We start from the raw sequence: 51,864 nt of genomic DNA, 5'->3' as shown, positions 1-51,864 counted from the left end.
TTCACCCCACTAAAATCTGCCCCAAACGACTGTTCCATTGGTTTCCGGATACTCTCAGCAATCGGCATCCCCGACCCCCTTGCCTGTTGGATTGAGCTTTCCAACTCTGGGGTAGCCGCCATCCCACCTTCAACAGATTGAAGCTGCACCATTGGCTTCCTCATCAGTTCATCTTGCTGACCTTGAGCTTGAATCGAGTCTGGTTGAGTGGAGAGACTATCAAGTGGTGCGTTAATCCGATCCACTACTTCCGATGCTACTCGGTCAGCTTCAAGCTCATACTTATCCCCAGCTTCACCAATAGTCAGCTTCGCCTGTACTGGATTGCCCTGCTGCCAATGACCCATTAACTCATGGGAAAGTCCCCTAAACATTGGCATTCGCTGAATTGACTGCCCACTAACAGGGGAGACACCACTCAACAGAGGATCTTGGGAACGATGAACTTGTCGAGATTTGTCTGGCTGGGATTTAATTAGATTACCCAGTGCTCGGTTGCCGATTATCCCTTGCAGTTCCTCTATGGGGTCGTATGTTGGCTTCCTACTTCCCGATACAAGAGACTGATCTCGAGCTTGTGTCGTTCTGGTTTGGCTTTGTCGTAGATTACCCATGAGCTTGGTTAAATTAAGAGTCGGCAAACGTCACATCATCATCATAGAGCCGAACAGTGACTGGATCAAGAACAGTATCATAAAACTACTTTGGCAAGTGGTCTACTATCAGCGTAAGCTTTGGAATCTGAATTGTTATATGATTATAAGTAAACTAGAAAAAAATAACAATGGCAGCCAAAGATAAATTTCATGCTGCGGTTAGAATCGCCCTAGAAAAGGAGCAGTGGAAGATTACTGATGATCCGTTGCGACTGGAAGTAGGCGGAACCAAGTTTGAAATTGATTTAGGTGCGGAGCAACTGTTAGCAGCAGAGCGAGGCCAAGAAAAAATTGCTGTTGAGATTAAAACCTTCTTGAGTGATTCGCCACTGACGGCTTACCATGCTGCCTTAGGACAGTTTTTGAATTATCGGCTTGCCTTAGAAATCAATGATCCAAATCGTATTCTATATTTAGCCGTACCTGTGATTGTTTATGAAGCTTTTTTTAAGCGAGAATTTGCCCAAATTTCCGTAGAAAGATATCAAATTAAACAAATTATTTATGACCCGATTCAAGAGGTAATTGTTAAATGGATAATGTAGAGTTTTATCGCCAGATCATTCAGTCGTTGTTGACGGATTATGCTGCCATTCCCATCGCCAATGGAGTGATTGATTGCTACACGGTTTTTGATACTAAACAAGACCACTACATGGTAATGACTGTGGGATGGGATGGCTATCGGCGGGTCTATGGTTGTGTTTTACATTTAGATATTAAGAAGGGAAAGATTTGGATTGAGCAAAATATGACGGAAATGAGAATAGGCCAAGAACTTATGGCTCGAGGGGTAGCGAAGGACGATATTGTGCTGGGGTTTCAAGCACCAGAATTTCGGCAATATACGGACTATGGTGTTGGATAATTTGTAAGCAGTCAGCTATCAGCTGTCAGCTGTCAGCTATCAGCTATCAGCCAAAGGCCAACAGCTGACAGCATTAGGCTGAATGCTTACCATTTTATTAAGTAGGGTGCGTTAGCGGTAGCGTAACGCACCGAAAATTAGTAGGGTAGGGTGGGCAAATATTTAAACTTTGGCAATTTAATTGAGGAATCATCGACCTTTGCCCACCAGCATGGTAGGGTGGGCAAATATTTAAACTTTGGCAATTTAATTGAGGAATCATCGACCTTTGCCCACCAGCATGGTAGGGTGGGCAAATCTTGAAAATTTGGCAATTTAATTGAGGAATCATCGACCTTTGCCCACCAGCGTAGGGTGGGCAAATCTTGAAAATTTGGCAATTTAATTTAGGAATAATGTCCATTTGCCCACCAGGGTAGGGTGGGCAAATAGTGAAAGTTTGGCAATTTAATTAGGAATCATCGACCTTTGCCCACCAGCATGGTAGGGTGGGCAAATCTTGAAAATTTGGCAATTTAATTAGGAATCATCGACCTTTGCCAACCAGTAGGGTAGGGTGTTGGATAATTTAATCGGATCTTCAGCGATCGCATTTTTAGTAGGGTGTGTTAGCGGTAGCGTAACGCACCGAAAATTAGCCTATAGTGTTAGCGGTAGCGTAACGCACCGAAAATTAGCCTATAGTGTTAGCGGTAGCGTAACGCACCGAAAATTAGCCTATAGTGTTAGCAATAGCGTAACGCACCGAAAATTAGCCTATAGTGTTAGCAATAGCGTAACCCACCGAAAATTAGCCTATAGTGTTAGCAATAGCATAACCCACCGAAAATTAGTCTATAGTGTTAGCAATAGCGTAACCCACCGAAAATTATTAGATGTGGCGGTGCGTTACATTTCATTAACGCACCCTACAAGAGATGCGTTCGCTCCCTACTCCCTACTCCCTACTCCCTACTCCCTGTTCCCTATTATTGACTATTTATGTCCTGAACTTATAAACGTCTAAACTATGCTTTCACAAAACCTGAAAATTGTTACTCTGCTCCCCAGTGCCACGGAAATTGTCGCCGCTTTAGGATTAACTGATGCCATTGTAGGGCGATCCCACGAATGCGACTATCCCGCAACCATCAAAAATCGACCTGTCTGCACCGAGGCTCAAATCAACAGCAACAAACCTAGTGCCGAGATTGATGATGATATAAACAATCTGGTAAAACGAGCCTTGAGTGTTTACCAAGTAAAAACTGATGTTTTAGAACAACTGCAACCAACCCACATTGTTACTCAAGATCAATGTGATGTCTGTGCTGTCAACTTCGATGTGGTCGAGAAAGCAGTTGCTAACCTTACTAATAGCCAGCCTCAGATAATTTCCTTGCAGCCAAACTTGCTAGCTGAAGTTTGGGCAGATCTTGAGCGAGTTGCTACCATCTTGGGAGTAGAGTCACAATCTTTACTGAAGCAATTACAGTCTCGCGTCGAAACCTGTAGGCAAAAGACACAGGAAATCTCGGAAAATCACCGCCCTACTGTTGCTTGCATAGAGTGGACTGATCCTCTCATGGCTGCTGGTAACTGGATTCCTGAATTAGTGACCATTGCAGGTGGTAATCCTGTGTTTGGAGCTTTAGGTAAACATTCCCCTTATCTGGAATGGGATGCTCTAGTAAAAGCTGATCCAGACGTAATTATTGTAATGCCTTGCGGCTTTGATTTGGAACGCACAACACAAGAAACCCAACAGATGGCTCAACATTCGCAGTGGTCAAGTTTGCAAGCGGTACGCCAGGGTAAGGTTTTTGTTACTGATGGTAATGCGTATTTCAATCGTCCAGGACCAAGACTAGTCGATTCAGTAGAAATGATAGCGGAAATTTTGCATCCAGACCTGTTCACCTTTGGTTATCAAGGCAGTGGCTGGGAACGGTTTGAGGTAGGAAATGCTTAAGTGCGATCGCATTTTGTAGGGTGGGCATTGCCAGTTTCCCACTCCCCTACCTGCCCGAATTCACCAAAGCAATGCCCACCAAAAAGTCAAGCTACCCACAGTTAATCTATAGCGTTTCTCATACCTATGAGGTACAGTATTCATGGGCGCTTATTACCTTAAGACCTTCTTACTTCTGCCTTCTGCCTTCTGCCTTCTGCCTTAAAAGGATAAGTTTTGTCCTCATGACTCTGAGAATTGCTATAAATCAGGCAGAACAAGGGAACACCTGCAACTCATAGGTTAATTTAAACTGGTCTATTTCAGAAATAATACTAGGCTCCAGCATCTCTTCATTTAAGATTAATTTATCTCCCAAGCGCTGCAATACAACCGTTTCATAATTAAATAGCAAAACAGCTTCTCCGACAGTCTGCTGTAGCAAAGTTATGGTTGCTCGGATCAGAGTACGCAAGCCCCCTTCATAATCTTGATTGGGATTAATCCGAAAACCAACAACTAAAGTAGGTCGAAAACCAAAGTTTTCCTCAGTAACATCTTGTTCCCATCGATCTTCTACATCAGCATTAATAAGTATTCCTGGTGCTTTTAAGTTGTCTTGTCGCCACTCCAAACCTAACTTTGTAGCTAAGATGTTTAAGGCTTGTTGAGGCTTAAGCTCAGTTACCATCTCTAGGTCAAAATCTAAAGCCATGCTAATCTCTCCTGTCTGTACAAAGGCTAGGGGAAAAATGGAATAACCTTACCATTTATTATCATAATAATCTCCTTAAGATTGTCGATTGGTTTTCTGGCCAGAATATCCTGTAATTCATCAGGATTTACATTGGTGTCATCAAGATTAAGTACAATTCTCTCTGCTTGTCTTCTCTTGACCTTTCTACTGATACCCTTACGAATTTGGTCTGGGTTGGAAGCAGTGCGTACACATTTTGTAGGGTGGGCATTGCCTGTTTCCCACTCCGCTACCTGCCCGAATTCACCAAAGCAATGCCCACCAACCACAGATAGAAGATAGTGCGATCGCATTTTGTCGGGTGGGCATTGCTTGTTTGCCACTCCCCTACCTGCCCGAATTCACCAAAGCAATGCCCACCAACCGCAGATAGAAGATAGTGCGATCGCATTTTGTCGGGTGGGCATTGCCTGTTTCCCACTCCGCTACCTGCCCGAATTCACCAAAGCAATGCCCACCAACCACAGATAGAAGATAGTGCGATCGCATTTTGTCGGGTGGGCATTGCCTGTTTCCCACTCCCCTACCTGCCCGAATTCACCAAAGCAATGCCCACCAACCACAGATAGAAGATAGTGCGATCGCATTTGGTAGTGCGTAAGCATTTTGTCGGGTGGGCATTGCCAGCCCTACGATTAATTATGATTACCTGTCGGTGGGCAGTGCCTAGTCAATCTCTCTAAAGGTTGACAATTTTTCATAGGCACTGCCCACCCTACGATTAATTATGATTAATTATGATTAATTATGATTAATTATGATTAATTATGATTAATTATATCAAAAATGTAGACAAATAAAATATATTTTATCTTCCTTATTATCCCTTCTACCACACTGCTAACTCTTACCAAATTTTCTCCATATTTCGTAATAAAAAAAATTCCTAAACCCCTTGACAAATAATTAATTTGTTAATATATATAATAATATACCCAGTTTCAAGGTATAGTTTCCAATGAGCAAAAACATTAATCCGAACTCTGAAAACCCAAGTCGCAAATCTAAGAAAGTCAAGCACATATTGATCGGTTCTCCTGAGGAGGTTAAGAAGACAATTTATGCCATTTATTCCCTTAAATACGCCTATCCCGACGAGTGGAGCAATCCGGAGCCTACCGGAAAGCCTGGAGAGGTTATGACCTTTTTGATTCGATATTTCTACGTAGACTAGGATAGGAATTTGCCAGGGTTTTACGCCCTGGCGACAATGAATAGTGAAAGTTGTTTTGTGGTCAGCATATGCGCTACGCGCACGCTACTTGAGGTGCGGTCAGCGGTCAGCGGTCAGCGGTCAGCCTTGGCCACAAGCCTTTGGCTGATAACTGATAACTGATAGCTGATAGCTGATAGCTGATAGCTAACTCGATCAGAATCTACTAATTGATCAAGAGTTATCTAGATTTGAGTGCAGCTCAGCTGTATTGGAAGCTTATACCATAGAATTCGGTCAAGCATTGGAGTTAACCAGAGCTTGACCGATTTTTTTTATTGCTATAGTTATAGAAGCATTTAGTAGGGTGGGCATTGGTTATTTCAAACTTCCAATCCTTCAATGACATACATTAGCAGCATTTGGTAGGGTGGGCATTGCCTGTTTCCCATCTCCCCTACCTGCCCGAATTCACATAAGCAATGCCCACCAAGCGCAGATCGCATTTGGTAGGGTGGGCATTGCTTGAAACCAACTCCCAACCCTGCCCGAATTCACCTGAGCAATGCCCACCAACCTTTGAAATAATATAGTGCGAGGGGCACTAGTATTTGATCATCACGCTATAGGTTATTTTAACTTCTTCACCGGGGTTGATACTAATCGGAAACTCTACTGTTTTTGCATCTAGTTGATTGTAACTATGGCTGGTTTTTAAAATTTTCCAGTCACCACTAAATCGTTCCACAACCCATACTTGTGCTTGGTCTTCTTTGCGATTGCGGATGGAAATCTCAACGCTGTCTTCTGTCACCCTGTTAGAGATTTGTTTGTGAGCCGTGCGTTTGCGATCGCCTACTACATCAAAGGAGTCACCAATATATAAACCGACCACCTCATCCCTTGGTGTATGATCAATTAAGTCTTCACCTAAAAACTGTAAGTTACCGCGCCGATCAGCTTTATAAACTCTTACCTTTCCCTTAGGCAAAGGCATCCCCATATTATTAGTTTTAGTATTAGCCAACTCTAGGATAACATTAACTTTATCCTGGTGGCTGTCCTCTCCTTGCCCTGGAGGATTTATACGACTATAATACCACTGTTTGCTACTATCAAATATCAGTTTACGGTTTACCTGTACCTCTGCTGCAGAAAGTAATGTCATCTGTTTGGTTTCATTATTTTGTACAGTAGTTGTGCCATCCAAGGTGTAGAGATGATACTCAAAAAACGTTTCTTCTTCAAACTGAGGCTGGGCAGATCGTGCCTTGACAGATTTTAACATCATCACTTGTGCTTGTTCATATTCTTCCACCCGACGAACATCCCCAGCGATTAACTGCAACTGACTGTTTTCATAGGTAGCACCGCTGCGATTGTCCAACGTTACCCAGCCGGTGATATCTACCTTGCTCTCATCGTCACTAACAACTGCTACATAATCAGCTTTCCAGGTAATGGCATTAGCAATATAGGAAACTTCCGTAGCATGGTCTCCTGCTTCACTTACCTCAAGTTTCCAGACCAGAGAAGGACGAGAGACTAATCCCTCTGGCATTTCATTCAGCTCCATTTCACCAGAGGGATTAAGCACAACGTTCCCATTAGGCAAACGAATAGCTAGTTTCTGTGACTGATTGCTACCTCGATAGGAATTTTGGCTAGCCACCGTCACTTCAGGAGGATTCAGCAGCTTACCTTCGAGTATCTCTATCTGTCCATCTGGGTTGACTCGTCTGAAGCGGATAGTCTTGCCAACTGATTTATTCAAGATGGTTATTGGATTAAGTAAATCATACTGGTAGTTTTGTTCACGCACCATCACACTATTAGGTGCAGTCACGGATTTGAAACTAATTGAAGTCGGGTCGATTTGTGCTGCCACATCCTCGTAGCGTACTAAGTTTGTACCCTGCTTCAGAGAAAGCTGGCGCTGCTCCCGGACTACGGCGAAGTTTTGATTATAGATAGTTAGGGAAAAGCCTTGGCTCTGTTTGGCTGTGGAGATAATCGGGTTGTCTGCCATGGTTATTCTAATTTAGGTTATAGCCTCTAGGTTTTAGGCAATAGGATTAAGACTATCGTTTGCTAGCCCCGGCTCAAACACGGAGGCTGTCAACTGCTTTGCTTATACCTAAGACCTAATACCATTAGTCTAATCCCTATAATTTATGTTATAATTACCGTTTTTATGCTATCCCTCAGTTCATAGGTTATTACCCATTACCTATAGCTATTATAAATAGGTTGTGAACTATCACGGAGGCAGGATGCCAACAATAACTATTATTTTGGGTTTCTGGATGTTCACAACTCGTTTATAAACCCTAGCCCATTACCAAATAACTCTAGGTAGCGTTCCTGAGGCTAGTATTGATGTCAGCTATTAGCTATCAGCTATTAGCTATCAGCGTGTCGCGTATCAGCTATCAGCCATTGGCCGTAGGCGACGCTACTTGAGGTGTTTATGCGCTACAGATGGTGCTACTTGAGGTGCTTTTGAATAAAATAAGCTGACTGCTGACGGCTGACTGCTGAATGCTTAAGTATTGATTAATCTTATTTACTTTTAAGACTTAAGAGTGCCAAATCGATTAAGCCAATTTGGCGCTTATTGACTAAATTCAGTCAATTTTGTCTTATGCGATCGCACGCCGATTTTTCGGATTACAAAAGTATGCAAAAGTAAGCGTTTATATATAGATGAATCCTGGTTAAAGTTTCGCTATTTCCACTCTATATATAAACCAAACAAGTCATATTGGCCACATGATTGATTTCACAATACTTAAACTATTAATTAAAAGTATTATGGTCACGGGTTCATAAGGATAGGTTTTTAGAAATCATATCCACCTACCTAGAGGTAAGGTAGTAGAGTTGTCAAGAGACAAAAATGACAAAAATAAAAATCAGACTATCGAAAAGTCATGACCAGGAATTCGATATCACATTGATCATATCTAATCAACCAGAAGACCTGAGAGGTTTTTTACCGCCCCAACCACCAGATTTGCAATCATCATTCAATCAATGGCTGTCCGGCTATCGTAGTTTAGAGGGTGTACGCCTCGAACTCAAAAATGTGATTGTTTCTTCCGATGTTCAGAGCCAGGCTAGGGAAGTGATAGCCTGGGTAAATGAATGGCTCAACTTTGGCAGTAGCCAATGGCAGCCGATCCGGGATAAATTAATCGAAGTAGGAAGCCGATGGCAGGGTGCTAAAAAAGAAGAAATGTACATCATCCTTGATTTTCCCGAGGAGAAGTTTATTCAATTAGGTCGTATCCCTTGGCAAGAGTGGGATTTGTTGAAAAACTACTACTCAGACTCTGAAATAGCTTTAAGGCTTTATGGTAAGCAAGCTCAGACAATTATTACCATTCAAAAATATTGGAAAGTCCGAATTTTGCTGGTTGTGGGAAGGAGTGACGACATCCAAACCGAAAACGATATCAAGATAGTTAAAAATTTAGAAAAAAAAGGAGCAGAGGTTAAGTTATTACTTCAGCCTACCAAAGAAGAACTATCGGAAGCACTTTGGCAAGAACCAGGCTACCAGATTTTCATCTTTAGTGGTCACAGTAGCTGTGATGAGGAGACGCCAATTAGCTGGCTTGAGTCAGGGTAAGCGCAAAGAGGTAGACCAACCGATTCAAAGGATGCAGCCAAAATTAAAATTGAAATACGAGGAAAATGAAACTGAACTACCAGGCTCTGTTACTGGAATAAAAATGTTATTAAACGGGCAGTTATATTTTGCTCAATCCTCTCGGTACATCACAGATAAAGAAAGTTACCAGGCCAGACAAAATGGCTTTAGTATCAGAGCAATCCCCGTCGCCATTAATGGTATTGCTATAGCGGTTAATCCTAACTTAAAAGTAAGCATTCAGCAGTCAGATGACCGCTGAGAGCTGACTGCTGAATGCTTACAAAAGTAAAAAGTCAAAATTAACAATTAACAATAGGGCTCCTAAATCAAATGTGATAATTTTTGATGCCATATTCCCTACTCCCTACTCCCTACTCCCTGTTCCCTTTGGAAAAGTAAAAATTAACAATTAACAAACTTCCATCAGCACATCCTGATGCATCCTTGCCCGGTCTACCAATGACTGAATTTGATCTTTAGTCAATGGTTCACCATTAGCATAGTGTTCTAACCAGGTTTTACTAATCACATTGGGGTCATCTGGTAAACTAGCAACATCCCATCCAGGTAAATCCAGTTGCTCCATCAAGTAGTTAACTTTGGGGTCATAACTGAGGGCAAAACATCGACATTCTTCCGCTGCTGCCATAATCAAACTGTGGTAGCGCATCCCAATCGCCATTTCCACCCCCCGAAATAATCCTTTCAATTCTCTAGGGTCTTCTATAGAAAAGATCTGATGGGGACCCGTTAACTGAGACGCAATAGATTGGGCAATGGCCAAATCTCGGGAAGCTTGGAAAGGGACTAATAAAATACAGGTTTGTGTGGCTTTCTGAAAATCCACTAAGGCATGGGTCAGATTATTCAGGCGTTTGGGAGTTAGGGTAGAATGCGATCGCAAAGTAACTGCTACTCTTGGTGCTGGTAAATCCCACAATCCTGGTACAGGTTTGGAGTCTAATGCCCAAACTGGATCCGGAGCCATAATAAAGGGAATTTCCCAATCTGCTAGGAGTGTCGCTGAGCCATAATCCCTGACACTGACTGCTGTACATCCGGTGAAGGACCGCTGGGCTAGCCAACCAATCAGCCGACGCTTAATTGGACCAACCCCCTGGGCCCAAGCAATGGTTTTCAGACCCATCCTTTGGGCTAATCCCATTAAACCACAGTAGTAGAGAGGGCTAGCGGCACTAGTCACATCTTGGATTAAACTACCACCCCCCCAGATGAATAGTTCGGAAAGGCGCATAGCTTTGAGCACTGGTAGGGTAGACATGCGATCGCAACTTTCCACTCCATAGCGCTGACGAGTTTGACTAGGGTTACCGGAAAGGACTATCGGCTTCACTGACTTTGGTAGCATTTGCAGCAGTGACGCTAACAATGCTTCATCGCCACCGTTGCCCTTGCCGTAATATCCACATAAAACTGCTTTGACTTGCTTCATGCCTTCAACTCGTCTTGGCTACTACTCCCCATATTCCCATCCGTGAGTGTAAAAAAAATACCAATTAAAGTAGGGTGGGCAAAGTAATATTATCTAGAATACTCATTTGAACCAAACTGTTTTTGCCCACCCTACAAGCTATATTCCCATCTGTTAACCGATCCGTTAACCCATCAATTGCCCCTGATTGCATCCTATTGCATGGGATCAATAGCGTGTAAAAAAAATACCAATTAAAGTAGGGTGGGCAAAGTAATATTATCTAGAATAGTCACGCATAACCAAACTATTTTTGCCCACCCTACCAGCTATATTCCCATCTGTTAGATCGATTAACCCATTAATTGCCCCTAATTGCATCTTATTGCATGCGATCAATAGTACGATATTGAATGGCTTCAGCAACATGTTCAGTTTTAAGGTCATCATTACCACTCAGGTCGGCAATGGTACGGGCAACTTTGAGAATACGGTCGGTGCCTCTAGCAGAAAGACCAAGTTTGCGAATAGCGCTTTCTAATACATTACGGGAAGTATCATCTAATTTACAGAATCGACGTAGATGATGGCTTTGCATCTGAGCATTGCAATGAAGAGTCGGTTCAGTTTGGAAGCGGTCACGAGTGCGATCGCGTGCGACTTGGACTCGTTCTCGCACCGGTGCTGATTCTTCTCCTGTAGACTGTCTAGTGATTTCTTCAGGTTTAAGCCGATTGACAGCTACTTGTAAATCAATGCGATCCATTAATGGTCCTGATAGCTTCGACCAATATTGTTCCCGTTGGCGAGGGGAACAGCTGCAGGGTTGAATTGGGTCACCAAAGTATCCACAGGGACAGGGATTGGTACTAGCCACTAAGGTAAACTGAGCAGGAAACTGTACCGATTGGCGGGTGCGGGAAATAGTGACTTGTCCGTCTTCCAAAGGTTGGCGTAAGAACTCTAACACATTGCGCTTGAATTCTGTCAACTCGTCTAAAAATAGAACTCCCCGGTGGGCTAAGGAAATTTCCCCCGGTTTCGGAAAACTACCACCACCGACAAGAGACGGACCAGAGGCGGAATGATGGGGACTGCGAAAAGGGCGATCGCAGATCAGTTTGCCGCGATTTTTCAATAAGCCAGCAACAGAATAAATTTGAGTGACCTCCAAAGCTTCAGCAAAACTCAACGGTGGCAAAATTCCCGGTAATCGTCGCGCCAACATGGTTTTACCACTGCCAGGAGGACCGACAAAGATTAAATTATGTCCCCCAGCCGCAGCAATTTCTAAAGCTCGACGCCCATGAGCCTGACCTTTAACATCCTTTAAATCCGGTGCAGTAGACTGGGTTACTTGCAACTCCCCCACGCTATCAATCTCTACCGGTGAATAGCGGTTTGGCTGGTCAAGGAAATCAGCAACATCGGATAGGTGCTCAAATCCATACACAGTGATGCCATTCACCACTGCAGCTTCTGTAGCATTGTCAGCAGGAACCACTAAGCCACTAATTCCCATTTGCTTTGCTGCCGCAGCAATTGGAAGTACACCAGCCACAGGTCGCAAACTGCCATCAAGAGACACTTCTCCGAGAAATAGGTGGTCTCCCAATAACTGAGGATTTAACTGTTCCGATGCCGCTAAAATCCCGACACTGATTGGTAAATCAAAACTAGGACCTTCTTTCCGTAAGTCAGCCGGGGTCAGGTTAATCACAATCTTGCGTATCGGAAAAGCAAAACCAGCATTTTTCAGTGCTGCTTTCACCCGTTCTCTAGACTCTTGGACAGCGGTATCCGGTAAACCAACGACTACAATTCCCGGTAAGCCACCAGACACATCTACTTCAACCCCTACTTTTACAGCATCAATGCCGATAATTGAACCACTCCAAACCCTAGCCAGCATAGTGTTAGCCTGATAAGTGTTTTGGGACAAGGAAAATCAAATAAGGGGAGAGTAGGAAAACTCCCCATCTCCCCATTACCAGTCTCACTTTTTCCTTCGTTTCTCTTTTTACGAACCTTCACTTAAAGGCAAGTATAGTGCTTATCGCCTGGAGAGTTTAACCGGGAAATTACATAAATCAAGAGTACTGATCTCCTTTCCATAAAAGGGATGTAACCTAGGATTTTCCGGGAATCGGGACTCGGGAATCGGTAATTGGGACTCGGGAATCAGTAATCAGTAATCAGTAATCTTACGACCATTAGCCATTAGCCATTACCTATTACCAAAAATCCAGGGACTATTTGGGAAGACATTAATCGAAGTTGATATTACAGATAGTTTTCCACTAACGCAACAATTATAGTAGACCTCTTACAAAAGTATTGTTCTGATAGTGTTTGTCTCAATTCTTGTTCAGGTGATCCGCTGCTCCGAAGTTCCCTGTTCCCTACAACTGCCGCCAAGTCTAGTATACTGAGGTTGGGTTGATAGGAATTACCCATGCAGTCGTTTGAACCAGGTTTTATTGAGCGCCAGCTGATTACTCAAAATCTACTGCGTACTATCCGGCTGATTGGTGAATACAAAGGCAAGCAAGAACTGTTCAAAGAACAGTCACCCCAAGTTTTGCAAACACTACGTCAGGCGGCGATTATTCAGAGTACTGAATCCTCCAACCGCATAGAAGGCATTACAGTGCCCCTGGAACGCATCAAGGAACTGGTAGCGGAAAAAACTACGCCCCGCGATGAAGCTTCGCTTCCGCTAAAAGCGATCGCTCCGAACAAGAAATTGCTGGCTATCGAGATGTACTTAGTACCATCCACAGCAGCTATGCTAACATCCCTTTCACTCCAGGGGTGGTGTTACAGCTGCATCGTGACCTTTACCAGTTTTCTGTTGGTGAGGGTGGGCGCTGGAAGTCGGTAGATAATCAAATCAGCCAAACTTACCCAGATGGTACAAAGGTTGTGAGGTTTCAACCACTTGCGGCTTATGCTACACCATCCGCGATGGAACGCTTGCACGAACAGTTCAATCGCCTCTGGCAGTCTGAGGAATTCGAACCCTTACTGCTCATCCCCACCTACGTCTTGGATTTTCTGTGCATCCACCCTTTTAGTGATGGAAATGGACGGATGGCTAGGCTGCTGACACTATTGTTACTATACAAAGCTGGTTACGAGGTGGGGCGGTTTATTAGTTTGGAACGCATTGTAGAACGCACAAAGGAAAGCTACTACGATATACTTTACCAAAAACTTTGGGTCTAAAGCCCCATCCTTCTAGGACTGCTTTTCCATGTGCTATAATAAGAGTATAATTAATAAACTTTTCTTTAGATAGGTATGATCTAATCATAAGTAGACAACGTAAAAAATATGTATTAGATACGTATTGCGTAATTTGGTCTAACGACTATAACGTCTATGAAAAATTAGATCAGAAAAAGTATCTGTCTATCCATATAAAAAGGTACGGTGGGGCACACCGAAACCTGGATCCATGATCTAAACGCTCGGGGAGATTTGTCCTCTACTTTTCCTGGTTCCGGCAAGGGATAGCAAGACGAGTCGTAGATCCAAGAATCCCCGTTCTTCTAGGACGGGGAGTGTCAACAGTCCTCCCAAAGCTGGCATCAGGGACAGCATAGTTTGTTACCTTGGTGGGAGTATTTTCTGGGAGTGTCGGTGCTATCGGCGTACCGGGATTTTGAGCAACGGGTTGGGTTAGTAACCTCAACCAAAGGCGCTAAAACAGCGATGGTGCTAGATGCCATTAACAATATAGTTGGAGATTTTTCGATCAAGCATTTAAAGGAACAATGTCCTACTGTAGGAATTGACTTAATTCGCCGTATCTTGCGCCAGGAAAGGAACGCTGGGCGGCTCGAATGCCTTGGGCGAGGGCCAGATGCCCGTTGGCGGAAGAAATAGGTACTGTACCTATTAAATAGGTACTGACAAGCTATTTAGTACCTATTAAATAGGTACTGACAAGCTATTTAGTACCTATTTAAGGGGAATTTCCGTTGGAGAAGCTGTGTGCTCAGGCTTGTGTTCGCACCTTCAAAGCCCCGTGGCAACCACAACCGTTGCTCATCTGAACAAAATACCAGCTTTTTTTACCGGCGTTGCTGAATTATGGTATGATTTCACTAACTGGCGATGTTCCAAAAGAACCGCAACGCTTTTTGAAAAATCCATCACATCAATCACAGTTCACTTCTAAAGGCCGGTTTCCGCCTATTGAGAAAACCCCGTTTGGGGAGTTGGGAGTTGGTTGGGAAGGAGTTCCAGTGGAATTATGAGCGTTCGCGTAGCGTGCGCCGGTGCCCAATCGCTTAGAAGATTAGATTCACTCAACCTCCCGCCATCGGGAGGTTGTAGCCATAGTCTCACACTCGTGGGATCAAGGGTTGCTTTCATGTCCGAGTTTGTCGCCTTCTCACTTCATCTGATTTCTGGAGCAAGCGATTGCCAATCATCTTGTTCGATGCGAGCCACTAACTCAAACCACCCTTTCCCATCCGGTCGAAATACTACTGCTTCTCCCTGAGCGACTTTTAAACCTGTTAGAGCCTTAATGTTTGTACTGTGGGCAGATAAAACCGTATTCGTCCCTACCCTGGGGACTGTCTGTAGCATCTCATGAAGATTTTTCCAAAGCCCTACTGGATCATAACTGGGTGTATCTGGAATAGCGTTTAGGCTTTTGATAACTTCGATCTCCGCCACATCCTCATTGAAAGCATACCAAAGTGTTTCGATGCAGCGACAAGCCGGACTTGCTAAGACTCTACCTACAGGGATGTTGAGCTGTTCAAAATGCTCTCCAACATTCTGCATATCGACCAAACCATCCGCACTTAAGGGTCGTCCAGGATCTAAACACTCTTGAAACTGGTCAGGCAATTGGTCAATCGCATCTGGTCGCACATGTCTGACCGCATTTCCGTGTCTAAAATAAATCACATGACCCCCTTTTTGCAAAGCACTCAATAGTTCTGCGGCAGTAGAGTCACCCTCAATCGTAAGTGCTTTTGCTTCTGGGGACGAGCTTTGCAATCCCACAAGAGCAAGGCTTAAGGCGACAACAGCAGAACTAATGAAACTAAACCCTTTGATGCTATTCCTTTTTTTCATGATTAATTAATTAGTACAGGTTAGTACAGGGCAAAGGCATCTAAATTTTATTGACATCCGTCATTGGTAATTAGTCAGTTGTTGTTTTGATTTCATGGTGTTGCTGATTATGGCTATGATTCTGCTCCCCTAGCCCCTTAATTTTGATACCGCTGGCGAAACATTTATTAACAAGCTGAAAGCCCTAACCAACCGGGGCTTTACCAAAATCAAATGACCGCGCATTCACACTTCAATTCAGCAACATCTGCCACAGATTGTGATTGAGCTAGCGCAACTTTTTACACCTAGACCTGGGTGCGCTATTGCTGCACCCAGGACAGGATGTTGAGTTTAGTTATTTGGATAAGATTCAGCAGGTTTTTGGGAATCTTCATCTGTGAGAGTTTTGTAAGGCAGGCCGTCAAACTTATCACTTTTACTGACTCGATAGTAGGCGCTCACAAAGGTCAATACAAAGATGATCCAGATACCAACACCCCAAATTACATACTTATGTAGTTGCTGGATCGATACTGTTTTTTTGGTGAGCTTAACTGTTGTTGTTGTTTGTTGCATAATACCTCTTTTGTCAGATCTGTAATCTTGTCACATATGTGCCGTGTGTAAGCATTCAGCATTCAGCTTTCAGCATTCAGCTTTCAGCTTTCAGCTTTCAGCTTTCAGCTTTCAGCTTTCAGCTTTCAGCTTTCAGCTTTCAGCTTTCAGCTTTCAGCTTTCAGCCAAAGGCCTGTGGCCAGGCTACTTGAGGTGCTTTTGAATAAAATAAGCTGAAGGCTGACCGCTGACCACTGACCACTGACCGCTGACCGCTAAGGGCTGAATCCTTACTGCGGTGTTAGATATGTCAGTGCTACTTAGGCATGAGCGGTAAATAGGGAAAAATTGGATGCCAGTTCATAATTGTGGCAGCGGCGATGAACGTAAATAGCCAAAAGATCAGGGTCTTTGCCTGGACTTGGCGATTCTTCCAAAGTTGAGCCAAGATCAACCAACTGAGAAGCCATCCTACTAGCATTACCGTTTCTTTGCCAGAGTAGCTGCCGATCTCGCCATAAATTGGATCTGGATTCCGACTGCCTGGAATCCAACCTCCTAGATCCCAAACAATTTTGTTCCAAACTTTGTAAATGGATGTTAGGTGTTGGTTAACCATCAACAGGAAACAACTAAATGCAGCGCTAATCAATGCTGCTGCTGCTGGTCCAGACAGGGTTGGGGGAGATTTAGAGCCAGAGGCTAAACCCTTTGGAAATTGTTTAAGCTGTGTCCAAAATTGGCTGTATAGAGGTTGACTAGAAAGGTCTTGAGAGGAGTGTTGAGACATTTTTGTTGAGCAATATTCTACAGAGAAAGAATTTTAAAAACAAAAAACAGCTATAGACCATGGGTTTTAGCGACATTGAGTCCGCTAATAAAACCACCCAGGGCGAAAAACATCATCGCCATCAAGGCAATACTGGTAGCTGCTAGTACAGGACGGTTTTTCTTCTCTAAAATTGAGTCGCCATATTTCCAGAGAACCCAGGTGCAGGCAACTCCCAGGGGCAGAGTAAACAGGACTGTAAATTCGTGATACTCCATGAATAGGTAATGAACCAGCGGAGTATTTTCTCTGATCCAGGCGCGCGCACCCCCCAGAGGAGCACGGTAGCGCATATAGGCCCAATTACCAGAAACGATTGCCAAAAAAGCTAAGCAAGATGACCAAAAGGTCAATGTGCGGACATGGGGCAAGATCTTAGCAGACCCTCTTAACAAAGGAAAAGCCAGATGTCCGGCATAGGCAATAACCAGCACCGCTAACATCGCAGCAGACCCATGGATAGCTCCCATTGTCCGTTGCCAGGGGCTAGGGCTTAACAAACTAACAACAGGTAAAAACAGGAATAGACCAGCAGATAGAATGCCAATGCCGTAGACACACACAGTTGCAATGTCAATCGATCTCGGAAAAGTTGAGGTATTTGATTCAATGGATGGTTGCACCATGATTAAGCAAGCAATCTAGAGCTTGATCAGTAGCAGGGTAAGCGTAAGAATGAATACTGACAGGTATTATCCTTAACAATATTGATAATAAAGTGCAATAGTCCTGAAAAGTGCTAAAAATAAAAGCTTAATATTTTCATAATCTTTGCCCTAGATCACATTTGGGCTCAATTTTTATTGCCCTTAGCCTGGTTATCAGTAGGCGACCTTTATAACAGCAATTTACGTTTTTTTGCTATTTATTAGTTTTATTAAGTAATGCTTTAACATATATTAGTAACTTGCAGACATCAAGATGTATTAATTTTTTATAATTACCCCTCTTCCCCCGTTTAGAACTCTTAACCCTTTTACTGGGTTTACACGCTTATCCTCTGTTCGTCTCTCCCTATTGCCTATATTTTTATGATAACAATTATGATAACAATTATGATATACCCATAGGGTAAATGCATCTAATTTTAGAATTAATATATATATAGTGTTTTTTTTATTAAAACAACACTATATGTAGAAAATGCCTGGTCAATAAGCACAAGAGCATGATCAGCTTATTCAAACACCTGAATATCCGGGGCATACATGTAGGGTAAGCGCAAGAAAAATTGAGCCAAATAGCGTTTGTATTTGAGTTGTGAACATAGATTGATGGTAAAAGGCAGCAGGCAGCAGGCAGCAGGCATCAGCAGAAAAGAGCTTGGAGGATTTTTTGATGTTATGAAAAATCAGCAAGATTGTTTATGACCTATTTATCAAAGCTATATAGGGCAAGGATTAAGACCATATTAAGCCTTGATCATCATTATTGCATTTTTTTATCAATATTTTTTAGAAAAATTATGCCTTATTGATTCTTGCCCTTACCCTGGCGCTTATAGCGTTTTCAAATAAGATGTGAAACTAGGATTGATGGTATAGCGTTGCGCTATACCTTCTTCAGAGCTTGGTCAAAGGCCGTCAACAGGGATTCCAGGGAAAAAGTAGACTTAGCATGGATATAACCCCGCTCGGCTAGCATATATGCAGCGATTGGATCACTGAGCAAATTACCAATGACCTTAGCCAGTGCTACTGGATCTCCTGGCGGTACCAAGTGACCAGTCACGCCATCCTGAATCAATTCCACTGCACCACCAGCAGCAGCAGCAACTACGGGTCGTTTTGCCAACTGACCCTCCACAATCACCCGACCAAAGGGTTCCGGTTCAGTAGAGGTATGGACTACAATATTGCAAGCAGACATCAATGCTGGCACATCATTGCGAAATCCCAGCATGTGAACACGACCAGCAAGTTCTGGTGCGGCAGCCATGGCTTTGAGCCGTGAGGCGTATTCCGCTTCACCAAATAGGGCTTCACCAACCAACAGGGCGTGTACATTGGGGAGTTCCTGTAAGGCTTCTAGTAAAATATGCTGACCTTTCCAGTAAGATAGCCGACTGAATACACCAACAAGTGGAGCATCACCAATACCGAGCTGGTCACGGATTTGAGCTGATTGATCCGATGCCAGATTATCGAAGGGGTCTGAAGCAATACCGCCGTAAACCAGTGTTACTAGGTCTTCACGTCCCCCAGCAGCGATAAAGGCTTGACCAGTAGCACGAGAATTGACCAATACTTGATATGCTCGACGATTAGCTAGGAAAACGGCTATGGCACGATTGAGGGAGCTAAAGTGTGGTGCGGTCACAATATCTCGCAGGTGCCAAACCACGGTCGGACCGCCCATCAATGTTGCGATCGCAGCAGCAATGAAAGCTTTTTGGGAGTTGGCGTGTACTAGCTCAAACTCACGTCCAACTGCTGCTATTCGACAAGCCATCCACCACAGGGGAGGTAATGCCTTGAGAGCGGCGCTGAGTCCCCCTGAACTCCTTACGGATAAGATGGCTTGGGGTGCAGGTATGACCTTGACCTTCACCTGTGCAGCTTCGAGCCGTTCCCGGAACGGGCCATCGGCAAACAGAAGTACTTCGCTGGTGTCCCGGTAGGCAATGGCGAGATCCAGCAGGCTCAACTCAGCTCCGCCCAAAACGGCGGCATGATCGACAAAAAGGACTCGACGGCGCTTCATAAGAGTGGGTAGTCCAAAAAGAGTGTTTGAAACGTGCAAAAGCTCACAGACTAATCTGATAACTGATCTGGGCTATAGCGTTTTCTAGTTTAATGAGGTACATTCATTTTTTTTCTTGCTCTGAAGCTCCCTGCTCCGAAGCTGCATGCTCCCTAAAAGCAAGAATAAAAGTACCTCACCTGATTAAAAATTGCTATAAGTGTTGATTAATCGATGGCAGCTTGATAAACAGATTTAATTCGTTGAGCAATCACCGGCCAAGTGTAATGCTCATGAACATAAGCTTGACAAGCCTCAGAGCTAGGTAGTTGACGCTGACCAGAAAATACCTCGATCATGCCCTGAGCAAGTTGATCAACAGAAGTCCCCTCAAACAATAAGTCTTCCGAGAAAGGCTGTAAAATTTCTGGAATACTATCTACAGGTGTTCCTAGAACTGGCGTTCCATTTACCAAGGACTCAATAACAATCAGACCAAAGCCTTCCCATGCCACGGTTGGCACAACTGAGAAAGTGGCAGCACGGTAAGCTAGGGCTAAATCTTGGTCGGACACAAAACCCAACAAGCGGACATGCTCAGTCAGTCCTAATGCTTCAATCTGTGCTTGCAAGGTTGGCATCAGTGTGCCTTTACCCGCTATCAGTAGCAGCACGTCTGGATAGCGCTTACGCACCTGATCCACTGCTGCAATTAAATTTTCTAAGCCCATGCGTTTAGCTAACCGTCGCACAGCTAAGATAATTGGTCGATCTTGAGGCCAGCCTAGTTTTGACCGTGCTTCCTGGGGTGTAATGGTGGTGTCGAAACGCTCGGTATCAACCCCCGGAGGAATGATGTGAATGCGCTCTAGTGGGATATGATACTCTTGGTGCAAGGTGTTGCGGAAAGCCTCAGAAAGTACGATAAACTGGGCTATCCGTTTGTAAGTCACCCGCTCTAGCATCCATTTTAACCGAGTCGCAACGGTATTGCTGCCTTCTACATGCCCTTCTAATGCCCAAGGCCCTTGGAAGTGCATCACCATTGGGCGACTGTCTAATTGATCGAGAATTGGAAAGGTATATAAAGCAAAGTGGGAGACTACTAGGGGGTAGTCTTCCTGCTTCAGCACTCGATGCATCGTCTGTCGGATACTGCTCCAGCGTTGCCAGAGAGGGGATTCATGGGTAGCAAAGGCTTGGACTTGACCACCGGAGTTTTCAGATACAGCGGTTGAGCCTGCCACTAAGCCATGCATCTCCACACCAGCTTGGGGTAAGTAACGAGTGCAATCGTAATAAACTCGGTTGAGTCCTCCTGCTTGTTCAGGGAACCAACCCATACCGATTTGAAGTGTTTTCACAGTACTAGAGCCTCGATAGTGTTTGTTAAAGCAAAGGGAGTAGGGAGTAGGGAGTAGGGAGTAGGGAGTAGGGAGTAGAGTGTGGGGAGAGGGGGGAGGGAAGAAGTAGTTTTCGAGCAGACTTGATATTAGGGGTCTATCTTTATGCGGTACATTAAAGCTTTAGCGTAAAAATCCTCTTCGGCAAATAGCAAGTATTCTCCATTTTTTATTCGCACTACTCTTAAGGCCATCGGGACATCCAGCCAACCTGTGGTTGATTTTACTTCTGGGCCGGGATTTATTTTGCCAATCTCTTGACCTGTGCGAAAATCATAAACTCGCACTTTAGGGTATCGATTCGGATCTTTTTCAAAACTATTATCGACATAGCCGACAAATAAATAGTCTCCATAAACAGCCATACTTTTCGGTAAATCTGGTCTGACTCCTTTGGAGTTTTGATTGTAAGCAATGACTATTTCACCGGCTTTTTGTGGCGCTTTACTCCAATTGATATATTTGACAGCTCTGTTACCAATCAATCCCCAATCACCCCTGGTATTAAACGTCGGAGAATATCCAGCAATATACATGGTATCGGTTTTTGGATGATACTCAAGTCGTTGAATAATTTTAAATTCCTTTGGCATTTCAAAGGATTTTTGGTGGTTAATATCGTAAATCGGGCTGCCGTAAGAATCAAACCGTTTAAGGGATAGTTTTTTAATCCCGTTTCTTGATGTACCTATCCAGATATTACCGTCATCATCAGGCCAAAATGCCCAACCCCGATAATTTTGTCCTTGATTATATTGACCTTGTTCAGCCTGTTCCTCTTGTCCATTACCGTTTTTATCTTGCCAATAGCGATAATCCAATTGACTTCCCCAAAATGAGGCAGTGGGAATAGCGACTTCCCCATCAGTTGCCGGATTAAACCGATAAACATGGATACCAGCTGACTCGGTATACATACTATTGGTAAACATCAGCTTCCGACCCTTAACCCGGCGAATCATCGCACCAGCATTATGCTTGATAGTCTTCTTAATTCGATTATCATTAGGATACTTAAAGGGATTAACGGTATGGGCGACATGAGTCCATTCTTGACCTGATGATTTACTGTAATCTAGTTTAAACTGTTGATTTTTCGTATGAACAACAGTTTCAGCCGCTGGATCAATATCAGGAATGTCAATAAATAAGAGACCTTGCAATTTCCAATTGAGAGTCCCATCCAGTTTGTAGCTATCCACGGTTAATCCACCTGCTTGCCAAGCGTAAATCCGACTGGGATCACTGGCGACATAAATATTATTATCCTGATCGACTCCAATCCCGGTAATGGAATTAAAATGTAAGGGTCTGATTTTTCCAATTTCCCGAGGACTTCCGGCATAAATTCCCCCTTTAACACCAAAGGTTCCATCAGGAGTTGGATTGCCACTGCTGTCTAGATTTTTAAATATTTTAATCTGATTATCAGGTCCACCATCTCCTACTAAGAGGCGATTTTGATTATCCACAACAATAGCTGTAGGGATGCTAACCGAATCAAGTTTGCCTTGAACTTTGCCCGTTTCTGTATTTAACTTAAGGATCTTATTGGTCTTGTTCTGAATAACCCACAAGGAGCCAGTTTTATCTAAGGCTAACTTACCCGGTTGATTTACTGACCATTCTTTAACCGGTTTCATGGTCTGGGCATCATAAACTTTGATTTTATTGTTAGGCGTATCACTAACATATAAGCGACTATTATCTGCTGCGATTCCCCGAATCAAACCTTGATTGGTATTGATAATCAACATACTCTTATCATAGCCATTACCCCCCTTAAACTTTGCTCCTTTATAATTACTTCTGTTATAGCGACGAACACAATACCATTTATCATCAGAATTAGGATACCCTACCCCATAGCGACCCTTTTGTGTCATCGCCATGTAAATATAGTTATCATTAACTGCGATCGCAGTTCCCCCGGATCGTCCCCAACCATGGGTAGCATCCAGTTGACCAAGAACATCACCATTTTTATAAACCCCCCCTTCTCTACCAGCTTCATCCCAGGGAGCATTACCATAAACCGTACCATCGGGACTTACAGCCATCGCTAACATCGATAGCTGGACATGTTTATCCTTGCCCGGAAGATCACCTCCGGGACCATAGGTATTACCGATCCAAGAGGTAGTGTAAGTCAAGCGTTGGCTTGGGTTGGATTCAGCAGTTATAGTGTCATTGTTGCTAATCACAGAATGGACAATAATTACCAAAACAGCGATCAGAGGAACAATCGCAGCATATTGCCATTCCGGGATACGTATTGACATAGTTTTTTCCCTGAACTCGAAACTATTTAAAAGACTGGAGCCTGCAACCTGGGGTAGCTAGCCGTCAAGCTTCCTTAGGAACGTTTTAGAAGCTGATGGTAGACAGTAATAATCTTCTCCACCATAGTGGTGACGGTTAGTTCCTCAATGTTTTGCTGTGCTGCACGTCTTAATCTATCCTGTTCAGACGGACTAGCCAGAAGCATCTCGATCTGATCTGCCAGTGCGATCGCATTTTTAGGAGGAACTAGCACTCCTGCCTTTCCGTAATCTAGTACTTCAGGAATACCATCCACCCTAGTAGCAACAATCGGGCAACCCACCTGTCGTGCTTCCATCAAAACCAGACCGAAAGACTCACGGTGTGAAGCCAGGACAAAAACATCCGCTGCCATCATGTAAGCTTGAGGATTTTTTTGAAAACCCTCGAAGTGGATACGATCAGCAACTGACGATGCCGCAGCTTGAGTTTCAAACATTTGACGGTCGGGACCATCTCCCACTAAGTACAAATGTGCCTTAGGACAACTCTTAGCGACCTGCTCAAAAGCGCTAATTAACTCAGTAATTCCTTTACGTCGGTTCATGCCAGCTACTGTCACAATAGCCGGATGTTCCAAAGCTTTAGCAGTGCAGGTATCTAAAGCAGGTAATCGGGGACTGCCTAGAGTGCAATTCTTGATCACAGGCATTTTCCCCATGGGAATACCCCGCTTAGACATCGAGATTGCTACTGCATCACTCACGGAAATCACCCGTTCAGCCAATCCCATCACTACTGAGCTACGTTGGTGAACATTGTGAATATGGGATACTAGCTTATACTTTGCTGAACCCCGTAGGAACCGAGCTAGGACTACTCCCGTCATCATGTGTCCATGGACAATATCTGGCTGAAATTCTGCGATTATCCCTCGATAACGCCCAGCAGCCTTGAGCAGATGCAACGGTTTTCGGGTCTGATCGAGTTCAAAGTGAGTGACGCCATAACGGCTTAGCAATGTTTCATATCCGCCGCCAGCAGAGGCAATAGCAACCTCATGACCCGCTTTGGCTTGCTCACAGGCAAGGTCAATTGCTACATTGACAATACCATTACCAGTTTGTTTAATATGGTTTAAGATATGGAGTATACGCATCAAACCCCTCCCAAAAAGTAAAGCAGCGCCATATTTGACCTATGAGTTAGTTAGGAATTGGTAGTTGAAACATCCGGCGTAAGCATTCAGCCGTCAGCCGTCAGCCGTCAGCCGTCAGCCGTGAGCTAAAAGCTCACGCTACTTGAGGTGCTTTGTGGCACAGGCCACAAGGGATTTGACTTTCGTGACTATTAAACCAATGCTTACCTGTTTGATTCAAAAGCTGATAGCATCTCAAGTAACGTGCCCATTCCCGTAGGGTGGCCATAGGCCAAGGCCTTTGACTGATAGCTGATAGCTGATAGCTGATAGCTGATAGCTGATAGCTGATAGCTGATAGCTGATAGCTGATAGCTGATAGCTGAATACTTACCATCCGGCTGTTCCTTTCCATCTCCTACTTCTGTTATTCTTCAGTCAGTGCTATTGATCAGAAAATTTTCATAATTCTTATCTTTAGCAGTCTTCACTTCAGCAATACTTTCCATTTCAGAAGAAAGCTTCTTTTGATGCTGGTGATACTTATGTGCTGCCATAGTTAGACCCAAAAATCCCCAAATATAACATCCCCCAACACCAAGCATAGCGCTACCAATCGGTAGCCCGATTAAATTACTCAAACCAATAGCACGAGCAGCACTCATGAAGGAATCACGGCGAATCTCAGGATATTGGAACACACTATATACCAGCAGGAGCAATCCACACATATACGGGAGAGTTCCAAACCAGCCTAGGGTAAAAAACATATCTAAAATGCCACTGTCAATCACAACGCTTCGGATTTCCCCTTGTTCGATAGTGAATGTATTTCCAATTCCATTACCTAGAGCCATAGAAAGAGCTTTGCCAAGACTCTTTTCATAGATCTGTTGTCTAACTTCCGCGCTGTGATCATTTCCAAGGTCAGAAAATGTTGCCAAACGACTACCAATTACCTCCGAGAATGGCTCAATCGTGGTTAACGGCACGATACAAATTCCCATGACCAGGATAGAAATAATGATGCGCATCTGGATTTTGGGTTTGAGTGAACTGGTCAGGGAAGCCAGTCCAAAGAACCAGCTCGCCCACATCGTCCGTGACAACGTGAGTAGAAAAGACAAGTAACCAGCTATGGAAGCAGGAATACGTAAAGGACTTTTATTATTAAATAACAACAGTAGACCCACCATCATGGTTGCGGCAAACGGTCCAGTGGAATTCATCGTGCTCCACAAACGAATACCAAACGGTTCGGGATTCCCCATAGAGAACATTCTGGCGTTAATCAGCCAAAATCGATCCCACTCTGGTGCAATCACATATTGCACTATGCCATAGACTCCCATCACCAAGACACCCCAGAGGAATGTGCGCTGAATGTTTTCGCGATAGCGAGGATAATCTCGCCAATTTATAAATAAGTAGAAACCTAACAGAATTGGGGTAAACCAGTCGATCAGTCCTCGAATAGCGAAAATAGGAGTGCTTTTAATCAGACCAATTATAAAGCCATACAAAATACTGGTGAATCCTAAAATAAAAGGCAAACCCCCCTGTTTATAGGCTCTAGGAAGGTATTTTAAAAAGGTATCCACAGTAATCCATGTCACCACAGGCGCTACTAGCAATACTGGACTCGGATTAACCCAGTTACTGCGATAGTCAATTAAACGACGAACCAATGGCATCAGAAACCATAGCCACCACATAAAACCTAAGTAGAGGACAGGATACCGTCGATAGAGAAAAAGACCCACAGCAAACCCTACCACAGGTAACAGAATACGCAGAATGCTGCCAGCACCAGCAATAATCCCCAGTATTGTAATCACAACAAATAACAGGATAGCTGTCCAAGCAGGGGCTGGTTCTAGTTTGATAGGAATTCCTTTTGTCATTAGGTGTTAGGGATTAGATACACAGTAGTTCTCAATTGGCTGAGGGAAAAAGTCCTAGGTTTTAGGGAGTAGGGAGTAGGGAGTAGGGAGTAGGGGTAATAAAATTAAATGTACTTAATAACTATTAGAAACGCTAGATCTGATAGATTAGAGATTAGTTAGTATTGATTAGAGATTAGTTAGTATTGATTAGAGATTAGTTAGTAGTCATTTTTCGACTGCCTGTTCCCTATTTCATGTTCCCTATTTCTTATTCCCTATTTCCTGTTCCCTTTCCACATTTAGTCAACAGTCAACCTTCAACCTTCAACCTTCAACCTTCAACCTTCAACCTTCAACCTTCAACCTTATTCAACCTTCAACCTTCAACCTTCAACCTTCAACCTTATTCAACCTTCAACCTTATTCAACCTTCAACAGTCTCTTTTGCTAGCCTAAGCACTTTTTCCAGCTCAACCAACCCTGCCAACGTCCACGCAAAGAAGCAAGCCACTTTTGTCCTGCTAAAAGTCCTTCCTTGGGGAAAGACCGCAAACATTGCAGGAAACCGGGTTTAATTTGCGTTCCCACCAATGTTGACCAAACTATAAATATAATCCGTTGTAGAACAGGGAAGTAATCTAACAAAACTATAGTTTCATTATGTGCCGCATTAATTAGGGCAGTATCGCTAAAAACTATGCCTCGCTGATCCTCATCAAAACGCTGTGCTGGATAGTGGTCTACTGCTACCCCTGGGTCATAAATCAGCTTCCAACCGGCTTTTCTTAGGGCTAGACTAAACCCCAGATCATTATGGACTTGAGCTCCCGTCCCTCGCAGACGCTGATCAAAGCGCAAGCCCGATATAGCAGTTCGTCGATAGCTCATGTTAGCGCCCTTAAGGACATCCACCTCCCGAGGTAAACCTACCCCCAGGTGATGATTACCAATCACCCGTCCATACCATTGCACTCGACCCACTCGTTCTCTAGCACCATTTTCCAGGTAGTTACCCAGATGTACCCAATCCCGTCCACCGACACCCCCGATCCGGTGATCGGACAGGAAGTGAGTTTCAATATAAGCTAACCAATTGCCACGGGGAGCAGCATCATCATCGGTAATGGCAATAATATCTCCCTGTGCTGCATCAAGACCTGCGTTGAGAGCGGCCACTTGCCCGGGAATACTTAATTTCACAGGACGCATGGGTAAAACCTCAGGGTTGAATGCTTCAAGAAACCCCCAAGTTTCAGGATCAGTATCCCGTACAATCACCAAGACCTCATCCACTGGTCGAGTTTGCTTCTCCAGGGCCTCTAAACACCGTTCTAGGTCTTTTGGACGGCGATAGGTGGGGACTATAACAGTTATTCTCATTTCTTCTACGGTTGAGTTAGGTTGAAGGTTGGAGGTTGAAGGTTGTTTGTCAGAATGCAGAATGTAGAATGCAGAATGTAGAATGCAGAATGCAGAATGCAGAATGTAGAATTCGGGCATTCTAAATTCTAAATTCTACATTCTAAATTCTAAACAGATTACTATCCTGCTGTTTGAGACCGTAAATAACTCTGTAGAGTACTTAACCAACCTTTCACCATACCTTTCAACCGTAATTCCATAGAAATTGTCCATTCAAAGACAGGACGAAAGCCCCATCTCGATAAGAACATGCGAAATCGCAAAGCTGGTGAATCTCCTAACTCTTTCAATAGAGCAATCAGCTCCGTGCGTTCTACCTCATTGAACAGTGGACGATAACAGTATGCTGTGTGTCTTAAGGCCAGTTTACGACGCTGCTCCTCAATCACCTTTGTATCCCAACCCCGTCGCTTAAAACCAGGCAAGATACTGTCTTCAAAAACCCGAATACATCCTTGTAATTCAATATTTTTACGCTTAGGACGTAGATTTTTAGCATCAGTCCAAACGCGATAACGCGCTAATATCTCATTGGCATAAACGTTGCCATAACCCGCATCTGCCATTCTGACCCACATGTTATAGTCCTGTACAAAATCGGGACTATCTTCATAAAACCTAACTGCTGGCAACGCTTCAGCCCGAAACATAGCGATATTTGCAGCTACTTTTACGCCAAAAACTGCGGCTCGTAGTGAGTCGTCTGCGCTCTGAAACTCGTGCTGTCTTGCAATACGTCGCACATCTCGATTGTTACTGCGTTCATCAATTTCCTGCACAGCACTATGGGCATAACCCGCCTCTGGATGCTTCTCTAGCAGGGGTAGTAACGTTTCTACATAGTTGGGTAACAGGGCATCATCTGAATCCAAACGAACAATAAATTCAGTGTTTGGCTGTTTCAAAACCCAATTGTTGTTAGCGGCCATACCTAGGTTTTTAGGGTGCCGATAGTACCGTACTTGAGGAAACTGCTGGCATAGTTGTGCCATAACCTCAGGGGTTTCATCAGTGCTAGCGTCGTCTGACACCCAAACTTCCACATTGGGATAGGTTTGACGGCAGGCGCTGCCCACTGACTCCCATAAGTACTGGGATTGATTATAGGTAGGAAGGCAAATAGCAACTGGTTTCATATCCTGCATCAGGAGTAGTTCCTTTATACGAAAGTTATGTTAAAATCAAATAACCGTAAGAACTGTTGAATTTTCCTTCGTCAAGAGTGCTATTTTTTGATTCAACAGCAACAAATAGCGATCCGGTTAGTTTCGCAAAAATGCTCTATAGGGTTATTTTTTGACCAAAAAATTCTTAACAAATTGTTTCAATAGTCCTGATTTACCAGACAAATACTCTACTATCACCTTTTTATCTTGCCAGAGAATAAAATAATCCCTTAAAGACCACTTATCGACCTTGGTAAATTCCATAGGCTTAAAGACTGAACTATACCAAGTAAGCACCATGCCCTTTTTCAAAAACATGAAGGGACTTTGACCTTTAAATTTTCGATTTGACTCTAAATGAGTTGGGTGTCTACCGGTCACATCACCATAAGCATCGGTGATCAGTGCAATGCCTTCTGTTTTTAACATGGAGCGTATATTAGCAATGGCGATCCATGGCTCAGTAAGGTGTTCGAGAACATCGAAAGAAATTACAACATCGTACTGATTATCCAAACAGGCTTGATAGGTGGGAATCAGGTTGATGCCATTGTCTAACAAGCCATAATGTTTAAATCGCTTGGTGACAAAATCATAGATTTTACTGCCTGGAAAATCGCAGTAATCAACTTGACAACCATTCATCCCTAAGTACAGAGAGTCATTGCCTGTACCATCACCCAGTAACAAAATTTTTAAATCACCAGTTGTCTTCCCTTTCTGTGAGGCATACTTCTGAATCCTTTCTAGGGTTATTTCTATCAATTGCTTTCGTCCAGGTCTAGCCCAAAAAACCATTGTTTCAAATATGAAGCCATACCCATTTTTATAAAGAGCCTCCATATTGGCATCATACTGGTGAGGGGTAACTCCAAAGTTTTGGGCATCTTGACAAACATTCCAGCCTAGTTGCAGCGCTTCCTGCCAGACTCGATGGTTTACCTCGTCTCTGGGCAGTTCGGTAAAGTTACTAATTTCATCAACAATAGGTTCGAGCTCAGTGGGAAGTTTAATTAGTAGGTTAGACATAACTATTGAGAATTGAGAATTGAGAATTGAGAATTGAGAATTGAGAATTGAGAATTTTCTACCTTAAAAATCCTCGGGAGTATCGTTATCTGTTGACCTGCAACCTGCAACCTGCAACCTTCAACCTGCAACCTGCAACCTTCAACCTTCAACCTGCAACCTGCAACCTGCAACCTTCAACCTGCAACCTGCAACCTGCAACCTTCAACCTGCAACCTGCAACCTGCAACATTAAATTTAGACTACCTGATCAGTTCTTCAAATAAATCCACATAGCTTTGTGCCATCTTTTCCCAACTGTATTGGGCGGCTATCATTGGTGCAGCTTGGCTCATCTGTTTCCTTTTTTCAGGATTACTAACCAAAAAGCTTAACTCCTTTGCCAAAGCCTGGGTATCGTTGGGGTCAGACAAGACGACTCCGCAGGCTGGGGTAACCAATTCAGCCCCCCCGGCTGTGCTTGCGGTAATCACTGGCAAGCCGGAAGCCATTGCTTCTAGGAGCACTAGTGTGCAGGCTTCATAGCGGGATGGAAAGACAAATAAATCTACGGCTCGCATGATCTGTGGGAGGTCACGTCGGTACCCCAGAAAATGTACCCGTTCGCTGACATTTAGGGTTGCGGCTAGCTGAGGATAGGGACTACCTTCTGTGATGCCAGCAACAGCCAGGTGTAATTCAGGCACTTGGACTAAGGCGTGCAGAATTGTATCCAAGTTCTTCCGAGGTGTTCGGATGTCTCCAGCAAAAAATGCTAAAGGCACTCCCTCAGGAAGACCCAATTGTTTGCGGTCAGCCACACCGGGATAAAATTCCTGTAAGTCAACACCATTGACAATTACCCGAATGGATTCAGGGGGTACACCAATGTCTACTAATTCTTTCTTGACCTTTCCGGAAACTGCGACTACTACTTTTGCCTGACGGAAGGATTTTTTTTCCCAATGGGCATTCAAGGTTGTAACTAGCCGCTGGTAAAGACCATACAAATCCCGACGTAGCCGAGAAGTATGGGCAGGCGATCGCAACCAAGAACTGTGGACAAAATGTACGGCATTCACATCTGATCCAGCTCTGGTAATGGACCCGTTAACCTTTACTAAGTCCAGCTCACTACGGTGTTGATTTAACCAATTGCCACTCCGCCAGGAAAAGACCAGATGACGAATTAGTGCTGTTGGCCACCTTTTAACTGGAATGAAAATCCAGTTTACCTGATTGCTCTGCTGGAGTTCTGGGGCGACATTACTGGCTAATAAAGTGACGTGATGACCGCGACGAATGGCTTCTTTGGCGACTTCATAGTTGACTCGACCTTGGCCATCATTTTTCATGACTTTGTGGGTAACGATACAGAGTTTCATGAGTAGCTATCCTGTTAAAATTATCGAAAACTCTGACTAGTGCATCCTTCGCAGAAGTCTTTAACTACCTGATCTAGCAATCCTAATTTAAACCTTAAAGACATCAGAAGGACTATAGGTAGATTATTCCCTATTATCCCCATCTTACCCAAGATGTTTGTCCAGCATATCGATAACTTTGGCATCTACTTTATCATCGAATTTGCGGGCAAAGTGCTTACCAGAAGTAATCATTGACTCAAAATCTTGGACACCCATGATAGCTGGATAGGGAGGAGTCCAAGAGATATAACGTTTGTTATCATTGAATAGTTTTAGCATCGACTGGTTGAGCAGGATGCTCTGGATGAAAGACTCATCTGGTACGAGTGTGTTTCGATAGTGTTCTACAAATGCTGGGTTACGCTGAACAAATTGATGGATATATTGAATACAGCGGTAGGAAAGTGTGTGCCACTGAGAACCCGCGTAGCACTGAAACTCTGGGGTGAAAGGTGTTGAAACGCAACGGATTGCTATTCTGGCACCAAACTTACCAGCCCTGATCCGGACTAGGGGCTGCCAATTGACAACACGATATAGTTTATACACTATAGCCTTTAGACTAGCTGGCAGCTTATAGTAGCGAAAAAAATAGCGCTCTATGCCCAAATCTTTGCCCCACTGCCAAGCTGTTTCTGGTGGTTCTTGTACCGGAAAATATTCCATAAATCCGTCATATTCGGTGTTCTGCAAGAACTGCTCGATTTGGCTGATTGGCTGAATGGGATAGTCTTGACCAGAGAGGAAGATCAACCAGTCAAATGTCACAGAATTATCTATTAACCAGTTGATGCAGCGAAGTTCCATTTCCACCATAGAAAAATCTGCCCACTCAACTGGAACATAGTCTTCCAGGATGTGAACATTGTGGATATGCTTAAAAGACGTTGGGCTAAGGCTCGACTTAGATTGATCATGGTGAATTAAGACCTGGGACTCAGGGTTACCAGTCTTAATTTTATTGACTAGTCTGACAACTTGGTCTGGATTGCTATGAGAAGCAATTAGGTAAAGGATTTTAGTCATGATTGACTCTTAGGTTTAAACATTAGCGCATTCTATTCCCGTTTTCTCTATCAGGACTTACGCAGTAACTCTACCTGTGGGGTGTGTTATTGTAAGCATTCAGCCGCCAGCGGTCAGCCGTCAGCTTTCCATAACTCAGATTAAACGAATGCTTACTTGTTTTATTCTAAAGCTGTTCGGTGTAGCTTCCTAATAGCCCATAAGCAGATCAAGTAGCGTGCGCCTAGCGCATTAGCTGATAGCTGATAGCTGATAGCTGATAGCTTAATGCTTACGTGTTATTAACGCCCCCTACTACTTAAGTCCTATCTATTACTGCAGTCCTATTGATAAAGGATAGGACTCTAACATTTCTTCTACAGCAAATTCAAGTTCTGAGGGGTCTTTTATAAACCGGCAGAATGGAATTTGTGACGTCCATGCTTCGTAAAATGCTTCATTCTTGTAATAAGAGTTAGGAAGAAAGATATGAGGAATTTCTAAAAGAGTACTAAGGATATGACCATGCAAACGATTAGTTATAATTAAACGATGCCTTTTGAATTGATAGATGCCGCTGTGCATCAGGCCCCAAGATGCTAGATTAATTTGGGAGTTATGGGTTGTTTTAAATTTCGCAGTATTAGTATGAAAATACTTCCAGTTTTGTCGGGATAACCATTCTTTAGGAGTTGCTAATCCTCGCTCATAAACTTCCCGAATTATTCTGACCAATCCTGGAATACGCCAATACCAACCTTTAGAGAGTTGCTTAGTAGTTCTTAGGGTCCATCTATCTGAAACCCAGTCTTCTAAGACGAGATTTTTTATCTGAGAAGAAAGAATCAGGTTACTAGTAGTCTTAAGTTCTTGATCCTTTCGGCAAAGATAAAGACTAGAATCCTCTTGAGCAGGCTGGATGGAGTCAGTAGATAGACCAGCCATTTGAAATGCCATATCAGGGGCTTTAATCACCCGACAATTCCAGAAATTTTGAAGAGCAATTTCATAGCTGACTTGATCTCGGGTAAATAGGGTTAGGTTAGGATGGGAGTTGAAAACTTTTGCCGCTTTTTTGAGGTTTTCGGGATTCCTAAAATAAATAGTCTGAGGAAAAATAATAATTGGTCTATCTCGATAGTTTTCTATAATCGATTCTCTAAAATTTTGAAAACCTTCATATAGATCACCTAATGCGCCTCCTCCATTAAAGATTATGGGGCATTTATCCATTTTTTTTAGGCTGGCATGAGAGAAACCGTTAATACCAGTGGCATACTTGATTTTCGTTTTTAAGGTATCTGTCAAAAATAGTACAGAGCCTAACCAAATCAGGTGGTCACCAATATTGTAATGATCAGGATTGTCTAGCAGTATACATTCTTCAAATTTGTCTAACTGTCCTAGGGAGTTATGAAGAACTTCTTTTACGTTTTTTGGTGTTGAAATATTCATCGTAATTACTGAAATTATTAATGTAATTTTGAATGTACTTTTGTCTGTTGGATAATTTCCCGTCTGGGAGATATCTCGAAAGGATTTGCTAATTGTTGAGGTATAACGGTGAGCATGAGAGCTGCTACAGTTCGCAGACTGAAATTTTGACTCAAGGCACGAAAAAGATAGGGGCGTGCTTCTGCTACTCGTCCATCCCGTATCAGCCCAATACCCAGAGTTGTGTTCGCTTGTGCTAATTTCTGGGTAAAATAACTCCGATGCTTTTGTAATTGAGGATCTGCTAAAAAGTGTTCGTAGCAAAAAATACCGGATTTGCCTTTGCGGATCTGAGCCTTGGCGTTTCCACTCCCACTAATATGGGTTTCAGATAACTCATGGACGCGGTATCGAGTCAGTCTTTCTGGATAGTAGTACGCGCCATCACCACTGCGGCAAGCTAGATAGGTTAAGTAGTAATCCCAATAGACCCCCACTGACAATAGTTCATCCCAATTAACCTTGTCCCTACGAATCACAGCAGAGGATGCAGGAGACACTGCTTGGTCTACTAGTCCGATAGTACAGAAAGGCTGGTATACCTCTGCTTTAAGTTGGTCACGCTTCCAAAGCCGGGTATGTTCTTCAGTAGTTGCATAATTAATTACACCATCTGCGTCTATAATATAGTGGTCACAAAAAGCCACAACTACATCTGGATTCGCTTCTAGGGGAGGAACTAGCTTTTCTAAAAAGTCTGGATTCCACAGGTCATCATCATTTAGACTCGCTACATATTTTCCCTGAGCTTGTTTAAATGCGCCAGCAACATTGGGACCATTTCCTAGATTCTTTGAGTTCCGACGGAATCTGATCCGAGCATCTTGAAAGGACTCAATCATAGCTTGCGGATTCTCAGGGCTACAATCGTCAGAAACAATAATTTCAAGATTTTTGTAGGTCTGCTGGAGTACGCTTTCAACTGCTTGCTTGAGGTATATCAAGCGGTTATAGGTTGGGATGATAACACTGACTAGCGGCTCTTGCGCTTCTTGATGGTTTGACATATCCTTGTTATCTTGCCTCTGGTTGTAATAAGGAATTAATTACTGTGCAAATGAAACTGGAGGAGCGACATCTAGTGGCACATCATAAATTTGAAAACTGTCTAAGGATATGTCAGCATTGGGATCTTCAATCCAGTACAAAGGTACCCGTCCATAAAAACCAGCCCACATGTTATAGGTACTTGGGGGACCTATGATATAGTCACACTGAGCAAGTGAGTACATATCTTCTACAATGTGGTTGTTGGCAAAAGCGAAATCTAATTTTGAGAATTTATCTCTGTCCTGGGGCACATTTGAACATAGTAAAAATTTGACTTTTTTTCCATTAAAAAGACGTTCTGTTTTTTTCATTAAGTTCACATAATCATCAGTGCTGTAGAGATATTTTGCTCCTAGCAATTTTTTATAATCTCCCTGCCTAATGTGAACCCCAACCAGAATATCACAGGTTTTTTTTAGGTTAGTTACGAGTTTATTGATACTTTCATTGTGTTGCTTTATTGGCGTAAAAAACTTCCTTATTGTTTCTGCATACTTCAAAAATAAAACAGGATTTCTAAACCAAAAACCATGAATAAATGCCAATTCATTTTTCTTGAAAAACTTAGCAAAGTTGTCATCAAAAATAATTCCCCTGTGTACTCCAGTATCTCTTAAGATATTGATATTGGATAACTTAAAATCTGTATAATCTTTAACCAATAATCGGGTTGAATGGTAAACAACTCTATGAAAATTTCTTTTCAGTTTAAGACTATTGCCTTTAAGAACTGATTGTTGGGCAGGGTATCGACAAAAAAAATCGTTATGGGTTCCCTCAAAAAAAACTGCATATTCATCAAAGGCAGGATTTATGACTTTGAGGTTGTATTCCATTGCAAAAGCCATAAAGTTGGCAAATAGCATCATTCTATTGCCTAATTGACCTGTTTTTCTAACAATTATGAACATGTTAATCCTCCGAGAATATTGACAAGCAATCAACTATAGTATTTTGATTTGAGATGTAAACCTATGATTGATAGAAAAAGGGAACAGGGAACAGGGAACAGGGAACAGTAGGAAAGAACGATGCAGCGCGGTCTTGGTGGTCTCGTCCATGAGGGACTGCATCAAGAGGATGCGAATATTTTTTGGTGTTATAATAAATCAACATTTGGTTTCATGATCTATTTGGAAATGCTATAGTCTTAATTTGTTTGACCAACTTCATGCTGCATCTTGTGATATTTCCAAAGTTTACCGCGCTTTTCGAGTAACTCTTGATACTTTCCTTGCTCCACAATTCGCCCCTGTTCAAGTACGACTACCTTATCAGCTTTGGAAATGGTCGATAAGCGATGGGCAATGGTAATTACTGTCCGTCCTACAGCAAGTTTTTCTAAGGATTCTTGAATCAGGCGCTCAGACACAGAATCTAAGGCACTAGTTGCCTCATCTAAGATCAGAATCTCTGGTGCTCGCAGTAAAGCACGAGCAATTGCCAGCCGTTGACGTTGACCTCCAGATAATCGAACTCCGCGATCACCCAGTTGCGTGTCAAAACCGTCAGGCAAATCTAGGATGAAGTCTAATGCATTGGCAAGTTTTGCAGCTTCTCGAATTGCCAGCTCATCTGCCTGTTCTGAACCATAAGCAATGTTATTGCGAACAGAGGTGTTGAAAATAAATGTATCCTGACTAACAATAGCTAGTTTACGACGCACAGAGTTGATTTCAAACTCTTGTATGTCAATGCCATCAATGATAATTTTACCTGCGGTTGGGTCATAAAATCGGGGAATTAAGTCAGCAAGGGTTGTTTTACCTGAACCAGAAGCACCGACCAGGGCTGTTGTTTCTCCCTTGTTGATAGTTAAGGTAATATCGTGCAGCACTAGGTTAGAGGGATCGTAACCAAAATCCACCGAAGCAAACTCAATGGCTCGCTGCAATCCTGAAAATTGCACGTTACCATTCTGCAAGTATGGTTTGTTGTCCGTTCTCAGCAGCTCTTTAATGTTATTCATTGGTCCGGTGAATTCCCCAAGACGCCCTCTGGCATTATTAATCAGACGTATAATCGGGATCAGACGAAACAAAACAAACAAGAAGGTCAGTAATGAAGCTGCCTGCATCTGTCCATTAGGAACGAAGATGGTAAATGCTACAATAATCATGCCGATCAGAATTGTGGTGGCTACGCTTTCCCCAATCGGTTCTATGGCATACCCAAATGAAGCAGATTTGATAGTGATGTTTGCAACGTTTTCGCTAGCGTTATAGAATCGTCTACGCTCAAATTCTTGACTTGCAAATGCCTTAACTGTGCGAATGCCATTGATAAACTCTACAGCAACTGAGGTAAAGTTACTGCCTGCCTTTGAAACATCAAAACTTGTCTCTCGCACCCTTTTAACCAAGTTAGAAAGACCAACACTCATCAGGCTAAATAGCATTAATGAGGCAATGGAAAGTTGCCAAGAAAGCAAGAACATTGATGTGACATAGACAACTAGAAGAGAAACTCGAGTCAACATAAAAGCTGTCACATCAAAAGCTTGATTAATTTTTTCTAGTTCGGTAGTTAGACTGTAAACTAGCGCTCCAGAACGGCTATGAGAAAAGTAACCCAAATTCAGCCGTTGAAGTTGCTCAAATAGCTTCTTGCGCAGCCTATCTAACAAATTCATCTGAGTTATCATGCTGTACCTGCGTCCACCAAACATAAAGGCAGAACGCAACCAGGTTGTGATCAGAATTAGAGCAGATATCCGGTAAATTCTCTCATTGAACGGTCTATTTACTCCAAGTACCGATATATCGAACCAGTTAATACCTGTCTGAATTGGGGTAGCATTAGGGTCGGTTAGATTTTGTAAAAAGTTTAGGATAAACCCTAATCCAAAACCTTCAAATAGTGATGCTAGTATCGTTAAAGCAATAGCAATAAAAGCCGCTTCTTTGAGGTATTTAAACTCTCTTATTATGAAGTGTTTGTCTTGCCACAATTTCGTGGATTTAGTAAACCTAATAACAGAATCAATAAGCTTGAATTCAGCAATCTTATATAGAATACTCACTGGCTTTATTTAGACCTATTATGATTGTTATTTAATGCTGATTTTAAACAATATTTAGCTAAAAAAACTAAGATCACTCTCCACCATTTCCGCGACAATATCAGGAAATTTTTTTTTACTCTTCCAATTCAGCTCCCATCCGAATTTTCCAGCTATCCCCACAAAGGGGCACTGCTTCTGTCGGACGATAAAACCTCTGATCAACTTCCACAAAATCTTGATAATCAAGACCGACGTGACTAAACGCACAATCTACTAATTCACGAACGGAGTGATTCACTCCGGAAGCAATCACATAATTCTCTGGAGCTTTGATTTATAGCGAGAAACCAGGTTTTAAGGGTCTTGGTGCGTAAGTCCTGGTTCTAAGACAGTGCGTTCGCGTAGCGTATCCGTAGGATAATCGCTTATTTTATTCAACGCTAATCCATCAACAACGTCTTATACGAGTCTGTGTAAGCATTCAGCGGTCAGCGGTCAGTGGTCAGTTTATTTTATTCAAAAGAACCGATTGCGCTACTTGAGGTGCTGCGCGAACAGTAGGCTGGCCACAGGCCCAAAGCTAATAGCTGATAGCTGATAGCTGATAGCTGATAGCTGATAGCTGATAGCTGATAGCTGATAGCTGATAGCTAAATGCTTATGAGTCTGTTAATAGGTAATAGATAATGGGTAATTGCGCTCTCCTCGTGGTGTTTCACAGCAGCAATAGTCTTTTCCTCAATTCCCAATTCCCAATTACCCGTTACCCATTACCCATTACCCAAAGCGCGACTATCTATCTCTCTCATCCATTACTAAAAACGGGATTAGAGCATATCATTACTAGGGATTACCAGCGGTAACAACCTGACGAATAAAGGCAGTATCAGCGGATTGACTACAAGAGGTTACAGGCATCATACCTAGTGCCTGAAGGTCAGCATTAACCATGATTTCAACCAGTTGTTTAAAGCTCACTGAAGGTTGCCAACCTAGTATGGTATTAGCCTTGGTCCCATCACCCAACAACAGGTCTACTTCAGCAGGTCGAAAGTAGCGTGGATCGATTTCAACGTACTGCTCCCAATCCAAATTCACTAAGCCAAAGGCAATATCGAGAAACTCCCGAATTGAGTGAGTTTGACCGGTAGCAACAACATAGTCATCGGGCTCGTCTTGTTGTAGCATTAGCCACATAGCGCGGACATAATCTTTGGCATAACCCCAGTCCCGTCTGGCATCGAGATTGCCCAGGTAAAGCTTATTTTGCTTACCAGCTACAATGCGCGCCAAAGCACGGGTAATTTTGCGAGTGACAAAGGTTTCGCCGCGCCGGGGACTTTCGTGGTTAAACAAAATACCATTACAGGCGAATAGCCCATAGGATTCGCGATAGTTGATAGTTTGCCAGTGGGCGTAGACTTTTGCACAGGCATAAGGACTACGGGGATAAAACGGTGTAGTTTCAGACTGAGGAACAGCCTGCACTAGCCCAAACATTTCAGAAGAGCCAGCCTGGTAAAAGCGTACCTCAGAGCCAATCCGCTGTTGATAGTGCCGTACCGCTTCCAACAAACGTAAGGTTCCTATACCTGTGGCATCGACGGTGTATTCTGGTGAATCAAAGCTGACCCGCACATGGGACTGAGCTCCGAGGTTGTACACCTCTATCGGCTGTACGTCTTCTAGAATGCGTTGTAGTGTCAAGCCATCAGTCAGGTCTCCGTAATGGAGAAATAACCGTGTCTGTGGATTGTGGGGGTCTTGGTAGATGTGGTCGATGCGATCTGTGTTGAAGGTAGACGTGCGTCGGATAATGCCATGGACTTCGTACCCTTTTTCCAGCAGCAGTTCTGCTAGATAAGACCCATCTTGACCGGTGATGCCAGTGATTAATGCTCGTTTAATGTCTGTCACAATTCCTCACGACTCTGATTAGAGTAATTAGTTTGCTAATGTACGGGATGAAGGCAAAGGCAAATCAAAATTGAAAATTGAAAATTGCAATTAATAACTTCAGAAGTTAGGAAGTTATTAACTTTACCAAAGGGAGTAGGGAGTAGGGAGTAGGGAGTAGGGAGTAGGGAGTAGGGAGTAGGGAATATGGCATCAAAAATTCTCACAATTCCTACAGGGATTGCTATTACAGCACTGGAGTACTTTGAGAACCGAACACATGCGATCGCATATCTTCCTGGTGAAGCTTGATCATTCCTGGCAACAACCTCAGCTGTCGCCGCTCCTCCTGGGTCATCCGAATCACCTCATCCAGTTTCCAAGGACGTGGTCCGACTAAACTCATCTCACCCCTTAGTACATTCACTAACTGCGGTAGTCCATCCAGACAATATTGACGCAGCCACTTTCCAAAATGTGTCATCTTAGACGTGACTTGGCCTTTGTGTATAGCTTCAGTGCGAAATTTAATCACTTGGAACAACTTACCCCTTTCTCCAGCCCGCAATTGCCGAGAAAAGACTGGTCCTGGTGAAACAATCGCTATCAGCAACATCAATCCCAGGAGCACTGGACTCAGAATCAGTAGCAATAGAGCAGCTAAACTCGAATCCATCACCCGCCTCAGTCGAGATCGGAATAGTTTTTCCCTACTAGACAATTCTGAGTTGAACGGTACTCTTAGAACAGCTTTCTTCTTCGCTTGCTCACAGGCATTGGTCCAAACTCTTAACCCTGTTTCACCCACATTGGGGTCGATACAAACCAGCCCTACCGACGAGCGTTGCAAGCAATTACTTAACCAAGACTGACTTTGCAACGGAGGTAGATAATGCTGTTCATTTTTTTGGAGAGGGAGTACCCACAACTGTTTCTGTCGCCACTTGAGCTTGCAGGGAGGCAAAGAACTAACTGCTGACTCTGCCTCATCATCGATATCTAGGATTGAGATTTTGGAGGTTGTTAGTATGATTCTGGAAGTCGTCATAAATAGTTACTCCATTTCACGAAAATCAAAACTTAAACTTTAGATCCTGTCAGGTTTAATACGTATCATTCTCAGGTTTTCGTTAATTGAAACTTTAAACGTAAGCGATCAGCTATCAGCTATTAGCTATCAGTTTATGCGCTACAGATGGTGCTATAAGCGTGTCGCGTATCAGCTAATGCGCTACAGATGGTGCTACTTGAGGTGCTTTTGAATCAAACAGGTAAGCATTGGAATAATGCTGAGTTACGTCAGCTGTTCGCGTAGCGTGAGCTTTTAGCTCACGGCTGACGGCTGACGGCTGACGGCTGACGGCTGATGGCTGAATGCTTACTTAACAATTAACAAGTTTCAATTTTCAATTAACAAAAAAATCAACGAGACTTGACATGATTGCTGAACTGACGCTCTAGTTGTGGAGACTCTTGAAGATCAGATACAGGCTGCTGTGGTTCAATAGCAGCATGGTTGTTTCGCGAACCATAGTAAGCGTAGTTCTGATTAGAACTCTTCACCCCGTTAGCAATGATTCCCATCAGGTTTAAATTCCTGAGTATAGCAGTAGCCTGGCTGAGTTGAGATTGAGTAACTCGCTCTAGGCGTCCCACCATCACCACACCTTGGCACAAAGATGCTGCTTGGAGTGCATCCACCATACCTAACACTGGGGGAGTATCCAGCAACACCAGATCATAGGTCTGCTGAAACTCTGCCATTAAGTTCTTCATCCGTTTAGAACCCAGCAGCTTAACTGGGTCAATTGGGGTTGGTCCAGCAGTCAAAACATCAATGGTTGACCCCAAAGGTGAGATACTAACTGGGCTGGGTGTAGCAGTATCATCTTCCAATAAAGTAGAAAGTCCTTCCTGATGGGAGAGGCCAAGTTGTTGGTGCAACCTCGGACGGCGCATATCTACATCAATTAGCAGTACTCGTCGATGTAAACGAGCAGCACTCAAGGCTAAACCCAACGCCAGAGTTGACTTCCCCTCACCAGACAGCGCTGACGTAACCATCAGGGATTTCAGCTCAGAACCAGAATTGAGCAACTGGATATTCACATAAATCATGTCCAGTGCTTCCTGAAATGGTCGCCATCCCAACAGTTCCATCATCGGAAGTGTTCTCTCGGACTGGCTCAAACCTAGATTCAGAACAGGTTTACTGATTTTACCTTCCGGCAACTGTGGAATCATACCTAGCAAGGGTAGAGCCACTTGATTTTTCAAATCATCAGAGGTATGAATTCCATCATCCATGGCTTCCCGCACAAAGGCAGCCACACCACCGAGAAATAACCCAACCACTGCACCCAATAATAGGTCTTGGGTCATATTAGGACCGGTCTTCGAGCCCGGTAAAGGTGCTTCTACAACTTGCCAGTTAAATCCCCCCCGAGCCAATTCGATGCTTAACTCCTGCCGTGCTTGTAGTAGCTGCTGCAGAGTATTTTGTTGAATTGCTACTTGGGGTTGTAGACGATTGTACTGAGCAATCAGGGCTGGGAATTCCCTGAGTTGGATACGGATTTCCTGCTCTGTTTTGGCCAGGGCTTGATCACGAGTCTGTAGACTGACTAGATTAATTTGCGAGGTGATTAGTTCGTTGACCAGATTGAGATCCACACCACCGAGCTGTCCTTCTGTCAGGAGGTTATTGCCAGTGGTAACCAGTTTAGTCGGAACTTGCCCTAAAACCCGTCTAGTCTCTTCCTGCAAGAGCGCAAACACACTCTGACGCTGTTCAATTAATTTTTGAATTCTAGGATGAGCTTCAGTATAAATCCGACTTTGCTCCACCAAAGCCAGTTCTATTCTTTGGATTTCATTGAGCAAATTTTGATAGCGCCCAGATTGACTCAAGCGGGACGAGGTCAAGGCATTTTGCGGTGAACGAGCCAGTTTTTGCTGAACAGCCTGGTAGCGAGTTTGAGTTTCCATGTACTGAGCGCGGATGGCTCGGCGCTCCTGTTCAATCCCATTCAGAGTTTGACTGACAGCTAGAGCTTGTTGTGAGGGATCAATCAGGTTTTTGCTCTTGCGAAACTGCTCTAGCCGTTGCTCAGCTTGCTCAAGATTATTACGAGCTGTTGGCAACTGCTGATTGATAAAAGCAAGACCTTTATTCAACCGCATTTCCTGCTGCTCTAGGTTGTAATCTTGATAAACCTTTTGAATAGCTTGCAGTACTTTTTGAGTTTTAATCCGGTCATTGCTGGTGTAGACCGCTTGAAATACCTTAGTTTCGGTTTTACCCTGCAGTACTTGAGCTAATCTTAAGGAGCCTCTAATATCACCGACTGTGATATCTGGGTAGTCATCACGAAGCAAATCCACTGCTCGTTGAATCAATTCAGAACTACGCATCAGCTGTAACTGAGTAGCATAGTCGATATCAACAGTGGACTCAGTAAACTGACTCTCTATTCCTCGTGTTTTATCTATATAATTAGGCTCCACCAACAGCTGTAGAGAGCTGATATAATTCGGCTCTTTCTTGAGAGTGATATAGAAGGCAATCGGCAAGCTTGTCAACAGTACACTTATAATCCACAAGCGTCTGCGCCACAAAACTGCCAACAGTTGGCCATACCCTGCATCTGTTTCACCTGCTGCGTTTAAATCAAGTTCCTTCATGGGATTTTAGATTAATGATTGACAAGTTTGGATTGGATTTTAAATTGACATCAATTCCAGTGAATCAAGTCTAAAATATTCCCGGGATGATTAGTAATTGGTTTAGATAAAATCCGGTTAATCACTTTGTTCATATTCGATAGGATTTTTGATTTTTTTTGGAAAGTTAATTTTAAATTAACCATTAACCATTGAAAATTTGCCCTTGAAATATGTTCAATCTCTGGTAAGCAAAATTATCATGGATACCTGCAACAAATTTTACCTACCTTTTGGGAATAGGTAATTAGGAATTGGAGTCTGATTACCCATTACCCATTACCCATTACCAATGAACCGACAATCATAGGTTGCATCCCTTTTAGAGAAAGGGTATAAGAAGAAGTAGTCAACCGGACCTGATATTATCTATTACCCATCACCAGTCACCCGAGCAGGACTATATTGATTAGTCCACCAGATTGGATCTGATGATTTTGGAGTATAGACCCGTATAAATCCCAAGAAATCAACGAAAAAATCCAAAATCCAAAATCTAAAATCTAAAATCAGCCCAGCCACTATCCTGTCACCTAGCTAAAGTGGGAACCTTGGTTGAATGGCGTAACGAATGGCTGAAATTAACAGGCTGTCCCCTGACCGTTTTCTCAATAATTTGCCCAACTGTATTAAAGAAAACGTCTTCAGTGAAATGACTCAGGGCATGGTCTCGGATTTTGGCATAATTCCAGGGAATTTCCCTAGCCTCAAGTAGTGCAGCTTGGAGTGCTTCCGGTGTTTGCCGTTTAAAAAACACCCCTGTCGTCCCTGGTATCTGAGTATCCAAAACACCACCTGCACCGTAGGCAATTACTGGAGTCCCACTGGCGTTGGCTTCGATTGGCACTAAACCGTAATCTTCTAAAGCCGCCACGATCACCCCACGAGCTTTTGCCATCAAATGACAACGCTGTTTATCGCTGACGTATCCCAAGAATCGAATATTGTCCAAAGCTTTAGATTCTAGACGCTCTCGCTCTGGACCATCACCAGATATTAATAAGGGCCAGCCTAGCCAATTAAACGCCTCGATAATCAGATCGATACGCTTGTAACCCAGTAAACGAGATGATACTAGGTAAAAGTCTTCCTTTTGGTCGGAAAACACAAATTTATGGCTATTAATTGGATAGTTGACCGTCATGGCTGGCTTACCATAGATATTCTGGATACGCCGAGCGACAGTGGTCGAGTTAGCAATGTAAATGTCCGGCTCCTGGGCATAGTCCAGGTCTACTTTTCTGATCAACTGGAAGACTTTATCAATGACAGGAGAAAACGCTCTATATTCTCCATACTCCTTGAGGTAAGTTTGCGTATCCCACAAAAAACGGGTGACATTGTGGCAAAAGCAAACATGCTTGGCTCCTAATTTTTTCTTGACCGCCTTTGCGAAGCTTGAACAACTACTGATAATCAAATCGTAATTTTCTAAATCCAAGGCTCGAAAAGCTGGATAGTAAAACGGAGCCAAGAGTCTGAAGTATTTCGTTGACCCTGGAATGTTCTGAAGTCCGGTGGTATGCACTAGGCGCTCACCTAGGTCAATGGTGTTCTGGGAATCATACAAGGATGTGAACACATCAGCACTAGGGAAGCGCTTACAAAGCAGTTCAAATACCCGTTCTGCTCCACCTTTTTGCGTTAGATAATCATGAACTAGGGCAACTTTCATGCTTGTTTATTGGAAAACCTATTCCTAGAGAATACTCTAATCTATTTACCATTAGATTTAATTTGTATCCGGAATTTTGCCGAGATAGTTTTGAGCCTAAACGGCTCCATTATTTTTCGACAACAAGATAAAAATTGTTTTTATAATGAGCTTAAGGTCATACATTAAGCTCCAGTTTCGTTGGTAGCGTAAATCCAGTTTAATTATATCTGCAAAATCCCGAACTTGCGATCGCCCATGCACCTGCCACTCTCCAGTCATTCCCGGTTTAACATTCAACCGTTGCCACTCTGGAACCTCATAGATTTCCACTTCCTTAGGTACCGGTGGTCTAGTACCTACCAAACTCATTTCACCTTTAATGACATTCCAGAACTGAGGTAGTTCATCCAAACTAGTTTTCCGCAAAAACCGACCGACCCTGGTGATTCTAGGGTCATTTTCGTTTTTGAATATCTTGCCATCCTTAGCTTGATTTTGAACGCTATCTTTCTGGGTTTCCGCATCAGTATACATTGAGCGGAATTTCCAGATCCGAAATTCCTTACCCATCCAACCACAGCGAATTTGACTAAACAAGATGGGGCCAGGACTGTCGAGTTTAATCGCGATCGCAATGGGAATAAATAATATGGCCGTAATTCCTAAACCTACTATTCCCCCCACTATGTCTAAGCATCGCTTAGCCCAAGAGCGTGTAGATGGGTGAGTTGTTGGTAACTGAGCCTTTGACCAATTGACAGCTATTGTTGTCAGGTTATATGAAGCGTCTAGAATTAATTTTTTGTCTAGCCCAGTCATGACTAAGACAGCCATAACTGGAGAAGTTATACCCCTTAGTATTAGTGATCCCCCGTTTTCCTGAGTGATTTTGTGATTCCTTACTAAGGCACCAATGCCGCTACTATCGATAAACTCTGTCTGACTTAAGTCTGCAATAATCAGCTTAGGACAATAAGGTTTTTGGAGAAGCTGATCACAAGTTTCTTTAAATTCTATTGCTTCGAGTCTGCTCAAGCGGATCGGTAACTGCACTACAGCAGCTTCATTTATGAAGCCTGCCTGGCCAGAAGTCTTTAACGTTGACTGCATCATGATGAAATATAAATTATAATGTCGATTAAATCGTGACTTTTTAGAGAGTAGATTTAAACTATGTAGGAATTGTGTAGAAAGTTTAGCAATCCTATTAACACCCTAGGTTTTAACCGTACATATACCTACGGCTCCTCCGCCCTTGATTCAGGCAATGGTAGAATTTATATTACTCTTTCAATTTCGGGTTGAGGGTTAGAGCAAGGTTAATGGTTAATGGTTAATGGTTTTAATTATTGATACCTAATGCCTTTTGTTACCTTACCTAGTAGGGAAAATCCTAGTTTACCTCTCACTTATTTTTCGACTGATTAATAGGTATAATTCATCGGGTAAATTAACCGGTGGTAAAAATAAAAAATGGATACAAATTCCCCATTTTTTATTTTCTATCGTTACCATATAAGTAAGCATTTAGCATTACTCATTTGTCAGCAGTGACGTTGGTCAATAAGTGTTCTGTATAATCCCGGATGAATGACTAATATAACTTTCATGAGTTTTTCATAAAATCCTGACAGAGCTAAAAATTTTTGATGAATTTTTCTTAAAGACGCTAAATATACCTGAGGTCAATTGCCACTTCCGTCTTGAGACTGATGACTTGGATGGTGGCAGCGAGGATCACTCAGTCTAATGGCCTAAGGCTAAAGCTTTCGGCTACACCAACCAAGTCCATCTAGGTGGACTTGGTTGGTGTAGCGCTATAGTTTTTTATGACTTACCCAGGGACTATACCTGTAAGGTCTCCCTCCGGATCCTACTAAGCTGTCACACATTGAAATTGTATTGAAATTGTGAAGAGGCGCGCTTTGGGGAGATGGGGATATCGGCAGATGGGGAGCTCACAAGGGTAGGTTTTTGACATCATGGTCAAACGGGGAGTGTGGGAATTGTCGGGCGGGGGTGCGGAAGATGTCACTCACCATTGAGGTAAGGACGTTCCCATTCAATTCCTAACTGAGAAAATTGTTGGCGGATAGCGTTGAGGCGCTCCTCTGGAGTGTTATTACCGTTTTGCCAAGCCTGCATTAAACCATTGGCTACAATTTGGCAGCGGTTCATGCCAAAACTTTCTTGAGAGGTAAATTTTTGGGTTGGTTCTTCGGCAAAACTCAGTCCCGGTGCCAAAAACTTGGTGAATAAAGGTACTTCTGGGCGAAAATGGCAGCGGTTTGCTAGATATATGGTTTGCATCACCCCAAAGACAACTTCAGAATCACAGCGCTCAAAGTAGAGTACTCCGCAGTCATGGCGTTTGTATTCCGATGGATTGTATAGAACTTTAAATGTGAAAGGAATTGCTGCTGCATTCAAATATTTTGTCATGCTATCCATGACAGCCAGGGCTCCATCTGGTGTCAGATTAAAATAGATTCGCGCTGTTTTAGAATCGATATCACCATTGCCCTGTCGCTCTTGACCAACATTACCCACTGCTACATAAAAGCCGTTTTGCATCAAATTCTTGGGCATCCGGATGGCAACGATGCTACCGATGGTAGCAGATTTTTCCTCACGTTTGAGATGAATCTCCCGTTCAATATGCATAGTCAAACTCCCTTTGGTGACGGCTATTGAACCATCGGTTTCTTCTGAGATTACCTGCCAATTGGGATCAAAGTAGCCTGTGCCTTGATTGTTGGCGTGGAGTCGTTGGTAAAAATCTAGGTCTATTCCCAGCAGGGTATTGTTCTCTAAGTTTTGATGGGGTGCTATATCCGCGCGACTTGTGTTGAGTGCCAGGGGAGTGCGCAGATAGCCATTGTAATAAATGCCGTAGAGGAAATTTCTCAGCAGTAGGCTGAGATACTTATGCTGTATGTCTTGAGGAAGTTGCTGAAAGCGGGCTACTGTTTCATCAGGTATGGTGAAGGGTTGATAGTTGGGATGGTTGATACAAAAATTGGACTGGATTTCAATGTTGTTAACAATATCTTCCAGAGCTGCTTGCTGTTGATTGGGAAAAGGGTTGTCAAATAGCATCGTAATTTAAAGTAAAATTAGATGAGGTCTATATAGCGGTTTTCAATTGACAATTCACAGGTATCCTCAAAACCCTTTTCTAGGGGATTACCGGATTTGATATCAGTTCTGATTCTGAGATCCCAAAAACTGTTGGCACAGATTGTTTTGGTCGGCAGAGTAGAGTTTTGGCAACCTGGAGCATACAGATTCCAGTATTATCAAAGGATTTCTGATAGTAAATCATTGCCTGAATTTGGTGAATCAGTGCCAAACCGGTAAACTGAACTACTCGTTTAAGCCAGTTGGGACGAGCTGACTCAATCCCGGTAAAAGCGGTAAGATAGGCTTGGGTTAGAGCAGCGATGGAGGGTTGAAGCACTTGTAAAGGAGTCACTGCTAGACGCAAGGATTCTTCTAATTTAATCGTGGGGTCTACCACTAAGCTACTTAACCAGATACCCAGGTAGCTGGCGATTATGGTTCCAAGGTCAAAGGCTGGATCTCCCCAGGCACAACGTTCCCAATCAATCAGTCGCACCATGCTCTGATCGGGTGGTGAAGATGTTGAGAATTGCTCCCACTCTCTATGAACCAAAATGTTGTTCAATTTTAAGTCATTGTGGGTTAGGCAACTCGGATGCCAGTCAGTTTCCAAATCTGCGATCGCATTTCCCAGACTGGGGTAACGTTGATAGAGAACAAAGAACTTTAAGGCATTGTTAGGGATTGAGCCAAACATCTCTGGGCTAAGCCGTCCGATTCCTTTAGCTGGATTGCCAAACCGATAGGGAGATTTCCCCTGTGGTACCTGGTCTAGAAAATTCCGACATTCTGGTTGATTGAAGGTAACACGATGGAGGTTGGCTAAAACTGTTCCGATATCAGTTGCGATCGCTTCAGGGAAAATTTGGTTTTGATAGTAGAAACTAAACAGGTCGAGATAGTTATTTAGATAGTTGTAGACCAGGATGCAATGATCGGGATCAAAATGAAGGATCTGGGAAACTGATGAAGCTAGACAGTCCTGGTCTGGCAACTGCTGCAGCCAGCGATGAAATTGCCACTCATTGAAAAATTCATGATTTATAATACCGTCATGATGGGGTCTTTCCTGCTTAACCAGTAGCTGACGATGATCTGAAAAGCTCACCAGTAAATTGAAATTCTTAGCAGGGGGAGCCGATTCTACCTGGATAGATTCTAGGTCTGACGGGGTACACAGTCCTATATCCAATAGATATGAGGAAATCGTTTCAGATGATAGTGGTTCCAAAATATCAGTAGATGATCAGTAGATGCACAACTTAAAGAGAAAATGTTTGTTGTTTACCCTTGAGCAGTTAACCGATAGTAGGGGAAAGTCTTGTGCCTAACCGTACAACAATCAACACTCAACAGTGAACAATCAATAATGAGACTGTTATAGTTTCAGGAGTTATGTAAGCATTCAGCAGTCAGCACTCAGCGGTCAGCTTATTTTATTCAAAAGCACCGATTAGTAGCGTGGCACAGGCTTCGATGCTGGCACTTTCCCCATAAACACCTCAATTAGTGTGGGCAAACGCGCATTAGCTGATAGCACCTCAAGTAGCACCATCTGTAGCGCATTAGCTGATAGCTGAATGCTTACGGAGTTATCCCATTTCTCTTTATCTATTGATCTATTGATACTCTAGTTTTCCACTAAAAACTCGCCAAAATGGCGAGACGAAACTGAGATTTTTCTCTAAAACAGAATTGGTAGACTTACAGAAATCTTGAAGAAAGTCATCTGTCACACTCCTATGGAGGAAAACTAATAATGGAAATTTCTGAGTTACCCATCGGTTTTGAGTTGTTATCCGATGAGGAAACCTTTCTCAATGATCTAGATCAGCAAGATACTATGGTTCATGGTGGATGTGGTCCGACTCCCCAAACACCATTCATTCTGTGTCCAGCACCTACGGCAGTTCCCATGCCTGAACACCCAGAACCTTTTCCCAAATGTCCACGCCCAATACCCCAACCAACACCTCCTGTTTTTGAACATCCACGGCCCAGACCTCCTTTTCCTAAACCCGGGCCCAGACATTTTCCTAGAACAGGACCGATAATGACTCCACCAATACGAATGGAACATTAGATTGAGGGCATTAGCCCCTCGCTCTAAGTGTAGGGGCTGATGGTAATGATTAAGCTAAAACGCATTTTCAATGTGTTTTAAGAAGGCAAAAGGCAATAGGCAATAGGCAATAGGCAATAGGCAAAAGGTAAAAGGCAATAGGCAATAGGCAATAGGCAATAGGCAATAGGCAAAAGGTAAAAGGCAAAAGGTAAAAGGCAAGAGGCAAGAGGCAAGAGGCAAGAGGCAATAGGCAAGAGGCAATAGGCAAGAGGCAATAGGCAATAGGCAATAGGCAATAGGCAATAGGCAATAGGCAATAGGCAAGAGGCAAGAGGCAATAGGCAATAGGCAAAACACAAAAGGATGCTGGAATCTATATTTTTTAGGTTATTTCACTAATATACAGTTTACATGCACAACATCTTACTAGTTTCTTTGGATAAAAATTAGGAATATATATAATTTATTGTTGAATATTTATCATATAAACGATTATTTTTAGCAAGGTTATAGATATAGGAATTATAACTATTTTGTGAACTATAACGCGGGCATTATGGTCCCACAAGGATGAAAGTTATTTCCATTGTCTTGATGCAATAGCGAGTGGGGGAAACCCCCAAGACCGCGCTGCATCGCTACCAAACATCCCGATATACTTTTTTGCCTATTGCCTGTTGCCTATTGCCTATTGCCTGTTGCCTGTTGCCTATTGCCTGTTGCCTATTGCCTCTTGCCTCTTGCCTTTCCCAAGCGCGACTATGTTCACAACTCAAATAACAATGCTATAGCTACCTGACATTTTGTGTCACAATTGCATCTGATCTAGTAAACATAGTAATGGCAGCTGCTATGAGCGAAACCATCTTTAGCAAGATTATCCGCCGAGAAATCCCAGCGGATATTGTTTATGAAGACGATTTAGCCCTTGCTTTCAAGGATATTAACCCTCAGGCACCAGTTCATATTCTGGTAATTCCCAAGAAGCCCATTCCTCAACTGGCAGCAGCTGAGTCGGAAGATCAAGCCCTGATGGGACACCTGCTGTTAACTGCTAAGCAAGTTGCTGACCAAGTCGGTTTGACCAATGGCTATCGACTGGTGATTAATAATGGTGCTGATGGTGGTCAAACGGTTGATCACCTTCATTTGCACATCTTGGGTCAACGCCAAATGAAGTGGCCTCCTGGTTGAGGTTTTTTAAGTGCTAAGTGTTGAGTGCTGAGTCGTAAGTAGCTTTCTAAGTTACGACTTAGGGAAAGAACCAGTTTCAGGCTCTATATCTCAGGCTCTATATATAGAGGCGTTCCATGGAACGCCTTTACTTTTATTTTTATGCGTACGCTATTTTGGTTTACCTATTTTTGTTTTATTATCACATTAAGCTTTATTTGTCAATACTTAACTAATATAACTTTTACTTATTTACATTATTTAATAACCTGAGGGGAAATTACTCTCAAAACCCTTTACAAAACTTTAGATATTGCTTAATATAAATACATGAAGGCACAAACAAGCCGGACGAACCTC

Annotated in this window: 51 protein-coding genes and 1 pseudogene; 14 read left to right on the top strand and 38 right to left on the bottom strand. The window is 43.1% G+C overall.

The window, feature by feature from the left end:
• Positions 1-614, bottom strand: a pseudogene (locus F6K63_RS27400) (DUF4157 domain-containing protein); the annotation flags it as partial.
• A gap of 170 nt (positions 615-784) precedes the next feature.
• Between F6K63_RS27400 and F6K63_RS27395 the strand changes: the two are divergent.
• Positions 785-1,201: a XisH family protein gene (locus F6K63_RS27395; protein WP_287313639.1), complete on the top strand. Its 417-nt coding sequence runs from the start codon at positions 785-787 to the stop codon at positions 1,199-1,201.
• Positions 1,189-1,524, top strand: coding sequence for a XisI protein (locus tag F6K63_RS27390; RefSeq protein WP_287313638.1), 336 nt, complete (start codon positions 1,189-1,191; stop codon positions 1,522-1,524). Before F6K63_RS27395 ends, F6K63_RS27390 begins: the two co-directional genes overlap by 13 nt.
• A 137-nt stretch (positions 1,525-1,661) precedes the next feature.
• Here the strand turns inward: F6K63_RS27390 and F6K63_RS27385 are convergent, their stop codons facing one another.
• Positions 1,662-1,904, bottom strand: coding sequence for a hypothetical protein (locus F6K63_RS27385; RefSeq protein ID WP_287254461.1), 243 nt, complete (start codon positions 1,902-1,904; stop codon positions 1,662-1,664).
• A gap of 179 nt (positions 1,905-2,083) precedes the next feature.
• Between F6K63_RS27385 and F6K63_RS27380 the strand changes: the two genes are divergently transcribed.
• Together F6K63_RS27380 and F6K63_RS27375 are read left to right on the top strand one after the other, a co-directional pair.
• Positions 2,084-2,530: a hypothetical protein gene (locus F6K63_RS27380; protein WP_287313636.1), complete on the top strand. Its 447-nt coding sequence runs from the start codon at positions 2,084-2,086 to the stop codon at positions 2,528-2,530.
• Between the two features lie 3 nt (positions 2,531-2,533).
• Complete coding sequence (locus F6K63_RS27375) at positions 2,534-3,475, top strand: cobalamin-binding protein (RefSeq protein ID WP_287313634.1); 942 nt, start codon at positions 2,534-2,536, stop codon at positions 3,473-3,475.
• A 247-nt stretch (positions 3,476-3,722) separates the two neighbouring features.
• Here F6K63_RS27375 and F6K63_RS27370 read toward each other — a convergent pair whose 3' ends face one another.
• The 3 genes from F6K63_RS27370 to F6K63_RS27360 all read right to left on the bottom strand — a co-directional run bounded on the left by F6K63_RS27370 (position 3,723) and on the right by F6K63_RS27360 (position 4,816).
• The gene (locus F6K63_RS27370) at positions 3,723-4,169 is read right to left on the bottom strand and encodes a SitI3 family protein (protein ID WP_287313632.1); all 447 of its coding nucleotides are present in this window, start codon (positions 4,167-4,169) and stop codon (positions 3,723-3,725) included.
• 26 nt (positions 4,170-4,195) lie between these two features.
• Positions 4,196-4,534 (bottom strand): CdiA C-terminal domain-containing protein, encoded by a 339-nt coding sequence (locus F6K63_RS27365; protein ID WP_287313631.1) that lies wholly within the window; start codon positions 4,532-4,534, stop codon positions 4,196-4,198.
• A 102-nt stretch (positions 4,535-4,636) separates the two neighbouring features.
• Complete coding sequence (locus tag F6K63_RS27360; RefSeq protein WP_131827158.1) at positions 4,637-4,816, bottom strand: hypothetical protein; 180 nt, start codon at positions 4,814-4,816, stop codon at positions 4,637-4,639.
• Positions 4,817-5,169: 353 nt separating this feature from the next.
• Here F6K63_RS27360 and F6K63_RS27355 point away from each other — a divergent pair, with 353 nt between their 5' ends.
• Both F6K63_RS27355 and F6K63_RS27350 read left to right on the top strand, forming a co-directional pair.
• Entirely contained in the window at positions 5,170-5,385 is a 216-nt protein-coding gene (locus F6K63_RS27355) for a hypothetical protein (protein WP_008181771.1), read from the top strand.
• Positions 5,386-5,421: 36 nt separating this feature from the next.
• A complete protein-coding gene (locus F6K63_RS27350; RefSeq protein ID WP_267872005.1) occupies positions 5,422-5,547 on the top strand; it encodes a hypothetical protein in 126 nt (41 codons plus the stop codon).
• Between the two features lie 421 nt (positions 5,548-5,968).
• On the opposite strand, the gene F6K63_RS27345 is transcribed toward F6K63_RS27350, so the two are convergent.
• A complete protein-coding gene (locus tag F6K63_RS27345; RefSeq protein ID WP_008181773.1) occupies positions 5,969-7,393 on the bottom strand; it encodes a DUF4139 domain-containing protein in 1,425 nt (474 codons plus the stop codon).
• An 870-nt stretch (positions 7,394-8,263) separates the two neighbouring features.
• Between F6K63_RS27345 and F6K63_RS27340 the strand changes: the two genes are divergently transcribed.
• Positions 8,264-8,998 (top strand): hypothetical protein, encoded by a 735-nt coding sequence (locus F6K63_RS27340; protein ID WP_287313629.1) that lies wholly within the window; start codon positions 8,264-8,266, stop codon positions 8,996-8,998.
• Positions 8,961-9,281, top strand: coding sequence for a substrate-binding domain-containing protein (locus tag F6K63_RS27335; protein WP_287313627.1), 321 nt, complete (start codon positions 8,961-8,963; stop codon positions 9,279-9,281). Before F6K63_RS27340 ends, F6K63_RS27335 begins: the two co-directional genes overlap by 38 nt.
• A 150-nt stretch (positions 9,282-9,431) precedes the next feature.
• On the opposite strand, the gene csaB is transcribed toward F6K63_RS27335, so the two are convergent.
• Together csaB and F6K63_RS27325 are read right to left on the bottom strand one after the other, a co-directional pair.
• Positions 9,432-10,475 (bottom strand): polysaccharide pyruvyl transferase CsaB, encoded by a 1,044-nt coding sequence (gene csaB / locus F6K63_RS27330; RefSeq protein WP_287313625.1) that lies wholly within the window; start codon positions 10,473-10,475, stop codon positions 9,432-9,434.
• A 361-nt stretch (positions 10,476-10,836) separates the two neighbouring features.
• Positions 10,837-12,366, bottom strand: coding sequence for a YifB family Mg chelatase-like AAA ATPase (locus F6K63_RS27325; RefSeq protein WP_008181781.1), 1,530 nt, complete (start codon positions 12,364-12,366; stop codon positions 10,837-10,839).
• Between the two features lie 543 nt (positions 12,367-12,909).
• On the opposite strand from F6K63_RS27325, the gene F6K63_RS27320 reads away from it, so the two are divergent.
• The 3 genes from F6K63_RS27320 to F6K63_RS27310 all read left to right on the top strand — a co-directional run bounded on the left by F6K63_RS27320 (position 12,910) and on the right by F6K63_RS27310 (position 14,345).
• Positions 12,910-13,338 carry a hypothetical protein gene (locus F6K63_RS27320; protein ID WP_287313623.1) on the top strand — a complete coding sequence of 143 codons (429 nt, stop codon included), beginning with the start codon at positions 12,910-12,912 and terminating at the stop codon, positions 13,336-13,338.
• Complete coding sequence (locus F6K63_RS27315; protein ID WP_353813105.1) at positions 13,269-13,682, top strand: Fic family protein; 414 nt, start codon at positions 13,269-13,271, stop codon at positions 13,680-13,682. The genes F6K63_RS27320 and F6K63_RS27315 overlap by 70 nt, the downstream gene beginning before the upstream one ends.
• Before the next feature lie 381 nt (positions 13,683-14,063).
• Complete coding sequence (locus F6K63_RS27310) at positions 14,064-14,345, top strand: hypothetical protein (RefSeq protein ID WP_287313619.1); 282 nt, start codon at positions 14,064-14,066, stop codon at positions 14,343-14,345.
• Positions 14,346-14,861: 516 nt separating this feature from the next.
• Here the strand turns inward: F6K63_RS27310 and F6K63_RS27305 are convergent.
• From F6K63_RS27305 to F6K63_RS27250, 12 genes are all read right to left on the bottom strand, one after another.
• Positions 14,862-15,554, bottom strand: coding sequence for a histidine phosphatase family protein (locus F6K63_RS27305; RefSeq protein ID WP_287252091.1), 693 nt, complete (start codon positions 15,552-15,554; stop codon positions 14,862-14,864).
• A gap of 333 nt (positions 15,555-15,887) precedes the next feature.
• Positions 15,888-16,112 (bottom strand): hypothetical protein, encoded by a 225-nt coding sequence (locus tag F6K63_RS27300; protein ID WP_287313617.1) that lies wholly within the window; start codon positions 16,110-16,112, stop codon positions 15,888-15,890.
• A gap of 295 nt (positions 16,113-16,407) precedes the next feature.
• Positions 16,408-16,881 (bottom strand): hypothetical protein, encoded by a 474-nt coding sequence (locus F6K63_RS27295; RefSeq protein WP_287313615.1) that lies wholly within the window; start codon positions 16,879-16,881, stop codon positions 16,408-16,410.
• A gap of 50 nt (positions 16,882-16,931) precedes the next feature.
• Positions 16,932-17,546, bottom strand: a complete 615-nt coding sequence (locus tag F6K63_RS27290; protein WP_287313613.1) for a hypothetical protein — start codon at positions 17,544-17,546, stop codon at positions 16,932-16,934.
• A 925-nt stretch (positions 17,547-18,471) separates the two neighbouring features.
• Positions 18,472-19,623: a glycosyltransferase gene (locus F6K63_RS27285; protein ID WP_287313611.1), complete on the bottom strand. Its 1,152-nt coding sequence runs from the start codon at positions 19,621-19,623 to the stop codon at positions 18,472-18,474.
• Positions 19,624-19,829: 206 nt separating this feature from the next.
• The gene (locus F6K63_RS27280; RefSeq protein ID WP_502708366.1) at positions 19,830-20,945 is read right to left on the bottom strand and encodes a glycosyltransferase family 4 protein; all 1,116 of its coding nucleotides are present in this window, start codon (positions 20,943-20,945) and stop codon (positions 19,830-19,832) included.
• Between the two features lie 149 nt (positions 20,946-21,094).
• Positions 21,095-23,287 carry an NHL repeat-containing protein gene (locus F6K63_RS27275; protein ID WP_008181792.1) on the bottom strand — a complete coding sequence of 731 codons (2,193 nt, stop codon included), beginning with the start codon at positions 23,285-23,287 and terminating at the stop codon, positions 21,095-21,097.
• 74 nt (positions 23,288-23,361) lie between these two features.
• Positions 23,362-24,426, bottom strand: a complete 1,065-nt coding sequence (locus tag F6K63_RS27270; protein WP_287313607.1) for a glycosyltransferase — start codon at positions 24,424-24,426, stop codon at positions 23,362-23,364.
• Positions 24,427-24,839: 413 nt separating this feature from the next.
• On the bottom strand, positions 24,840-26,309 hold the full coding sequence (locus F6K63_RS27265) for an O-antigen ligase family protein (protein ID WP_287313605.1): 1,470 nt from the start codon (positions 26,307-26,309) through the stop codon (positions 24,840-24,842).
• 429 nt (positions 26,310-26,738) lie between these two features.
• Complete coding sequence (locus F6K63_RS27260) at positions 26,739-27,671, bottom strand: glycosyltransferase family 2 protein (RefSeq protein WP_044492556.1); 933 nt, start codon at positions 27,669-27,671, stop codon at positions 26,739-26,741.
• Positions 27,672-27,832: 161 nt separating this feature from the next.
• Entirely contained in the window at positions 27,833-28,858 is a 1,026-nt protein-coding gene (locus F6K63_RS27255) for a glycosyltransferase family 2 protein (RefSeq protein WP_287313603.1), read from the bottom strand.
• 144 nt (positions 28,859-29,002) lie between these two features.
• The gene (locus tag F6K63_RS27250) at positions 29,003-29,908 is read right to left on the bottom strand and encodes a class I SAM-dependent methyltransferase (RefSeq protein ID WP_287252351.1); all 906 of its coding nucleotides are present in this window, start codon (positions 29,906-29,908) and stop codon (positions 29,003-29,005) included.
• A 47-nt stretch (positions 29,909-29,955) separates the two neighbouring features.
• Here F6K63_RS27250 and F6K63_RS27245 point away from each other — a divergent pair, with 47 nt between their 5' ends.
• Positions 29,956-30,174, top strand: coding sequence for a hypothetical protein (locus tag F6K63_RS27245; RefSeq protein ID WP_008181813.1), 219 nt, complete (start codon positions 29,956-29,958; stop codon positions 30,172-30,174).
• Here F6K63_RS27245 and F6K63_RS27240 read toward each other — a convergent pair.
• The 16 genes from F6K63_RS27240 to F6K63_RS27165 all read right to left on the bottom strand — a co-directional run bounded on the left by F6K63_RS27240 (position 30,151) and on the right by F6K63_RS27165 (position 49,374).
• Positions 30,151-31,272, bottom strand: coding sequence for a glycosyltransferase family 4 protein (locus F6K63_RS27240; protein ID WP_287252353.1), 1,122 nt, complete (start codon positions 31,270-31,272; stop codon positions 30,151-30,153). The genes F6K63_RS27245 and F6K63_RS27240 overlap by 24 nt on opposite strands.
• 144 nt (positions 31,273-31,416) lie before the next feature.
• Positions 31,417-32,340, bottom strand: a complete 924-nt coding sequence (locus F6K63_RS27235) for a beta-1,6-N-acetylglucosaminyltransferase (RefSeq protein WP_287313601.1) — start codon at positions 32,338-32,340, stop codon at positions 31,417-31,419.
• A gap of 312 nt (positions 32,341-32,652) precedes the next feature.
• Positions 32,653-33,774, bottom strand: a complete 1,122-nt coding sequence (locus tag F6K63_RS27230; protein WP_008181820.1) for a polysaccharide pyruvyl transferase family protein — start codon at positions 33,772-33,774, stop codon at positions 32,653-32,655.
• A gap of 17 nt (positions 33,775-33,791) precedes the next feature.
• On the bottom strand, positions 33,792-34,820 hold the full coding sequence (locus F6K63_RS27225) for a glycosyltransferase family 2 protein (RefSeq protein ID WP_008181822.1): 1,029 nt from the start codon (positions 34,818-34,820) through the stop codon (positions 33,792-33,794).
• Positions 34,821-34,859: 39 nt separating this feature from the next.
• On the bottom strand, positions 34,860-35,774 hold the full coding sequence (locus tag F6K63_RS27220) for an alpha-1,2-fucosyltransferase (RefSeq protein ID WP_287313599.1): 915 nt from the start codon (positions 35,772-35,774) through the stop codon (positions 34,860-34,862).
• A 61-nt stretch (positions 35,775-35,835) separates the two neighbouring features.
• Complete coding sequence (locus F6K63_RS27215; protein WP_287313597.1) at positions 35,836-35,979, bottom strand: hypothetical protein; 144 nt, start codon at positions 35,977-35,979, stop codon at positions 35,836-35,838.
• Between the two features lie 34 nt (positions 35,980-36,013).
• Entirely contained in the window at positions 36,014-37,885 is a 1,872-nt protein-coding gene (hepA, locus tag F6K63_RS27210) for a heterocyst formation ABC transporter subunit HepA (protein ID WP_287313595.1), read from the bottom strand.
• Between the two features lie 115 nt (positions 37,886-38,000).
• Positions 38,001-38,180, bottom strand: a complete 180-nt coding sequence (locus F6K63_RS27205; RefSeq protein WP_071986841.1) for a Rossmann-fold NAD(P)-binding domain-containing protein — start codon at positions 38,178-38,180, stop codon at positions 38,001-38,003.
• Positions 38,181-38,710: 530 nt separating this feature from the next.
• Positions 38,711-39,784, bottom strand: a complete 1,074-nt coding sequence (gene gmd, locus F6K63_RS27200; protein ID WP_287313593.1) for a GDP-mannose 4,6-dehydratase — start codon at positions 39,782-39,784, stop codon at positions 38,711-38,713.
• 35 nt (positions 39,785-39,819) lie between these two features.
• Entirely contained in the window at positions 39,820-39,990 is a 171-nt protein-coding gene (locus tag F6K63_RS27195) for a hypothetical protein (protein ID WP_154659730.1), read from the bottom strand.
• A 20-nt stretch (positions 39,991-40,010) separates the two neighbouring features.
• Positions 40,011-40,811, bottom strand: coding sequence for a heterocyst development glycosyltransferase HepC (gene hepC, locus F6K63_RS27190; RefSeq protein WP_008181834.1), 801 nt, complete (start codon positions 40,809-40,811; stop codon positions 40,011-40,013).
• Positions 40,812-41,185: 374 nt separating this feature from the next.
• Positions 41,186-43,447: a GumC family protein gene (locus F6K63_RS27185; RefSeq protein ID WP_008181835.1), complete on the bottom strand. Its 2,262-nt coding sequence runs from the start codon at positions 43,445-43,447 to the stop codon at positions 41,186-41,188.
• Between the two features lie 568 nt (positions 43,448-44,015).
• Positions 44,016-45,161, bottom strand: a complete 1,146-nt coding sequence (locus F6K63_RS27180; RefSeq protein ID WP_287250874.1) for a glycosyltransferase — start codon at positions 45,159-45,161, stop codon at positions 44,016-44,018.
• A gap of 96 nt (positions 45,162-45,257) precedes the next feature.
• Positions 45,258-46,256, bottom strand: coding sequence for a sugar transferase (locus F6K63_RS27175; RefSeq protein WP_044492547.1), 999 nt, complete (start codon positions 46,254-46,256; stop codon positions 45,258-45,260).
• Positions 46,257-47,174: 918 nt separating this feature from the next.
• Positions 47,175-48,242: a T3SS effector HopA1 family protein gene (locus tag F6K63_RS27170; RefSeq protein ID WP_008181843.1), complete on the bottom strand. Its 1,068-nt coding sequence runs from the start codon at positions 48,240-48,242 to the stop codon at positions 47,175-47,177.
• Between the two features lie 79 nt (positions 48,243-48,321).
• A complete protein-coding gene (locus F6K63_RS27165; RefSeq protein ID WP_229419063.1) occupies positions 48,322-49,374 on the bottom strand; it encodes a phosphotransferase family protein in 1,053 nt (350 codons plus the stop codon).
• Between the two features lie 651 nt (positions 49,375-50,025).
• Here F6K63_RS27165 and F6K63_RS27160 point away from each other — a divergent pair.
• The gene (locus F6K63_RS27160; protein ID WP_008181846.1) at positions 50,026-50,349 is read left to right on the top strand and encodes a hypothetical protein; all 324 of its coding nucleotides are present in this window, start codon (positions 50,026-50,028) and stop codon (positions 50,347-50,349) included.
• A 54-nt stretch (positions 50,350-50,403) separates the two neighbouring features.
• Here the strand turns inward: F6K63_RS27160 and F6K63_RS27155 are convergent, their stop codons facing one another.
• Positions 50,404-50,676 (bottom strand): hypothetical protein, encoded by a 273-nt coding sequence (locus F6K63_RS27155; protein WP_154659731.1) that lies wholly within the window; start codon positions 50,674-50,676, stop codon positions 50,404-50,406.
• Between the two features lie 293 nt (positions 50,677-50,969).
• Positions 50,970-51,107 carry a hypothetical protein gene (locus F6K63_RS27150; RefSeq protein ID WP_154659732.1) on the bottom strand — a complete coding sequence of 46 codons (138 nt, stop codon included), beginning with the start codon at positions 51,105-51,107 and terminating at the stop codon, positions 50,970-50,972.
• Positions 51,108-51,171: 64 nt separating this feature from the next.
• On the opposite strand from F6K63_RS27150, the gene F6K63_RS27145 reads away from it, so the two are divergent.
• Entirely contained in the window at positions 51,172-51,525 is a 354-nt protein-coding gene (locus F6K63_RS27145; RefSeq protein WP_008181848.1) for a histidine triad nucleotide-binding protein, read from the top strand.
• The last annotated feature ends 339 nt before the right edge of the window (positions 51,526-51,864 follow it).

The sequence above is a fragment of the Moorena sp. SIO1G6 genome (assembly GCF_010672795.1).
Taxonomy (GTDB): Bacteria; Cyanobacteriota; Cyanobacteriia; order Cyanobacteriales; family Coleofasciculaceae; genus Moorena; species Moorena producens.
Note: the sequence above shows the minus strand (reverse complement) of the source record. Positions and strands in the feature narration are given on the sequence as shown.

What these genes read in the sequence shown, in the direction of transcription:
- F6K63_RS27325 (WP_008181781.1), bottom strand. Translation starts at nt 12,366, where the DNA reads ATGCTGGCTAGGGTTTGGAGTGGTTCAATTATCGGCATTGATGCTGTA.
- F6K63_RS27220 (WP_287313599.1), bottom strand. Translation starts at nt 35,774, where the DNA reads ATGTTCATAATTGTTAGAAAAACAGGTCAATTAGGCAATAGAATGATG.
- F6K63_RS27170 (WP_008181843.1), bottom strand. Translation starts at nt 48,242, where the DNA reads ATGCTATTTGACAACCCTTTTCCCAATCAACAGCAAGCAGCTCTGGAA.
- F6K63_RS27375 (WP_287313634.1), top strand. Translation starts at nt 2,534, where the DNA reads ATGCTTTCACAAAACCTGAAAATTGTTACTCTGCTCCCCAGTGCCACG.
- F6K63_RS27360 (WP_131827158.1), bottom strand. Translation starts at nt 4,816, where the DNA reads ATGCTTACGCACTACCAAATGCGATCGCACTATCTTCTATCTGTGGTT.
- hepC (WP_008181834.1), bottom strand. Translation starts at nt 40,811, where the DNA reads ATGACGACTTCCAGAATCATACTAACAACCTCCAAAATCTCAATCCTA.
- F6K63_RS27240 (WP_287252353.1), bottom strand. Translation starts at nt 31,272, where the DNA reads ATGAAACTCTGTATCGTTACCCACAAAGTCATGAAAAATGATGGCCAA.
- F6K63_RS27390 (WP_287313638.1), top strand. Translation starts at nt 1,189, where the DNA reads ATGGATAATGTAGAGTTTTATCGCCAGATCATTCAGTCGTTGTTGACG.
- F6K63_RS27145 (WP_008181848.1), top strand. Translation starts at nt 51,172, where the DNA reads ATGGCAGCTGCTATGAGCGAAACCATCTTTAGCAAGATTATCCGCCGA.
- F6K63_RS27180 (WP_287250874.1), bottom strand. Translation starts at nt 45,161, where the DNA reads ATGAAAGTTGCCCTAGTTCATGATTATCTAACGCAAAAAGGTGGAGCA.
- F6K63_RS27290 (WP_287313613.1), bottom strand. Translation starts at nt 17,546, where the DNA reads ATGGTGCAACCATCCATTGAATCAAATACCTCAACTTTTCCGAGATCG.
- F6K63_RS27255 (WP_287313603.1), bottom strand. Translation starts at nt 28,858, where the DNA reads ATGCAGGATATGAAACCAGTTGCTATTTGCCTTCCTACCTATAATCAA.
- F6K63_RS27335 (WP_287313627.1), top strand. Translation starts at nt 8,961, where the DNA reads ATGAGGAGACGCCAATTAGCTGGCTTGAGTCAGGGTAAGCGCAAAGAG.
- F6K63_RS27305 (WP_287252091.1), bottom strand. Translation starts at nt 15,554, where the DNA reads ATGAAAAAAAGGAATAGCATCAAAGGGTTTAGTTTCATTAGTTCTGCT.
- F6K63_RS27350 (WP_267872005.1), top strand. Translation starts at nt 5,422, where the DNA reads ATGAATAGTGAAAGTTGTTTTGTGGTCAGCATATGCGCTACGCGCACG.
- F6K63_RS27215 (WP_287313597.1), bottom strand. Translation starts at nt 35,979, where the DNA reads ATGTTGATTTATTATAACACCAAAAAATATTCGCATCCTCTTGATGCA.
- F6K63_RS27320 (WP_287313623.1), top strand. Translation starts at nt 12,910, where the DNA reads ATGCAGTCGTTTGAACCAGGTTTTATTGAGCGCCAGCTGATTACTCAA.
- F6K63_RS27235 (WP_287313601.1), bottom strand. Translation starts at nt 32,340, where the DNA reads ATGACTAAAATCCTTTACCTAATTGCTTCTCATAGCAATCCAGACCAA.
- F6K63_RS27265 (WP_287313605.1), bottom strand. Translation starts at nt 26,309, where the DNA reads ATGACAAAAGGAATTCCTATCAAACTAGAACCAGCCCCTGCTTGGACA.
- F6K63_RS27230 (WP_008181820.1), bottom strand. Translation starts at nt 33,774, where the DNA reads ATGAATATTTCAACACCAAAAAACGTAAAAGAAGTTCTTCATAACTCC.
- F6K63_RS27395 (WP_287313639.1), top strand. Translation starts at nt 785, where the DNA reads ATGGCAGCCAAAGATAAATTTCATGCTGCGGTTAGAATCGCCCTAGAA.
- F6K63_RS27160 (WP_008181846.1), top strand. Translation starts at nt 50,026, where the DNA reads ATGGAAATTTCTGAGTTACCCATCGGTTTTGAGTTGTTATCCGATGAG.
- F6K63_RS27285 (WP_287313611.1), bottom strand. Translation starts at nt 19,623, where the DNA reads ATGAAGCGCCGTCGAGTCCTTTTTGTCGATCATGCCGCCGTTTTGGGC.
- F6K63_RS27275 (WP_008181792.1), bottom strand. Translation starts at nt 23,287, where the DNA reads ATGTCAATACGTATCCCGGAATGGCAATATGCTGCGATTGTTCCTCTG.
- F6K63_RS27280 (WP_502708366.1), bottom strand. Translation starts at nt 20,945, where the DNA reads ATGGGTTGGTTCCCTGAACAAGCAGGAGGACTCAACCGAGTTTATTAC.
- F6K63_RS27345 (WP_008181773.1), bottom strand. Translation starts at nt 7,393, where the DNA reads ATGGCAGACAACCCGATTATCTCCACAGCCAAACAGAGCCAAGGCTTT.
- F6K63_RS27355 (WP_008181771.1), top strand. Translation starts at nt 5,170, where the DNA reads ATGAGCAAAAACATTAATCCGAACTCTGAAAACCCAAGTCGCAAATCT.
- csaB (WP_287313625.1), bottom strand. Translation starts at nt 10,475, where the DNA reads ATGAAGCAAGTCAAAGCAGTTTTATGTGGATATTACGGCAAGGGCAAC.
- F6K63_RS27340 (WP_287313629.1), top strand. Translation starts at nt 8,264, where the DNA reads ATGACAAAAATAAAAATCAGACTATCGAAAAGTCATGACCAGGAATTC.
- F6K63_RS27175 (WP_044492547.1), bottom strand. Translation starts at nt 46,256, where the DNA reads ATGATGCAGTCAACGTTAAAGACTTCTGGCCAGGCAGGCTTCATAAAT.
- F6K63_RS27185 (WP_008181835.1), bottom strand. Translation starts at nt 43,447, where the DNA reads ATGAAGGAACTTGATTTAAACGCAGCAGGTGAAACAGATGCAGGGTAT.
- F6K63_RS27270 (WP_287313607.1), bottom strand. Translation starts at nt 24,426, where the DNA reads ATGCGTATACTCCATATCTTAAACCATATTAAACAAACTGGTAATGGT.
- F6K63_RS27300 (WP_287313617.1), bottom strand. Translation starts at nt 16,112, where the DNA reads ATGCAACAAACAACAACAACAGTTAAGCTCACCAAAAAAACAGTATCG.
- F6K63_RS27260 (WP_044492556.1), bottom strand. Translation starts at nt 27,671, where the DNA reads ATGAGAATAACTGTTATAGTCCCCACCTATCGCCGTCCAAAAGACCTA.
- F6K63_RS27225 (WP_008181822.1), bottom strand. Translation starts at nt 34,820, where the DNA reads ATGTCAAACCATCAAGAAGCGCAAGAGCCGCTAGTCAGTGTTATCATC.
- F6K63_RS27295 (WP_287313615.1), bottom strand. Translation starts at nt 16,881, where the DNA reads ATGTCTCAACACTCCTCTCAAGACCTTTCTAGTCAACCTCTATACAGC.
- F6K63_RS27370 (WP_287313632.1), bottom strand. Translation starts at nt 4,169, where the DNA reads ATGGCTTTAGATTTTGACCTAGAGATGGTAACTGAGCTTAAGCCTCAA.
- F6K63_RS27250 (WP_287252351.1), bottom strand. Translation starts at nt 29,908, where the DNA reads ATGTCTAACCTACTAATTAAACTTCCCACTGAGCTCGAACCTATTGTT.